The organism is Amycolatopsis sp. CA-126428 (assembly GCF_002904335.1).
Lineage (GTDB): Bacteria > Actinomycetota > Actinomycetes > Mycobacteriales > Pseudonocardiaceae > Amycolatopsis.
Map to the genome: position 1 here is coordinate 1 of NZ_PPHF01000155.1, position 56,087 is coordinate 56,087.

The 56,087-nt window shown below is 72.8% G+C and carries 57 protein-coding genes and 1 riboswitch (1 of these 58 running past the window's edge); of the genes, 36 read left to right on the plus strand and 21 right to left on the minus strand.

All coding sequences use genetic code 11. The features are described from left to right. From C2L58_RS38460 to C2L58_RS38475, 4 genes are all read left to right on the plus strand, one after another. The coding region (locus C2L58_RS38460; RefSeq protein WP_146073751.1) for a non-ribosomal peptide synthetase at positions 1 to 5,662 on the plus strand (5,662 nt) is incomplete at its 5' end. A 2-nt stretch (positions 5,663 to 5,664) separates the two neighbouring features. Next, positions 5,665 to 6,078 (plus strand): aspartate 1-decarboxylase, encoded by a 414-nt coding sequence (panD, locus tag C2L58_RS38465; RefSeq protein WP_103342541.1) that lies wholly within the window; start codon positions 5,665 to 5,667, stop codon positions 6,076 to 6,078. A gap of 81 nt (positions 6,079 to 6,159) precedes the next feature. Further along, complete coding sequence (locus C2L58_RS38470; protein WP_103342542.1) at positions 6,160 to 7,182, plus strand: ABC transporter substrate-binding protein; 1,023 nt, start codon at positions 6,160 to 6,162, stop codon at positions 7,180 to 7,182. Positions 7,183 to 7,193: 11 nt separating this feature from the next. Then, on the plus strand, positions 7,194 to 7,403 hold the full coding sequence (locus tag C2L58_RS38475) for an MbtH family protein (protein ID WP_103342543.1): 210 nt from the start codon (positions 7,194 to 7,196) through the stop codon (positions 7,401 to 7,403). 326 nt (positions 7,404 to 7,729) lie between these two features. On the opposite strand, the gene C2L58_RS38480 is transcribed toward C2L58_RS38475, so the two are convergent. Genes C2L58_RS38480 through C2L58_RS38490 form a run of 3 tightly spaced genes read right to left on the minus strand, consistent with a single transcriptional unit; the run spans position 7,730 to position 12,062 of the window. Next, positions 7,730 to 9,481, minus strand: coding sequence for an ABC transporter ATP-binding protein (locus C2L58_RS38480; RefSeq protein WP_103342544.1), 1,752 nt, complete (start codon positions 9,479 to 9,481; stop codon positions 7,730 to 7,732). Next, a complete protein-coding gene (locus C2L58_RS38485) occupies positions 9,478 to 11,148 on the minus strand; it encodes an ABC transporter ATP-binding protein (RefSeq protein ID WP_103342545.1) in 1,671 nt (556 codons plus the stop codon). Before C2L58_RS38485 ends, C2L58_RS38480 begins: the two co-directional genes overlap by 4 nt. Before the next feature lie 53 nt (positions 11,149 to 11,201). Then, complete coding sequence (locus tag C2L58_RS38490) at positions 11,202 to 12,062, minus strand: hypothetical protein (protein ID WP_199191651.1); 861 nt, start codon at positions 12,060 to 12,062, stop codon at positions 11,202 to 11,204. 44 nt (positions 12,063 to 12,106) lie between these two features. Between C2L58_RS38490 and C2L58_RS38495 the strand changes: the two genes are divergently transcribed. From C2L58_RS38495 to C2L58_RS38525, 7 genes are all read left to right on the plus strand, one after another. After that, positions 12,107 to 12,619 (plus strand): DinB family protein, encoded by a 513-nt coding sequence (locus C2L58_RS38495; protein WP_199191652.1) that lies wholly within the window; start codon positions 12,107 to 12,109, stop codon positions 12,617 to 12,619. Positions 12,620 to 13,185: 566 nt separating this feature from the next. Further along, positions 13,186 to 14,286, plus strand: a complete 1,101-nt coding sequence (gene srmL / locus C2L58_RS51050; protein ID WP_103342547.1) for a PheS-related mystery ligase SrmL — start codon at positions 13,186 to 13,188, stop codon at positions 14,284 to 14,286. A 9-nt stretch (positions 14,287 to 14,295) separates the two neighbouring features. Further along, positions 14,296 to 15,006, plus strand: a complete 711-nt coding sequence (locus C2L58_RS38505; RefSeq protein ID WP_103342548.1) for an MBL fold metallo-hydrolase — start codon at positions 14,296 to 14,298, stop codon at positions 15,004 to 15,006. 127 nt (positions 15,007 to 15,133) lie between these two features. Next, complete coding sequence (locus C2L58_RS38510) at positions 15,134 to 15,952, plus strand: ABC transporter permease (protein ID WP_103342549.1); 819 nt, start codon at positions 15,134 to 15,136, stop codon at positions 15,950 to 15,952. After that, the gene (locus tag C2L58_RS38515; RefSeq protein WP_103342550.1) at positions 15,937 to 16,641 is read left to right on the plus strand and encodes an ABC transporter ATP-binding protein; all 705 of its coding nucleotides are present in this window, start codon (positions 15,937 to 15,939) and stop codon (positions 16,639 to 16,641) included. Before C2L58_RS38510 ends, C2L58_RS38515 begins: the two co-directional genes overlap by 16 nt. Next, positions 16,628 to 17,638 (plus strand): ABC transporter substrate-binding protein, encoded by a 1,011-nt coding sequence (locus tag C2L58_RS38520; RefSeq protein ID WP_199191653.1) that lies wholly within the window; start codon positions 16,628 to 16,630, stop codon positions 17,636 to 17,638. Before C2L58_RS38515 ends, C2L58_RS38520 begins: the two co-directional genes overlap by 14 nt. Then, on the plus strand, positions 17,635 to 18,738 hold the full coding sequence (locus C2L58_RS38525) for an LLM class flavin-dependent oxidoreductase (protein ID WP_103342551.1): 1,104 nt from the start codon (positions 17,635 to 17,637) through the stop codon (positions 18,736 to 18,738). Before C2L58_RS38520 ends, C2L58_RS38525 begins: the two co-directional genes overlap by 4 nt. Here the strand turns inward: C2L58_RS38525 and C2L58_RS38530 are convergent. The 5 genes from C2L58_RS38530 to C2L58_RS38550 all read right to left on the minus strand — a co-directional run bounded on the left by C2L58_RS38530 (position 18,735) and on the right by C2L58_RS38550 (position 23,529). Next, positions 18,735 to 19,340 (minus strand): class F sortase, encoded by a 606-nt coding sequence (locus C2L58_RS38530; RefSeq protein WP_103342552.1) that lies wholly within the window; start codon positions 19,338 to 19,340, stop codon positions 18,735 to 18,737. The genes C2L58_RS38525 and C2L58_RS38530 overlap by 4 nt on opposite strands. Then, positions 19,330 to 20,169, minus strand: coding sequence for a DUF4397 domain-containing protein (locus C2L58_RS38535; RefSeq protein ID WP_103342553.1), 840 nt, complete (start codon positions 20,167 to 20,169; stop codon positions 19,330 to 19,332). Before C2L58_RS38535 ends, C2L58_RS38530 begins: the two co-directional genes overlap by 11 nt. 18 nt (positions 20,170 to 20,187) lie before the next feature. Then, complete coding sequence (locus tag C2L58_RS38540) at positions 20,188 to 21,999, minus strand: glycosyl transferase (protein WP_103342554.1); 1,812 nt, start codon at positions 21,997 to 21,999, stop codon at positions 20,188 to 20,190. Positions 22,000 to 22,094: 95 nt separating this feature from the next. Continuing rightward, positions 22,095 to 22,880: an IclR family transcriptional regulator gene (locus C2L58_RS38545; RefSeq protein ID WP_103342555.1), complete on the minus strand. Its 786-nt coding sequence runs from the start codon at positions 22,878 to 22,880 to the stop codon at positions 22,095 to 22,097. 58 nt (positions 22,881 to 22,938) lie between these two features. Continuing rightward, positions 22,939 to 23,529, minus strand: coding sequence for a TetR/AcrR family transcriptional regulator (locus C2L58_RS38550; RefSeq protein WP_103342556.1), 591 nt, complete (start codon positions 23,527 to 23,529; stop codon positions 22,939 to 22,941). An 86-nt stretch (positions 23,530 to 23,615) separates the two neighbouring features. Between C2L58_RS38550 and C2L58_RS38555 the strand changes: the two genes are divergently transcribed. The 4 genes from C2L58_RS38555 (at position 23,616) to C2L58_RS38570 (ending at position 28,464) form a co-directional block, all read left to right on the plus strand. Continuing rightward, positions 23,616 to 24,608 (plus strand): oxygenase MpaB family protein, encoded by a 993-nt coding sequence (locus C2L58_RS38555; protein ID WP_233226181.1) that lies wholly within the window; start codon positions 23,616 to 23,618, stop codon positions 24,606 to 24,608. Next, positions 24,605 to 25,630, plus strand: a complete 1,026-nt coding sequence (locus C2L58_RS38560) for an LLM class F420-dependent oxidoreductase (RefSeq protein WP_103342557.1) — start codon at positions 24,605 to 24,607, stop codon at positions 25,628 to 25,630. Before C2L58_RS38555 ends, C2L58_RS38560 begins: the two co-directional genes overlap by 4 nt. A gap of 118 nt (positions 25,631 to 25,748) precedes the next feature. Then, positions 25,749 to 27,062 (plus strand): MFS transporter, encoded by a 1,314-nt coding sequence (locus C2L58_RS38565; protein ID WP_103342558.1) that lies wholly within the window; start codon positions 25,749 to 25,751, stop codon positions 27,060 to 27,062. Further along, positions 27,049 to 28,464, plus strand: a complete 1,416-nt coding sequence (locus C2L58_RS38570; protein WP_103342559.1) for a pyridoxal phosphate-dependent decarboxylase family protein — start codon at positions 27,049 to 27,051, stop codon at positions 28,462 to 28,464. Before C2L58_RS38565 ends, C2L58_RS38570 begins: the two co-directional genes overlap by 14 nt. Positions 28,465 to 28,467: 3 nt before the next feature. Here C2L58_RS38570 and C2L58_RS38575 read toward each other — a convergent pair whose 3' ends face one another. Genes C2L58_RS38575 through C2L58_RS38590 form a run of 4 tightly spaced genes read right to left on the minus strand, consistent with a single transcriptional unit; the run spans position 28,468 to position 31,593 of the window. Next, positions 28,468 to 28,740 (minus strand): DUF6295 family protein, encoded by a 273-nt coding sequence (locus C2L58_RS38575; RefSeq protein ID WP_103342560.1) that lies wholly within the window; start codon positions 28,738 to 28,740, stop codon positions 28,468 to 28,470. Positions 28,741 to 28,754: 14 nt separating this feature from the next. Then, positions 28,755 to 29,495 carry a dienelactone hydrolase family protein gene (locus C2L58_RS38580; protein WP_103342561.1) on the minus strand — a complete coding sequence of 247 codons (741 nt, stop codon included), beginning with the start codon at positions 29,493 to 29,495 and terminating at the stop codon, positions 28,755 to 28,757. Further along, positions 29,492 to 31,162, minus strand: coding sequence for an MFS transporter (locus tag C2L58_RS38585; RefSeq protein WP_103342562.1), 1,671 nt, complete (start codon positions 31,160 to 31,162; stop codon positions 29,492 to 29,494). The genes C2L58_RS38580 and C2L58_RS38585 overlap by 4 nt, the downstream gene beginning before the upstream one ends. Then, complete coding sequence (locus tag C2L58_RS38590; protein WP_233226182.1) at positions 31,159 to 31,593, minus strand: MarR family winged helix-turn-helix transcriptional regulator; 435 nt, start codon at positions 31,591 to 31,593, stop codon at positions 31,159 to 31,161. Before C2L58_RS38590 ends, C2L58_RS38585 begins: the two co-directional genes overlap by 4 nt. 142 nt (positions 31,594 to 31,735) lie before the next feature. Between C2L58_RS38590 and C2L58_RS38595 the strand changes: the two genes are divergently transcribed. Further along, entirely contained in the window at positions 31,736 to 32,023 is a 288-nt protein-coding gene (locus C2L58_RS38595) for a hypothetical protein (protein ID WP_103342564.1), read from the plus strand. Between the two features lie 5 nt (positions 32,024 to 32,028). Here C2L58_RS38595 and C2L58_RS38600 read toward each other — a convergent pair whose 3' ends face one another. From C2L58_RS38600 to mrf, 5 genes are read right to left on the minus strand one after another with little or no spacing between them, the layout of a single operon-like run. Beyond that, positions 32,029 to 32,700 (minus strand): hypothetical protein, encoded by a 672-nt coding sequence (locus C2L58_RS38600; RefSeq protein WP_103342565.1) that lies wholly within the window; start codon positions 32,698 to 32,700, stop codon positions 32,029 to 32,031. A gap of 21 nt (positions 32,701 to 32,721) precedes the next feature. Continuing rightward, entirely contained in the window at positions 32,722 to 33,774 is a 1,053-nt protein-coding gene (locus C2L58_RS38605) for a GTP-binding protein (RefSeq protein WP_103342566.1), read from the minus strand. After that, positions 33,771 to 33,923, minus strand: a complete 153-nt coding sequence (gene rpmF / locus C2L58_RS38610; protein ID WP_103342567.1) for a 50S ribosomal protein L32 — start codon at positions 33,921 to 33,923, stop codon at positions 33,771 to 33,773. The genes C2L58_RS38605 and rpmF overlap by 4 nt, the downstream gene beginning before the upstream one ends. Beyond that, a complete protein-coding gene (locus C2L58_RS38615; protein WP_103342568.1) occupies positions 33,923 to 34,177 on the minus strand; it encodes a type B 50S ribosomal protein L31 in 255 nt (84 codons plus the stop codon). The genes rpmF and C2L58_RS38615 overlap by 1 nt, the downstream gene beginning before the upstream one ends. Beyond that, positions 34,174 to 35,424: a ribosome hibernation factor-recruiting GTPase MRF gene (mrf, locus tag C2L58_RS38620; RefSeq protein WP_103342569.1), complete on the minus strand. Its 1,251-nt coding sequence runs from the start codon at positions 35,422 to 35,424 to the stop codon at positions 34,174 to 34,176. Before mrf ends, C2L58_RS38615 begins: the two co-directional genes overlap by 4 nt. Before the next feature lie 79 nt (positions 35,425 to 35,503). On the opposite strand from mrf, the gene rpmB reads away from it, so the two are divergent. The 7 genes from rpmB to cobA all read left to right on the plus strand — a co-directional run bounded on the left by rpmB (position 35,504) and on the right by cobA (position 40,751). Then, the gene (gene rpmB / locus C2L58_RS38625; protein ID WP_103342570.1) at positions 35,504 to 35,740 is read left to right on the plus strand and encodes a 50S ribosomal protein L28; all 237 of its coding nucleotides are present in this window, start codon (positions 35,504 to 35,506) and stop codon (positions 35,738 to 35,740) included. Further along, positions 35,740 to 35,907 carry a 50S ribosomal protein L33 gene (gene rpmG / locus C2L58_RS38630; RefSeq protein WP_005149953.1) on the plus strand — a complete coding sequence of 56 codons (168 nt, stop codon included), beginning with the start codon at positions 35,740 to 35,742 and terminating at the stop codon, positions 35,905 to 35,907. Before rpmB ends, rpmG begins: the two co-directional genes overlap by 1 nt. Then, positions 35,907 to 36,212, plus strand: coding sequence for a 30S ribosomal protein S14 (rpsN, locus tag C2L58_RS38635; RefSeq protein ID WP_103342571.1), 306 nt, complete (start codon positions 35,907 to 35,909; stop codon positions 36,210 to 36,212). The genes rpmG and rpsN overlap by 1 nt, the downstream gene beginning before the upstream one ends. After that, a complete protein-coding gene (gene rpsR, locus C2L58_RS38640) occupies positions 36,209 to 36,463 on the plus strand; it encodes a 30S ribosomal protein S18 (RefSeq protein ID WP_103342572.1) in 255 nt (84 codons plus the stop codon). The genes rpsN and rpsR overlap by 4 nt, the downstream gene beginning before the upstream one ends. Positions 36,464 to 36,553: 90 nt before the next feature. Then, on the plus strand, positions 36,554 to 37,615 hold the full coding sequence (locus tag C2L58_RS38645) for an ATP-binding protein (RefSeq protein WP_103342573.1): 1,062 nt from the start codon (positions 36,554 to 36,556) through the stop codon (positions 37,613 to 37,615). Then, positions 37,612 to 39,483, plus strand: a complete 1,872-nt coding sequence (locus C2L58_RS38650; protein ID WP_103342574.1) for a vWA domain-containing protein — start codon at positions 37,612 to 37,614, stop codon at positions 39,481 to 39,483. Before C2L58_RS38645 ends, C2L58_RS38650 begins: the two co-directional genes overlap by 4 nt. Before the next feature lie 47 nt (positions 39,484 to 39,530). Further along, on the plus strand, positions 39,531 to 40,751 hold the full coding sequence (gene cobA, locus C2L58_RS38655; RefSeq protein ID WP_103342575.1) for a uroporphyrinogen-III C-methyltransferase: 1,221 nt from the start codon (positions 39,531 to 39,533) through the stop codon (positions 40,749 to 40,751). Positions 40,752 to 41,133: 382 nt separating this feature from the next. On the opposite strand, the gene C2L58_RS38660 is transcribed toward cobA, so the two are convergent. Next, complete coding sequence (locus C2L58_RS38660; RefSeq protein ID WP_103342576.1) at positions 41,134 to 42,009, minus strand: alpha/beta fold hydrolase; 876 nt, start codon at positions 42,007 to 42,009, stop codon at positions 41,134 to 41,136. Positions 42,010 to 42,145: 136 nt separating this feature from the next. Between C2L58_RS38660 and C2L58_RS38665 the strand changes: the two genes are divergently transcribed. Both C2L58_RS38665 and C2L58_RS38670 read left to right on the plus strand, forming a co-directional pair. Then, positions 42,146 to 42,988 carry a crotonase/enoyl-CoA hydratase family protein gene (locus C2L58_RS38665; RefSeq protein ID WP_103342577.1) on the plus strand — a complete coding sequence of 281 codons (843 nt, stop codon included), beginning with the start codon at positions 42,146 to 42,148 and terminating at the stop codon, positions 42,986 to 42,988. Between the two features lie 13 nt (positions 42,989 to 43,001). Then, positions 43,002 to 44,705, plus strand: a complete 1,704-nt coding sequence (locus C2L58_RS38670; protein ID WP_103342578.1) for an AMP-binding protein — start codon at positions 43,002 to 43,004, stop codon at positions 44,703 to 44,705. Positions 44,706 to 44,709: 4 nt separating this feature from the next. Here C2L58_RS38670 and C2L58_RS38675 read toward each other — a convergent pair whose 3' ends face one another. Continuing rightward, positions 44,710 to 45,111, minus strand: a complete 402-nt coding sequence (locus C2L58_RS38675) for a hypothetical protein (protein WP_103342579.1) — start codon at positions 45,109 to 45,111, stop codon at positions 44,710 to 44,712. 34 nt (positions 45,112 to 45,145) lie between these two features. Further along, positions 45,146 to 45,649 (minus strand): hypothetical protein, encoded by a 504-nt coding sequence (locus C2L58_RS38680; protein ID WP_103342580.1) that lies wholly within the window; start codon positions 45,647 to 45,649, stop codon positions 45,146 to 45,148. Between the two features lie 285 nt (positions 45,650 to 45,934). On the opposite strand from C2L58_RS38680, the gene C2L58_RS38685 reads away from it, so the two are divergent. The 8 genes from C2L58_RS38685 (at position 45,935) to trxA (ending at position 50,841) form a co-directional block, all read left to right on the plus strand. Then, entirely contained in the window at positions 45,935 to 46,147 is a 213-nt protein-coding gene (locus C2L58_RS38685; RefSeq protein WP_103342581.1) for a hypothetical protein, read from the plus strand. A gap of 589 nt (positions 46,148 to 46,736) precedes the next feature. Then, positions 46,737 to 47,354: a CDP-alcohol phosphatidyltransferase family protein gene (locus C2L58_RS38690; protein WP_103342582.1), complete on the plus strand. Its 618-nt coding sequence runs from the start codon at positions 46,737 to 46,739 to the stop codon at positions 47,352 to 47,354. A gap of 93 nt (positions 47,355 to 47,447) precedes the next feature. Further along, the gene (gene gcvH, locus C2L58_RS38695) at positions 47,448 to 47,834 is read left to right on the plus strand and encodes a glycine cleavage system protein GcvH (RefSeq protein WP_103342583.1); all 387 of its coding nucleotides are present in this window, start codon (positions 47,448 to 47,450) and stop codon (positions 47,832 to 47,834) included. Between the two features lie 136 nt (positions 47,835 to 47,970). Beyond that, complete coding sequence (gene garA, locus C2L58_RS38700) at positions 47,971 to 48,435, plus strand: glycogen accumulation regulator GarA (RefSeq protein ID WP_103342584.1); 465 nt, start codon at positions 47,971 to 47,973, stop codon at positions 48,433 to 48,435. Beyond that, on the plus strand, positions 48,432 to 49,178 hold the full coding sequence (ftsR, locus tag C2L58_RS38705) for a transcriptional regulator FtsR (protein WP_199191655.1): 747 nt from the start codon (positions 48,432 to 48,434) through the stop codon (positions 49,176 to 49,178). The genes garA and ftsR overlap by 4 nt, the downstream gene beginning before the upstream one ends. Before the next feature lie 216 nt (positions 49,179 to 49,394). Further along, complete coding sequence (locus C2L58_RS38710) at positions 49,395 to 49,868, plus strand: bifunctional nuclease family protein (protein WP_004559569.1); 474 nt, start codon at positions 49,395 to 49,397, stop codon at positions 49,866 to 49,868. Positions 49,869 to 50,098: 230 nt separating this feature from the next. After that, positions 50,099 to 50,494, plus strand: coding sequence for a MerR family transcriptional regulator (locus C2L58_RS38715; RefSeq protein ID WP_103342585.1), 396 nt, complete (start codon positions 50,099 to 50,101; stop codon positions 50,492 to 50,494). Between the two features lie 11 nt (positions 50,495 to 50,505). Next, positions 50,506 to 50,841 carry a thioredoxin gene (gene trxA / locus C2L58_RS38720; protein WP_103342767.1) on the plus strand — a complete coding sequence of 112 codons (336 nt, stop codon included), beginning with the start codon at positions 50,506 to 50,508 and terminating at the stop codon, positions 50,839 to 50,841. Here trxA and C2L58_RS38725 read toward each other — a convergent pair. Further along, a complete protein-coding gene (locus tag C2L58_RS38725) occupies positions 50,822 to 51,454 on the minus strand; it encodes a TetR/AcrR family transcriptional regulator (protein WP_103342586.1) in 633 nt (210 codons plus the stop codon). The genes trxA and C2L58_RS38725 overlap by 20 nt on opposite strands. A gap of 281 nt (positions 51,455 to 51,735) precedes the next feature. Here C2L58_RS38725 and C2L58_RS38730 point away from each other — a divergent pair, with 281 nt between their 5' ends. The 3 genes from C2L58_RS38730 to C2L58_RS38740 all read left to right on the plus strand — a co-directional run. Next, complete coding sequence (locus tag C2L58_RS38730; protein ID WP_103342587.1) at positions 51,736 to 52,314, plus strand: MerR family transcriptional regulator; 579 nt, start codon at positions 51,736 to 51,738, stop codon at positions 52,312 to 52,314. A 42-nt stretch (positions 52,315 to 52,356) separates the two neighbouring features. Continuing rightward, a riboswitch (glycine riboswitch) is annotated at positions 52,357 to 52,455 on the plus strand. Between the two features lie 337 nt (positions 52,456 to 52,792). Continuing rightward, the gene (gene gcvP / locus C2L58_RS38735; protein ID WP_103342588.1) at positions 52,793 to 55,690 is read left to right on the plus strand and encodes an aminomethyl-transferring glycine dehydrogenase; all 2,898 of its coding nucleotides are present in this window, start codon (positions 52,793 to 52,795) and stop codon (positions 55,688 to 55,690) included. Positions 55,691 to 55,700: 10 nt separating this feature from the next. After that, positions 55,701 to 56,087, plus strand: partial view of an NAD-dependent epimerase/dehydratase family protein gene (locus C2L58_RS38740; RefSeq protein ID WP_199191656.1) — the 5' portion only. 549 nt of this gene lie beyond the right edge of the window; 387 of the gene's 936 nt are visible here — the first part of the coding sequence; it begins with the start codon at positions 55,701 to 55,703; its stop codon lies beyond the right edge, outside the window.

Here is a 56,087-nt window from a genome sequence, read left to right on the forward strand (position 1 = left end):
CGCCCGCCGGGCCGGGGAAGCTCCACAGTGGACGCCGCTGCCGGTGCAGTACGCGGACTACACGCTGTGGCAGCGGGACGTCCTCGGCGAGCCGGTGATCGCACCGCAGCTGGCCTACTGGCGTGAAGCCCTCGCGGGCCTGCCGGAGCGGATCGAGCTGCCGACGGACCGGCCGCACCCGGCGGAAGCGTCCTACCGCGGCGAGCAGTTCGCGTTCGGCTGGGACGCCGAACTCCACGGTGGACTCGTCGAGCTGGCCCGCGCCTGCGGCGCGAGCGTGTTCATGGTCGTGCACGCCGGGCTCACCGCGGTGCTCACCCGGCTCGGCGCGGGCACCGACATCCCGCTCGGCACGTCCGTCGCCGGCCGCACCGACGCCGCGCTCGACGAGCTCGTCGGCTTCTTCGTCAACACCCTGGTCCTGCGCGTCGACACCGGCGGCGACCCGTCGTTCCGCGACCTGGTGGCCCGGGTGCGGGACCGCAGCCTCGACGCGTACGCCCACCAGGACGTGCCGTTCGAGCGCCTGGTCGAGGCGCTCAACCCGGCGCGGTCCCTGGCCTACCACCCGCTGTTCCAGACGATGATCGCCTGGCAGAACAACGCCGTCGCCGACCTCGCGCTACCGGGCCTCACCGTCGCGGAGGAGCCCGTCCGCACCGGCACCGCCCGCGCCGACCTGACGTTCTTCGTCGGCGAGCGGCCCGGGCACCGGGCCGGGATCCGCGGCACGGCCGAGTACAACAGCGACGTCTTCGACCGCGCGAGTGTCGAGGCGATCCTGGCGCGGCTGCGGACGCTCCTGGCCGCCGTCGTCGCCGACCCGGACACGCGGATCGGTGCCGTCGACCTGCTCACCGGCGCCGAGCGCGACCAGCTCGCCGCCGACCCCGCGACACCGCTGCCCGCGGAGACGCCCGCGGGGCTGTTCGCCGCCCAGGTCACGCGGACACCGGACGCACTCGCCTTGGTGTTCGGCGCCGAGCGGCTCACCTACGCCGAACTGGACACGCGGGCCACGGCCCTCGCCCGGGCGCTGCTCGCGCGGGGAGCGGGACCGGAACGGGTGGTCGCGGTCGCGCTGCCGCGGTCGGTGGACCTGGTCGTCGCGCTGCTGGCGGTGCTCAAAACCGGCGCGGCCTACCTGCCCTTGGACCTCAACCACCCCGCGGACCGCCTCGACCTCATGCTCACGGACGCGGCTCCGCACTTGGTCGTCGCGGAGGACGGCTTCGGGGAGCGGCTCGTCCGGCCGGGGGACACCGGGCCGGATCCGGCCTGGCCGTCGATCGGCCCGGACCACCCGGCGTACGTGATCTTCACGTCGGGCTCCACCGGCCGCCCGAAGGCGGTCGCCGGAACCCAGCGCGCCCTGGCCAACCGGCTGCACTGGGGCCGCTCGGCGCTCGGGCCCGGCGTGCGCGTCGCCAAGAGCGCGCTGACGTTCATCGACGGCTCGACCGAGCTGCTCGGCGGCCTGGTGGCGGGCGACCCGGTGGTCCTCGCCGACGACGTGACGGCCACCGACCCGATCGCGCTCGCCGCGTTGGTGCGCGAGTCCGGCGCCCAGGTGCCCACCGTCGTCCCTAGCCTGCTCGACAGCTTCGCCGAAGACGCGCCGCCCGGGGCGTTCGACGCGGTGACCACCTGGATCACCAGTGGTGAACCGCTTTCCGACACGCTTGCCGAAAAGGTCGCGGCCCGCTGGCCGTCGGCGAAGCTGGTCAACCTCTACGGCTGCTCGGAAGTCGCGGGCGACAGCCTGGCCCAGGTCTGCGGGCCGGTGGCGATCGGGCGGCCGATCGCGAACACCCGCGCCTACGTCCTCGATGCGGCGTTGCGGCCGGTGCCGCCAGGTGTCCGCGGGGAGCTGTACCTCGCGGGCGCCGGACTCGCGCGGGGTTACCTCGGCCGGCCGGCGCTCACCGCCGAACGGTTCGTCGCCTCGCCGTTCGAGCCGGGGGAGCGGATGTACCGGACCGGCGACCTCGTCCGCCGCCGCGCCGACGGGGCACTGGACTTCCTCGGCCGCGCCGACCAGCAGATCAAGATCCGCGGGTTCCGCGTCGAGCCCGGCGAAGTGGAAGCCGCGCTGACGGCCGACGCGTCGGTGGCGCGCGCGGCCGTGATCGCCCGGGAAGACCGGCTGATCGCGTATGTGGCGCCCTCGGGCGACCCGGTGGCGCTGCGGGCGTCGCTCGCCGCGCGGCTGCCGGAGTACCTGGTGCCGTCGGCGATCGTCGTCCTGCCCGAGCTGCCGGTGAACGCCAACGGCAAGCTCGACCGCGCCGCCCTGCCCGACCCGGAGATCCGGACGTCGGGACGGGTCGCGCGGACGCCCGCCGAACAGGCGTTGTGCGAACTGTTCGCGGACGTCCTCGGCGTCCCGTCGGTCGGCCCGGACGACGGGTTCTTCGCCCTGGGCGGCCACTCGCTGCTGGCGACGCGGCTGGTCAGCCGGATCCGCGCGCTGCTCGGCGTCGAGGTGCCGCTCCGGGCGGTGTTCGACGCGCCCACCCCGGCCCGGCTCGCCGAAGCCCTGGACCCGGGCCGGGGCCGCCGTCCGGCGCTGGTCCCGGCCGGGCGGCCGGACGTCCTGCCGCTGTCGTTCGCGCAGCAGCGGTTGTGGTTCCTCGATCGCCTCGACGGGCCGTCCGCGACCTACAACATCCCCTGGGCGTGGGAGTTGACCGGCCCGGTCGACACCGACGCGCTGCGAGCCGCCCTGGGTGACGTCGTGGCGCGCCACGAGGTGCTCCGGACGCTCCTGGTCGAGGAGCAGGGCATTCCGCGGCAGGTCGTGCTCGACCAGGCGCAGCCGGTCCTGGTCACCGAGACGGCTGCCGACCTCGAGGAGCGCGTCACCGCGGCGGCGTCGTACCGCTTCACCCTCGACGCCGAGATCCCGATCCGGGCCACGCTCGTCTCGGCCGGACCGGACCGGCACGTGTTCGTGCTGCTGGTGCACCACATCGCGGGCGACGGCTGGTCGCTGCCGCCGCTGAAGCGGGACCTCGACACCGCGTACGCGGCCCGGCTGCGCGGTGAGCGTCCACAGTGGACGCCGTTGCCGGTGCAGTACGCGGACTACACCCGGTGGCAGCGGGAGATGTTCGGCCGCGCCGACGACCCGGACAGCCTCCTCGGCCGGCAGGCGGCGTTCTGGCGGGACACCCTCGCGGGCCTCCCCGACGAGCTGGCGCTCCCGGCCGACCGGCCGCGTCCGGCGCGCTCGACCGGGCGGGGCGCTGCGGTGCCGTTCACCGTGCCCGCTTCCGTCCACAGCGGACTCCGGGAGCTGGCGCACCGCAGCGACACCAGCACGTTCATGGTCCTGCAGGCGGTGCTGGCCGCCCTGCTGACCCGGCTCGGCGCGGGCACCGACATTCCCCTGGGGACGCCCGTGGCCGGCCGCTCGGACCACGCGCTGGAGGACCTCGCCGGGTTCTTCGTCAACACTCTCGTCCTGCGGACCGACACCGGGGGCGACCCGACGTTCCGGCAGCTCCTGGACCGCGTCCGCGAGGCCGGCCTGGCCGCCTACGCCCACCAGGACCTGCCGTTCGAGCACCTCGTCGAGCTGCTCAACCCGCCCCGGTCGCTGGCCCGGCACCCGCTGTTCCAGGTCATGCTCGCCGTCTACCACTCGGGTTCGGAGCCGGAACGGCTGCTCGGGCTGGCCGCGGCCCACCGGGACACCGGGCTGCGGCAGGCGAAGTTCGACCTGTCGTTCGACCTGGTCGAGACACCCGAGGGCATCGACGGCGACCTCGAATACCGCCTCGACCTCTTCGACGAGCCGACGGCCCGGGCACTCACCGAGCGCCTGGTCCGGGTGATGGCGGCGGTCGTCGCGGACCCGGACCGGCCGCTGAGCCGGATCGACGTCCTCGATCCTGGAGAGCGAGACCGGATTCTGCGCGACTGGGGTGCCGGGGCGCCGCTGACGCTCCCGGCGCCGACCGTGGTCGACCGCCTGGCCGCCCAGGTGGCGGCGACGCCGGACGCGACCGCGCTGAGCGACGCGTCTTCGAGCGTCACCTTCGCCGAGTTCGCCGCGCGGACCGACCGGCTCGCCCGGTGGCTCGCGTCGCAGGGTGCGGGTCCGGAGCAGGTCGTGGCGCTCGTGCTGCCGCGATCGGCGGCGGTCGTCGAGGCGATCTTCGGCGTGTTCAAGACGGGTGCGGCCTACCTGCCGATCGACCCGGACCAGCCGGTGGACCGGATCAACGCCATCCTCGCCGACGCCGATCCCGCGCTGGTGCTCACGAGCCGTTCGCTCGATTTCCTCGTCCCGGGCGCGCTGCTCGTCGAGGACATTGTGGACAGTGACGCGGCGCTGATCCCGCCGTCGCCCGCGAACCCGGCGTACGTGCTCTACACCTCCGGCTCGACGGGCAAGCCCAAGGGGGTCGTCATCCCGCACTGCGGGCTGGTGAACCTGTTCCACAGCCACCGCGAGACGTTGTACCGTCCGGCCGTCGCGGCGGCGGGGGGACGGCGGCTGCGGGTCGGGCACGCGTGGGCGTTCTTCTTCGACGCGTCCTGGCAGCCGCAGCTGTGGCTGCTCGACGGGCACGAGGTGCACGTCGTCGACGACGACACGCGCCGCGACCCGGACCGGCTGGCGGCGGTGGTCCGCGAACGCGGGCTCGACTTCCTCGAACTCACGCCGTCGCACTTCGCACAGCTGGCCACGGCCGGGGTGATCGCGGACGGCCGGTGTTCCCTCGGCGTGGTCGGTGTCGGCGGCGAAGCCGTTTCGCAGACGCTGTGGGAGACGTTGTCGTCGATGCCGGGCACGGCGGCGTACAACCTCTACGGCCCCACCGAAGCCACGGTGGATGCGCTGGTCGGCCGCTTCGGCGACGCCGACCGTCCGGTGGTCGGGCGTCCGGTGCACAACACCCGCGCGTACGTCCTCGACGGCGGTCTTTCGCCGGTCCCGGCGGGCGTGCCGGGCGAGCTGTACCTGGCCGGCGCCGGGCTGGCCCGCGGCTACCACGGGCGGCCGGCGCTCACCGCGGACCGGTTCGTCGCCGATCCGTTCGGGCCGGCGGGGGAGCGGATGTACCGCACCGGCGACCTCGTGCGATGGCGGCCGGACGGCCAGCTGGAGTACCTCGGCCGCACCGACGACCAGGTCAAGCTCCGCGGCTTCCGGATCGAACCGGGCGAGATCGAGACGGCCCTGACCCGCCACGACGACGTCGATCAGGCACTCGTCGTGGTCCGCGACGAACGGCTGGTCGCGTACACGACCCCGGCGACCGCCGATCCGGCGGAGCTGCGGGCGTTCCTCGCGCGGTCGCTGCCGGAGTACATGGTGCCCGCGGCGATCGTGCCGCTGGACGCGTTCCCCGTGACACCCAACGGGAAGCTGGATCGGGCGGCGCTGCCGGTGCCCGAGGTCGCGGCTCGCGGCCGGGCGCCGGAGACGCCGCTCGAGAAGGCCCTCTGCGAGATCTTCGCGGAGGTGCTGGACATCGCCGCGGTCGGTGCCGACGACGACCTGTTCACCCTCGGCGGCCACTCGATGCTGCTGGTGGTCCTGCGCAACCGGATCACCGACCGGCTCGGGACCGAGCTGCCCATCGCCGAGTTCTTCCGTACCCCCACCGCGGCGGGCCTCGCCGTATTACTGACCCGAGACACGGAGTAGAAGTGCACCGCACCTTGATGAACGCCAAGATCCACCGCGCCACCGTCACCCAGGCCGACCTGCACTACGTCGGCTCGCTGACCATCGACGCGGACCTGATGGCCGCCGCGGACATCGTCGAGGGGGAGCAGGTCCAGGTCGTCGACATCACCAACGGCGCCCGGCTGGAGACCTACGCCATCACCGGCGAGCCGGGCTCGGGCGTGATCGGCGTCAACGGCGCGGCCGCGCACCTCGTGCACCCCGGCGACCTCGTCATCATCATCACCTACGCGCAGGTGGCGGAAGCCGAGCGCGCCGGGCACCGGCCGCGGGTGGTGCACGTGGACGCGGACAACCGGCAGGTCCACCTGGGACACGACCCGGCCGAGCCGGTGCCCGGGGCTTCCGCGCAGCTGTCCGGCCGTGGGCGTTGACACAGCGCAGTCCCGACGGTTGCTTTTGCCAGGCTGTCGTAAATAAGGTGTGCCTATCCTAAAGTTTGGCGAGAGGGTCTCATGTCCGTGTTCCAAGCTGCCGGGCTCAGCCGGCGTGGTTTCCTGATCGGGGCGGGCGGCGTTGCGGCCGCCGCGGCCCTCACCGCGTGCGGCAGCGGCGGCAAGCCGGCGGCCGGCGGCAGCACCGGCCCGTGGGAGTTCACCGACGACCGCGGCCAGAAGGCCACCCGCGACCAGCGTCCGGCGCGGGTGGTGGCCTACGCCAGCTCGGCCGCGGCGCTCTGGGACTACAGCGTCCGCCCGGCCGGCGTGTTCGGCCCGCAGAAGACGGCCGACGGCGGCAAGGAGATCCAGGCCGGCAACATCGACCTGAACGCCGTCACCTCGATCGGCAACGCCTGGGACGACTTCAGCATGGAGAAGTTCGCCGCGCTCAAGCCGGACCTGGTCGTCACCGGCCTGACCGGCACCAAGCCGACGGACATGTGGGTGCTCACCGACGACCTCGGCCCCAAGGTGCAGCAGATCGCGCCGATCGTCGCGCTCTCGGAGTACAAGGTCACGCTGCCCAAGGTGATCGAGCGCTACGCGCAGCTGGCCGTCGCGCTGGGCGGCGACGCGAACTCGGACACCATGAAGAAGGCCAAGGCCGACTTCGACCAGGCGTCGGAAGACCTGCGTGCGGCGGCGAAGGAAAAGGCCGGGCTCAAGGTCCTGGTGCTGTACGGCGACAAGGACGGCCTGTACATCGCGAAGCCGGACTTCTTCGCCGACCTCGCGTACTACCGCGAACTCGGCCTGGACATCGTCTCCGGCGGCGGCAGCGAGGACTACTGGGAGCAGCTGTCCTGGGAGCAGGCGGGCAAGTACCCGGCCGACCTGATCCTGACCGACTCGCGCTCGTACGCGCTGCCGCGCGCGCAGATGGCGCAGTTCCCGACCTGGAACCAGCTGCCCGCGGTCAAGGCGAACCAGCTGGGCGACTGGTCGGCCGAGCCGCGCTTCAACCACCTGCTCGCCACGCCGGTCATCCGGAAGCTGACCGCGCTGGTCAAGGGTGCCCGCACGGACATCACCGCCTGAGGAGGCCCGCGATGACCAACCCGTTCGAAGACCCCGACGGCACGTACCTGGTCCTGGTGAACGCCGAGAACCAGCACAGCCTGTGGCCGGAGTCCACCGACGTCCCGGCCGGCTGGACGGTCACCTTCGGCCCGTCGTCCCGCCAGGCCTGCCTCGACCACGTGGAAGCGAACTGGACGGACATGCGCCCCAAGTCCCTGGCCGACGCCATGGACGCCTGACCACCTCCCCCAAGACACGCCGGAAGCCTGGTGGCTTCCGGCGTGTCGTCTTCCCAGACACGCGAGTCGACCTCCCGGGCACGCGAGTCGACCCTCCAGGTACGCAATCCGACCGCCTGGGTACGCAACCCGACCCTCCCGGCACGCGAGATGCCTTTCCAGACACGCGAGATGCCCCCTCGATCACGCGAGTTCCGCCTTCGATCACGCGAGTTCCGCCTTCGATCACGCGACTTCCGTGTACTGGAACGGACGACTCGCGTACCTGGACGGACGACTCGCGTACCTGGAGGGTCGACTCGCGTGATTGGCGGGACGACACGGCGTCAGGCGCGCTGGCCGGACCAGGCTTCCCACAGCTTCGCGTACTGACCGCCGGCGGCGACCAGGTCTTCGTGGGTTCCGGACTCCACCACCGCACCCGCGTCGAGGACCACGATCCGGTCGGACGCCGCCGCCTGGGTCAGGCGGTGGGCGACCACCAGGGCCGTGCGGCCCTCCAAGGCCGCGGCGGCCGCCGACTCCAGGACGCGTGACCCCGCGCTGCCCGCCTCCGCCGTGGCTTCGTCGAGGATCGCGATCGGCGGGTCGGCCAGCACCAGCCGGACCAGGGCCAGCTGCTGCGCCTGCGTCACCGTCAGCTGGTGCCCGCCTTCGCCGACCACGGTGGCCAGCCCGGCGGGAAGGGACGACACCCAGGTCAGCGCGCCCACCTTGGCCAGCGCGGCCCGCAACTCGGCGTCGGTCGCCGACGGGCGGGCGAGCCGCAGGTCCTCGGCCAGCGGGCCCGCGAAGACGTGGACCTCCTGGCTGATCAGCCCCACCGCGCGGCGCGTGCCCTCCGGCCCCAGCTCGGCCAACGACACCCCGCCGAGGGTCACCGAGCCGGTGTCCGGGCGGTGGATGCCGGCGATCAGCTTGGCCAGCGTCGTCTTCCCGGCCCCGCTCGCGCCGACCAGCGCCACCCGTTCGCCGGGGGCGACACCGAGGTCGACGTCCCGCAGCACCGGATGACCGTCCACATAGGAGTATCCGATGCCCGCCGTCTTCACCGATGCGTCCACCGGCCGTGACGGCTGGGCGGGCGACGGCTCGGCCGGCAGGTCGGCGACGCCGATCAGCCGCGCGAGGCTGGCCGCGGCCGCCTGGGCGTCGTCGACCAGCGCGAGTGCTGTCGTGATCGGCCCGAACAGGCTGTGGAAGTACAACGCCGCCGCCGTCGCGACACCGACCGTCACCGCGTTCGCGCCCACCAGCAGGAACCCGAGAGCCAGCACCGCCGACAGCCCGACGAACTCCGCCAGGTTGAGCCGCGCGTAGAACCGCGTCACCAGGCGGATTCCCCGCAACGCCAGCGAGACGGCCGCGTCGGACCGGTCCCGCACCCGCTCGAGGTGCGTGTCCGCCAGCCGGAACGCGCGGACCGTCTTCGCACCGCCGATGGTGTCCAGCAGCTGCTGCTGTTGCGCCCCGACCGCCTCGCGCTGGGCCGCGTACAACGGCTTCGCGCGCGGCACGTACCACCGCACGGTCCACAGCTGGATCGGCACGGCCAGCAGCGCCGCCAGCAGGAACCGCCAGTCCAGGACGGCCAGCGCACCGAGCGTCAGGACGACCGTCAGCACCGACCGCCCCAGCTCGGGCAGCGCCTGCCGGACGCCCTCGGCGACCACCGAAACGTCGTTCGTCACGCGGGCGGTGAGGTCGCCGGACCCGGCGCGCTCGAGCTGTTCGAGCGGCAGGCCGAGCGCGCGTTCGACGAAGCGTTCGCGCAGCTCGGCCAGGATCGTCTCGCCCAGCCGCGCCACCAGCGACACGCCGATCGCGGTCGCCACCGCCTGCGCCACCGCGACGAGCACCAGGCCCACGATCGGCGTGACCAGCTCGGCGGCCGGGCGGCGCGTGGCCACCAGGTCGACGACCCGGCCGAGCAGCGGCGCGGTCAGCAGGCCGATCGCGGTGGCCGCGACGAGCATCGTGAACGCGGCCGCCACGCGGCCTTTCGCCCGGCCGGCGAGCTCGCCGAGGACGGCGCGGATCCGGCGGCCTTCGGCGACGGGGAGGAGTTCGCGGGTCAAGACAGCACCGCCGCTCGGTAGTCGGGACGGCCGGCCAGCTCGGCGTGCCGGCCTTCGCCCGCGACGCGCCCGTCGTCGAGCAGGACGACGCGGTCGGTGGCGGCCAGCAGCGCCGGGCTGGTGGTCACGAGGATCGTGGTGCGGCCGCGCCGCAGTTCGGCGAGCCCGGCGGCGATCCGCGCCTCGGTGACCGTGTCGACCGCGGTCGTCGGGTCGTGCAGCACCAGCACCGGCGCGTCGGCGGCGAGCGCCCGGGCGAGCGCGACCCGCTGCCGCTGCCCGCCCGAGAGCGACCGGCCGCGTTCGGTGACGGCGGTCGCGACGCCGTCGGGCAGCGCGCTCGCCACCTCGTCGACGGCGGCCGCGGTCATCGCCTCGGCGGTTTTCGGCCCGGTGGCCACGTTTTCGGCGACCGTCCCGGCGAACAGGTCCGCATCGTGCGCCGCGACCAGCACCACCTCGCGGACCCGGCTGGGATCCACAGTGGACAGATCGACCGAGTCGACCGACACCGAGCCGCCCGCCGGATCGGCGGCGCGGCCCAGGCAGTCCAGGAGGTCGGTCGCCGCGGCCGGGTCGGTGGTCACCACGCCCAGCAGCTCACCCGGCCGCGCTTCGAAACCGACGTCACGCAGGGCGCCGCGGTTCAGCGCGGACAGCTTGACGTGCCCGGCCGCCGGCACCGGCAGTGCCGCGTCCCCGGCGCCGACGGCGTGGGCAGCGTTCAGCACTTCGGCGATCCGTGCGGCCGACGCCCGGCCCTGCGCGAGCTCGCCGTTGACCCACGAGAAGATGCTGAACGGCGTGATCAGGTACTGCGCGAGCCCGACCGCGGCGACCAGGTCGCCGACGCTGATGTCGCCGGCCGCGGCGAGGTTGCCGCCGACGAGGGCGACGACGGCGATGAAGATCCCGGTGAGCGCCAAGAGTGCGCCGTTGTGCCAGGCCTGGGCGCGGGCCGCGCGCAGCGTCGCCCGCAGCGAGTCCTGGCTGGTCCGCCGGTAGCGGGCGACGGCGGCGCGTTCGGCGCCGACCCCCTTGAGCACCCGCAGTCCGGCGACGAGGTCGGTGGCGACGGCGGAGGCGAACGCCGACCGCTCCTGCTCGGCCTCGCTCCGGCGTTCCAGGGGCTTTCCGATCAGGTGCGCCAGGTACAGCATCGGCGGCGTGCCGAGCAGCACGAGCAGGCCGAGCGGCAGCGACATGGTGAGCAGCACGACGGCGCTGACCAGCAGCCCGGCCAGGCCGGCGACGCCGAAGGGCAGGACACCGTTGACCGTGCCGACGCGCTTGGCGTCCGACGTCCCGATGCTCACCAGTTCGCCGGCGAGGGTGCCGGAACCGGCCACGCCGCCGGGGTGCAGCACCCGGCGGCCGACGTCGAGGCGGAGGTCGTGGGCCGCGCGTTCGGCGGCGCGCTCGCCGAAGCGGGCTCCGAGGCGGTAGCTGGTCGACAGCGCGGCGAAGAGCACGCCCAACACCGCCAGCCAGAACAGGAGCGTGTTCACCGAGCCGCCCGCGACGGCCTGGTCGATGACCACGCCGATCACCACCGGGACCAGCGCTTCGCCGCCTTGGTGGCCCGCGGTCAGGAGCGCCGCGAGCGCCACCGACCGTCGTTGCCCGGCGATCGACCGGCGGAGGACCTGCCGTCCCGTGGTGCTCACCCGCGCCTCCCTCTCCAGAGCTGGGATAGGTAAGGCTAGTCTAAGTAAAGAAGTTACGGGAGCACGGTCGGCTTCGTCTCAGTCCGCGGTTCGGTCGCCGGTTCGCCGAACCGGGCCAGCGCGAGGGCGGCCACCACGGCCAGGGCGAACCCGGCGACGGCGACCAGCGCGAAGCCGGGGCGGGTGCGGTCGCCGAGCGCCAGCACCCCGACCAGTGACGGGAACACCGTCTCGCCGAGCACCATCATCGCGGTCGAGGTCGTGACGCTCCCGCGCTGCAACGCCGTCGCGTAGAAGAGCATCGCCAGCCCGCCGGCGACCGCGACGGTGTAGGTCGCGGCGTCGGTGAGCAGGTCGAGCGGCGCGAGGCTGGGGATGATCCGGCCGGCGATGGCGACGACGCCGAAGCACAGCCCGGCGACGAGCCCGAGCGCCGGCGTCCGGATCCGGCGGTTCGCCTTGCCCGCGACGATCCCGGTCGCGGCGAGGACGGCGACCGCACCGATCAGCGTCAGCCGGAAGCCGAGCCCGACCGGGTCCGAGCCTTCGCTTTCGGCGGCGGCGCCGAGCAGGGCCAGCCCGGCGCACACGACGCCGACGGCCACCCATTCGCGGCGGCCGAGCCGCACGCCGAGGAACCGCGCGCAGACCGCGGTCACGGCGAGGCTCGCGGCGAGCGCGGCCTGCACGACGAACAGCGGCAGGACGTGGAGGGCCACGATCTGCGCGACGAACCCGAGGACGTCGAGGGAGAGGCCGAGCACGAACTTCCCCTGGCCGAGTACGCGGACCAGCAGTTTCGGGTCGACCCCGTCGGCGCCGGTGTCCGTGGCCCGGGCGGCGACCGACTGCATCACCGAAGCCACGCCGTACGCGCATGCCGCGCCCAAGGCGCAGAGCAGTCCCCACCACATGCGGGTCACTCTATTTTGTCGGTCCACTGAGGTACGGTGCGGCCATGTCGAACACGAGTTCGAAGACCCACCGCCACTGGCCCGCCCCGGTGGCGGCGGACGAGCTGCGTCTGTTGCTGGACTTCCTGCAGTTCCTGCGCGCGACGGCGGTGAACAAGCTGGCGGGGCTGACGGTGCCGCAGGCCACGGCGACGCCACTGCCGGCATCGCCGCGGATGAGCGCGCTGGGCGTGGTGAAGCACCTGACGGCGGTGGAGCGCTGGTGGCTGGCGATCGAGGCGGGCGGAGCGGATCTGCCGTCCCTGTGGGCGGGGAGCCCGGACCCGAGCTGGGACGTGGGTCCGGAGGACACCCCGGCATCGGTGGTGGCGGCGTACAAGGCGGAGTGGGCCCGGGTGGAGAAGGCGCTGCGTGGATTGGCCCCGGACGACCGGACCCGGCGGCGATCGGAGTTCACGGTGCGGTGGGTGCTGGCGCATGTGGTGCAGGAGACGGCGCGGCACGTCGGACATCTGGACGTGCTGCGCGAGCTGGCGGACGGGGAGGTGGGTGAGTGAGGGAGCGGTGAGCAGGCGGCGGTGGCGGGTGGGTGGGCGAGGGGGAGGGGGGAGGGGGGAGGGGGAAGTCCGGTTTCGGTGCGGGTTGCCGGTTGCCGGCTTGCCCGACCCGACCCGACCCGACCCGGCTGGACCCGGCTGGGCTGGCCCGGCTGGCTTGCCTGGCTCGGCCGGCTTGGTTCGGCTCGGCTGGGTTTGGTCCGGGGTCTCGTCTCGGACTGACTCGGCTGGCAACCGGTGGCCGACTGCCCCAGCCGGCTCGCGGAGAACCGGCGCGGTCCGGCCGGCGGGTGCGGTGTAGCGCCGTCCGGAGTGGTCGCTGTGCCGGCGGCGGGCTTCCGCCGAGAAAACCGGGTGACAAGCGCCGCTACCCTGGATTCGTGGCCGTCGTTGCGGAGTACCGCCGATTTACCGGCCCCCTGGCCCCTTCCGGGTGCCCGCGGGGTTCCGGGGCCATGGCCGCAGCCGACGCTGCCTGAGCCGGCACCGCCTGAACCGACCTCGCCGGGTGTCCGGGCCAGGGGGGAACCACCCCCAGCCGTCCCGTTCACCCCGGAGGTTCCGTCATGCCCGAAACACTCACTCCCGCCCAGCTGGCCCGCGATCTTGCCGTCCGTGATCTCACCGATCCCGACGCCGGGCCGCACGCCATCCAGCTCGTCGTCGAGCAAGCCGTCGAGTCCGTCGCCGCGCTCTGGTCCTGCGCGGTCCGGCGGCACCCGGGCGAGCGCATCGTCACCGTCGCCGACAACTACGACCACCTCGGCTACCACCCCGCCGACGTCACGCGCGATGCCCGCTACACCCGGTACGTCGACGGCCGGCACGTCCTGCGCAGCCACTCCACCGCGATGATCCCCGCCGCGCTGCGGGCCTTGGCCGCGAACCCCGCCGACGACGTCCTGCTCGTCTGCGCGGGCGTCGTCTACCGCCGCGACAGCATCGACCGGCTGCACAGCGGCACGCCCCACCAGCTCGACCTGTGGCGGATCACCCGCGGCCCCACCACCCGCGCCGACCTCGAGGAGATGGCCGGCGCCCTCGTCCCGGACCGCACCGTGAGACTCGAACCCCGCCGGCATCCGTACACAGTGGACGGTGCGCAGCTGGACGTCGGACATGCGGGTGCGTGGGTCGAGGTCGCCGAGTGCGGGCGGGTGCACCCCGCCGTCCTGGCCCGGGCCGGACTGGACGAAACCTGGTCCGGGCTCGCCCTCGGCCTGGGCCTCGACCGGATGCTGATGCTGCGGAAGGGCATCCCGGACATCCGGCTGCTGCGCGAACCCGACCCGGCGGTCGCCGCCCAGATGACCGACCTCGCGCCCTACCGCCCGGTCTCCGCCCTGCCGCCGGTGCGCCGCGACCTCTCGATCGCCGTCGACGCCCACGACCGCGCCGAGGACCTCGGCGACCGCGTCCGCGACGCCCTCGGCGAAGACGACGGCGTCGTCGAGGCGGTCGAGATCCGGCAGGAGACGCCGTACGCCCTGCTCCCACCGCAGGCGCGAGCCCGGCTGGGCGCCCGCCCGGACCAGAAGAACCTCCTGGTCCGCCTGGTGCTCAGGCCCCTGGCCAGGACCCTGTCCGACGCGGAGGCGAACGCCCTGAGAGACCGGGCCTACGCGGCGCTCCACCAGGGAAGCGCCCACGAGTGGACCACCCCGTAGGGTGGGCCCATGGCAGATCGGCTCTACTTCCGGCAGCTGCTCGCCGGGCGGGACTTCGCCGTAGGTGATCCCGTTGCGACGCAGATGGCGAACTTCGCCTACCTGATCGGGGACCGCGAGACCGGGGACGCCGTCGTCGTCGATCCGGCCTACGCGGTGCGGGACCTGCTCGACGTCCTGGCGCAGGACGGGATGCGGCTCACCGGCGTGCTGGCGACCCACCACCACCCCGACCACGTCGGCGGGGAGATGCTCGGCTTCTCCCTGCCCGGGATCGCCGAGCTCCTCGCGATCGAACCGGTGCCGATCCACGTCAACGGGGCCGAGACCGAGTGGGTGCGGCGGGTCACCGGCGTGTCCGGCACCGACCTGCGGGCGCACGACCACGACGACGTCCTCGAGGTCGGGGCCATTCCCATCCGGCTGCTGCACACGCCCGGGCACACGCCGGGCAGCCAGTGCTTCCTGGTCGAGGACAAGCTCGTCTCCGGGGACACGCTCTTCCTGGAAGGCTGTGGCCGCACCGACTTCCCGGGCGGTGACGCCGAAGAGATCTACCGCAGCCTGCAGGCGCTCGCCGGGCTGCCCGGCGACCCGGTGGTCCACCCCGGGCACCAGTACTCGGCCGAGCCGTCGGCCGCGCTGTCGGAAGTCAAGCGCACCAACTTCGTCTACCGGCCGCGCTCGCTCGACGAATGGAAGGTCATGTTCGGCGGCTGAGACCAGGGCGTTCCACGGGGTGAAACACGGGGTGTTCACGGAGTGGGCGCCGATTGACTTCGCTTCCCACTCCCCGGATGGTCGGGACCACGCAATCGCAGAACGTCCCAGTCCCCGGGAGAAATCCGTGTCGATTTCCACTACGGGTGTGCTCGCGCACGCCCGGAAACGCGCCGCCGAGCCGCCGCGCAGAGCCGTGCGGCGGCCCGATCTCCGGCGGTGGATCAGCCCGGTGGTGCTCCTCGCCGCCTGGCAGGCCGCCAGCGCCACCGGGCTCCTGCCGCCCGACAAGCTCAGTTCACCGTGGACGGTCGTGCAGGCCGGTATCGAAGTCGCGCGCAGCGGCGAACTCGGCAGTGCGTTCGCGGTGTCGCTCGGCCGGGTCGGTGCCGGGTTCGCCCTCGGCGCGATCGCCGGCCTCCTGCTCGGCATCGTCTCCGGGCTGTCGCGCTGGGGCGAAGCCCTGGTCGACCCGCCGGTGCAGATGCTGCGCACCCTGCCGTTCCTCGGCCTGATCCCGCTGTTCATCCTGTGGTTCGGCATCGGCGAAGAGACGAAGATCGTGCTCGTCGCCCTCGGCGTGGCCTTCCCGCTCTACCTCAACGTCCACTCGGGAATCCGCGGCGCCGACCCGGACCTCGTCGAAGCCTCCCGGGCGCTGGGGTTCAGCCGCGCGGAACGGCTCTGGCACGTCGTCCTGCCCGGCGCGCTGCCCCAAGCGCTCGTCGGGCTGCGGCAGTCGCTCGGCCTCGCCTGGCTCGCGCTGATCGTCGGCGAGACGGTCAACGCCGACGCCGGGGTCGGCTACCTCATCAACAACGCGCGGGAATTCCTGCGCACCGACGTCGTGGTCGTCGGGCTGGTCCTGTACGCCCTGCTCGGCCTGGTCACCGACGCGCTGGTCCGGCTGCTCGAACGGAAGGTGCTGCGGTGGCGAACCCGGTAGCCGAGGTCCAGGGCCTCACCAAGCGGTTCGGCGACCGGACCGTCCTCAGCGGACTCGACCTGACCGTCGAGCGCGGCGAGTTCGTCGCCCTGCTCGGCCGCAGCGGGTCCGGCAAGTCGACGCTCCTGCGGGTCCTCGCCGGCCTCGACGATGCCGTCGAAGGCGGCGTGGAAGTCACCGGGACCGTCTCGGTCGCGTTCCAGCAGCCGAGACTGCTGCCGTGGCGGAAGGTCTGGCGCAACGTCGTCCTCGGCCTGCGCCAGGACGGTGTGGCGAAGTCCCGCAACCGGGGCCTGGCCGAGAAAGCCCTGGCCGAGGTGCACCTGGCCGAGCACGCCGACGACTGGCCGCTGACGCTGTCCGGCGGCGAGGCCCAGCGCGTGTCCCTCGCCCGTGCGCTGGTGCGCGAACCCGATCTGCTGCTGCTCGACGAGCCGTTCGGCGCCCTGGACGCGCTCACCCGGATCTCCATGCACGGCCTGGTCCAGGACCTCTGGCGGCGGCACCGGCCGGGCGTGCTGCTGGTGACCCACGACGTGGACGAGGCCCTCCGCCTCGCCGACCGTGTCCTGGTGCTCGACGGCGGCCGGATCGTGGCCGCGCACCGGCCGCGCGAAACCGCCGATCACGACGACCTCCGCCGCCGCGTGCTGGCCGACCTGGGAGTGACCGAAGATGCTGTGGCGTAAGGGAATACTGGCGGTTGCGGCGGCTCTCGTGGTGTCCGCGTGCGGCACGGCGAGCGGCAACGACCCCGCCGCCGTGCCGGCCTCGGTGAGCGCGGCCGACCTGGCGAAGGTGACGCTCAAGGTGGGCGACCAGAAGGGCGGCCTGAAGTCGCTGCTCACCGCGGCCAACCTGCTGCAGGGGACGCCGTACAAGATCGAATGGGCGACGTTCACTTCGGGCCCGCCGCTGCTCGAAGCCGCCTCGGCCGGCGCCATCGACACCGGGCGCGTCGGCAACACGCCGCCGATCTTCGCGGCCGCCGCGAAGGCGAAGATCAAGGTGATCAGCGTGTCGCGCAGCAACGTCGAGCGGGAAGCCGTGCTCGTCCCGCCGGACTCACCGCTGCAGGACGTCGCTTCGCTGAAGGGCAAGACGATCGGCGTCGCGAAGGGCAGTTCGGCGCACGGGCAGCTGCTGAACACCCTGCACAACAACGGTCTGTCCACGAAGGACGTCAAGCTGAGCTTTCTCCAGCCGTCCGAAGCGTATGCCGCGTTCACCCAGCACACGATCGACGCCTGGGCGATCTGGGACCCCTACACCGCGCAGGCGCAGCTCGAAGCGAACGCGCGGGTGCTGGCCGACGGCCGGGGCGCGTCGAACGGCCTGGCCTTCCTGACCGCGAGCACGGCCGCACTCGGCGATCCGGGCAAGAACACGGCGCTGCGCGACTTCGCGGTGCGCGTGGTCAAGGCGCAGAAGTGGGCCGACACGCACCGCGACGCGTGGGCACAGGCGTGGGCCAAGGAGACCGGATTGAAGCTCGAAGTCGCGCAGAAGGCCGTCGAGGCGGGCCGCGACCGGCCGATCGTGCTGGACGACTCCGTGGTGGCGTCCGAACAGCAGCTCGCGGACGCCTTCACCGACGAGAAGACTTTGCCGGGCAAGGTGGACTTCGCCGCCTTCGCCGACCGGCGGTTCGGTCCCGACCTGGACCAGGCGAGGAGCAACGGATGAGCATCAGCCTGCACTGGTTCCTGCCCACCAGCGGGGACGGCCGCACGATCGTGGAACGCTTCCACGCCAACCGGTCCGCGGGCCCGGCCGCCCAGCGCGACCCGGACCTGGACTACCTGGCCCAGGTCGCCCGCGCCGCCGAGCGGCAGGGTTTCGAGGGCGTCCTGACGCCGACCGGCACGTGGTGCGAGGACGCCTGGCTCACCACAGCCGCGCTGATCCGGGAGACCACCCGGCTGAAGTTCCTGGTCGCGTTCCGCCCGGGCGTCATCTCACCGACCCTGGCCGCGCAGATGGCGGGGACTTTCCAGCGCCTGTCGGGCGGCCGGGTGCTGCTCAACATCGTCACCGGCGGCGACGCGGTGGAGCAGCGCCGCTTCGGCGACTGGCACGACCACGACGCCCGGTACGCACGGACGGACGAGTTCCTCACCATCGTGCGCGGGGTCTGGTCCGGCGAGCCGTTCAGCTTCGAAGGCGAGCACCTGCGCGTCGAAGGTGCGACGACGCTGGCCGCGCCGGATCCGGTGCCGCCGATCTACTTCGGCGGCTCGTCACCGGCCGCGCTGCCGGTCGCGGCGCGGCACGCCGACGTCTACCTGACCTGGGGCGAGCCGCCCGCGCAGGTGGCGGAGAAGATCGGCAAGGTCCGCGAGCTGGCCGGCGACCGGCCGATCCGGTTCGGGGTCCGGCTGCACACGATCTCGCGCGACACCTCGGCCGAGGCCTGGGCGGAGGCGCAGAAGCTGCTCGACGCGCTCAGCCCGGAGCAGGTCGCGAAGGCGCAGGCGCAGCTGGCCGCCAGCGAGTCGGTGGGCCAGCAGCGGATGGTCGCGCTGCACGGCGGCCGGACCGACGGCGGCGTCCGCGGGCTGGAGATCCACCCGAACCTGTGGGCGGGCGTCGGCCTCGTGCGCGGCGGTGCGGGGACCGCGCTGGTCGGCAGCCACGAGGAGGTCGCGGACCTGATCGAGGAGTACCACAGCGTCGGGGTGAGCGAATTCGTCTTGTCGGGCTACCCGCACCTGGAGGAGGCGTACTGGTTCGGCGACGGCGTCCGGCCCGAGCTGGCCCGGCGCGGCCTGCTCAAGGAGTACTAGTCCCAGCGCGTCGAGGCGTAGACGACGATGTTGTCGCGGTAGGAGCGTTTCGCCGCGTCGAAGCTGCCGCCGCAGGTGATGAGCCGCAGCGCGCTGCCCGGCGCGGGTCCGTACACGGCGTCCGTCGGGAACGCGTCCTTCGGGTAGCGCTGGACGGCGTCCACGACGAACCGGGTCTCCTGGCCGTCGGAGCGCGCGACGAACACCTGGTCGCCGCCCCGCAGGTCACGCAGCCGGAAGAACGGCGCCGGCCCGGCCCGGGAGTCGACGTGTGCGGCGATCACCGCCGGGCCCGGATCGCCCGGCACCGGGCCGGCGGCGTACCAGCCGACGTCCTCGAACCGCGCGGGCGGTTCCAGCTGGTGGGCGGCGCCCAGCCCGAGCGGGACGAGCGCGCCCGCGTCGACGCCGATGGCGGGGATGCGCAGCCGCAGCGGGCGGACGCCGGCCGGGGCGGGCAGCGGCTGCGGCCCGCCCGCGGCCGGCGGAGCCACCGACGAGGCCGGGACGGCGGGTGGCGGCGCGACCGGGGCTGCCGGGGCCGCCGAGCAGCCGGCGGCCAGCACGGCCACGACGAGCAGCGCGCCGGCGTCAGCGCGCACGAGCCGCCCGGCGCCCCACGAGCCGCGCGGCCAGCAGCCCGGCGGCCGCCGCGAACACCGGCCACAGCGGGGTGGACCCGGGCGCGGTGCCGCCGCCCCCGGTCTCGACGCCGAGCTTCGGCGGTTCGGGCAGCGACGCGCCGTCGGAGAGGGGGTTCGCCTTCAGCGCGCCGGCGCTCTCGGTGACCAGCAGCGACGTGGACGACCCGGCCTTGACGTCGACGTCGGCGGCCGACTTGACCGAGCCGCCGCTCAGCTGCAGCGGCCACCGTCCTTCCGGGACGTCCACATAGGACGACGTCTGGCCGTACGCCGCGTCCTTCGCGATGGTGAGACCCTGCGGTCCCGCCACGGTGACCGGCGCGATCGCCGCCGACCCCTGGACGACCCGGACGCGGCCCTTGCCCGCGGCCGGCGGGGTGAGGTCGTCGGTGACCAGGTCGCCCTTGAGCGTGCCGTCCGGGCCGTTCGCGAAGACCAGCAGCGAGTAGGCGTTGCGTTCGGCGACCTCGATCGTCGCCGACAGCGCGGGCGGCGTGGCCGGTGCGGCGTCGGCGGGCCGCATCGAGAGTGTGTACTTGCCGGGGCCGAGCGACGAGTACGGCGTGACCGCGCCGTAGCCGGCCTTGCGGATGACGACCTTCTCGGCCTGGCCGAAGGGCGCGAAGGAGATGTCCACCGGCGGCACCTTCGGCGACAGGTGGCCGACCCGGATCCAGCCGACGCCCGGGCCGGGGCCGGTCGCCGCCTCGGCCGTCACCGGCGTCAGCGCGACGAACAGGAGGGCTGCGGCGGCCAGCCCGCCGGGTCTGAGGAGGAGGGTGCGCATGGGAGGGGCCTTTCACCGTCAGGGGGAGGAGAACGGGACCAGCAGTCCCGGGGGTGCGAACAGCGGGTACGTGACGAGCACGCCGCCCGCGGTGCGGGCGACCGAGGACGGCCGGAACAGGTCGCGCTGGCCGGCGTAGAACGCCGCCGCGCCGTCCGCGCCGCCGGTCAGGAGCACCCGGCGGCGCGGTTGCCCGGCCGGGTCTTCGCCGGGGACGGCGGGGAACGCCGCGACGCCCACCGGCTGCAGGGCCGCGAGCGCGGCGATCGTCGCGATCAGCCGCGGGTCGGCGCGGCCCGCCCGCAGCACGGCGAGCGCGTCCGGGGCGCAGGTGATCCGGGCCGACGCCGCCAGCGCCGCACCCGCGTGGGTGCGCGCGGACTCCTCCGACGGCGCGGCCGGGTCGGCGGCGGGCAGGCCGAGGCGGGAGACGGTGACCTGGCCGAACACCGCGGTCACGCCGGCGTCGGCCAGCGCGGTGCCGAGGGCCGGATAGCGGCTCCGGAGGCCGTCCGCGCCGGTGGCGAACACGGCCCAGTCGGCGGGCGGGCAGCCGGCCGCGCACGCGGCGGCCGGGACGAGCAGCCCGGTCGGCCAGCCGGCCTTGGCGAACTCGGCCCACGCGCCGTCGTCGACGAGCACGCGCGCGCCGGAAGCGTTGGCCCGCAACCAGTCCTGGGCTTCGACGAGCGGTCCGCCGCGGCCGGTGGCGGGTCGCAGGGCGGGGTAGCCGTAGATCCAGCCGGTGGCGACCACGGCGACGAGCACCCCCGCGGCCAGCACGGTCCCGGGACCGCGGGCGCGTTTCCCCCGGTGCACGGGGACCCGCTGGCGCGCCAGGGCTTGGACGACCGCGGCGAACAGCAGGGGCGTGAGGGGCAGCAGCAGCGCGAGCACGGCGGTGTCCGGCACGCCGGGCACGAGCAGGGCCGCGACGAGGAGCAGGCCGGACACCGCGAGCGGCCGCAGGGCGGTGACGGCCAGCGCGGCCACCAAGGCGACCGTGGAGAGCACCGCCCACGAAGGGTCGAGAGCGACCCAATCGGCCACCGACGGCCGGCTCGCGGCCGCGAGGTGCGGGCGGAGCACGGCGGCCGCCGGGCCGAACGCGATGCCCAGCCCGAGGTTGAGCAGCACCGCCACCAGCGCCGCGCGGGCGGGCGCGCGCCGCACCAGCAGCCAGCCGGCGGCGGGCAGGAAGAGCAGCGCCAGCGGGGAGGTGAGCACCGCCGCGAGCAGGCAGACCGCGGCCGCGGCGTCGTGCCGGATCCGGGCGCCGGGCCGGGTGATGAGCACCAGCGCGCCGAGGAGCCACCCGACCGCCAGGTGCTCGACCACGACCAGCCGCTGCAGACCGAGCGCCAGCGGCGACGCCGCGACCAGCAGCACCGCGGCCGCCGCCGCCCACCGCGTCAGGCCGAGCCGGCGCGCCAGGAACCACAGCAGCACGGCACCGAGCACCGCGGCGACGAGCATGGTTTCGCGGACCGCCGCGAGCGCCGACGCCGAGCGCCCGAAGGCGTCGGAGACCATCGTGTACGCCGTGAGCTGCCACCAGCCGAACGGGCTCACCCCGGCGCCGCCGGCGTCGGTGAACGGCGTGAGGTGCCCGAGCGCGTAGGCGTGGGCGACGTTCGCGGCCTCGGCGGGCAGGGCCGGGGCGGGCGCGGCGAGGTACAGCACGCGCAGCCCGCCCGCCAGCGCCAGCAGGGCCAGCACGACGTCGAGCGACAGCAACCGGTGTGCGGCCGGGAATCCGGTGGCCGCCGGTTCGGGAAGCGTCGCGGGGGAGCGGCCCGGGTCGGTCGTCTCCTGGCTGTGCTGGGCCATTGGACGGATCGTAGCCGCTCCCGATCACCGGTCCAGCTCGGGACGGTTACGTCAGCCGGACGGCCCAGTCGCGGGAAAAGCGTTGCCCGGCAAGATTATTTCCCACCGCGCGGGCCGGAGCCGGCCAGGGTCCGGCTCAACGCCAGCGCGACCGTCCGGACGGCGGGCGCGACCCGTTCGGTCCGCATCCGGTTGGCCCAGCCGGAAATCGACACCGCCGCGACGGCGGCGCCGTGCGTGTCGAGCAGGGGACTGGCCGCGCACACCACGCCGACGCCGGATTCCTCGCGCTCCAGGGCGATCCCTTCTTCCCGCACCCGGGTGAGCTGACGGCGCAGCAGGCCGGGTGCGGTGATCGTCCGCGCGCTCATCCGCGGCAGCCCGGCGTCGATCACCTGGTCCACCACGGATTCCGGGGAGAACGCCAGGATCGCCTTGCCGACGCCGGTGGCGTGCGCGGGGAACCGGCCGCCGATGCGCGAGGGCAGCGTCGGCGCGTCCGGCCCGCGCAGCACGTCGAGGTACACGACTTCGGTGCCTTCGAGGATCGCGAGGTGGACCGTGTTGCGCGTGGCTTCGCGCAGGTCGGCCAGGTACGGCCGGGCCGCCTCGACCAGGCCACGGCGGGGCGAGGCCAGTTGGCCGATTTCGAACAGCCGCAGCCCGAGCCGCACCGCGCCGGCCTCGCGTTCGAGCAGGCCGGTCTCGGCCAGGTGCCCGACGAGCCGGTGCACGGTCGTCTTCGCCAGCCCGGTCCGGCGGCCCAGCTCGGAGACGCCGAGGGTCTCGTCACCCGGCCGGAAGGCTTCCAGGAGCGCGGCGAGCCGGGCCGCGACGAGGCCGTCGCCGCTCGCGCCGTCGTTCCGCCCAGCGGTACGCATGGGTTGAGTGTGCCCGATCCGCCGCGCGACTGTCACCGGGTCGGGCAAGGGAGGTGCGTCAGTGGCCGTCGGCGCCGAGGACGAGTTTCACGCAGTGCGCGACGAGCCGCTCGCGCGAGACCTTCAGCGAGCCGTCGAGGTAGGCGACGAAGACGTTGGTCAGCGCGCCGACCAGCCCGACGGCGACCATCCGGCGCTCGGCCTCGTCGCCGTGGGTGAGCTGCTCGCCGACCAGCGCGGCGAACACCGGCAGCAGGTGCAGGCCGCGGCGGGTCAGCGCGGGGTCGGTGAGCGGGGCGAGCAGCAGCACCCGGCCCTTGCGGGGGTCGTCGACGATCAGCTCGACGAACGCGCGCACGGCGTTCTCCGCCCGCGACACCGGAGTGGGCGCGTCCCGTACCGCGTCGACGAGCGCCTGCCGCGCCTGCTCGCCGACGTGCTCGTAGACCGCCGCGACCAGTTCTTCGCGGTCGGCGAAGCTCTCGTAGAAGTAGCGCTCGGTCAGCTTCGCGTGCCGGCACACCGCGCGGACGCTCGTCCCGGCCGAGCCTTCGGTGCCCAGCAGTTCCAGGCCGGCGGCCACGAGCTGCTCGCGCCGGAGCGCCTTCCGGTCGTCCAGCGTCGTGCCCGCCCAGGTCCGGCCCGGCATCACAGCTCCTCGGTTGACTACAACTGTTGTCAGATCCTAGCCTGACAACACCCGTAGTCAGTTTCGGACCCGACGAGGAGCCGCCGATGACCCCCCAGCCGCTGGGGCCCGACTCGCTGACGTGGAAGTACTTCGGCGACTGGCGCGGCCTGCTGATCGGCCTGTGGGCCGGCTCCATGCAGAACCTGCACCCCGGCCTCGGCGCCGGCGTCGAGCAGCACTCGCGGTTCTTCGAAGAGCGCTGGCAGCGGCTGTTCCGTTCGCTCTACCCGATCGGCGGGGTCGTCTACGACGGCCCGCGCGCCCACCGGACCGCCCTCGAAGTCCGCGGCTACCACGACCGCATCAAGGGCGTCGACGCGCGGGGCCGCCGCTACCACGCGCTCGACCCGGACACCTACTACTGGGCGCACGCGACGTTCTTCGTCAGCACGATCCTCATCGCCGACCACTTCATGGGCGGCATCGGCGAGGCGGAGAAGCGGCAGCTGTTCGACGAGCACGTCCGCTGGTGGCGGATGTACGACATGACCATGCGGCCGGTGCCGGAAAGCTGGGAGGACTTCCAGCGCTACTGGAAGCACATGTGCACCGACGTCCTGGAGGACAACAAGGCCACCCGGGACGTCCTGGACATCCGCGGGCTCGGCAAGCCGCCGTTCCTGCCCTGGCTGCCGGACCCGCTGTGGCGGCCGGTCCAGCGGGTGGTCGCGCGCAACTTCGTCTGGCTGACGATCGGCCTGTACGACCGCGAGGTCCGCGACCTGCTCGGCTTCCGCTGGACCGAGCGCGACGCCCGGCGGCACCGGCGGTTCGGGAAGCTCGTCAACGCTCTGTTCACGCTCGTCCCGCACGACCGCCGCTACCACCCGCGAGCCCGCGCCGGCTGGCGTCGCGAGCGCGGCGAGGTGGCTCCGGGCGCGCCCTTGGTCGAAACTCCACCCAGGAACCTGCCGCCATGGACAGCTGTTGGGGGTCCAGGGGGCTCGCCCCCGGCCGGGTCCGGGGCTGGGCCCCGGAAACAATTGCGCGGGGCAAGCCCGAGCACTACACGCCGAACGTCTAGGAGGCTTTCGTGAAGCTGGGATTCCACGTCGGGTACTGGCAGAGCGGCCCCACCCCGGGTGCGCTGGAAGCCGTCCTCAAGGCCGAGGAGCTCGGCTTCGACTCGGTGTGGACGGCGGAGGCGTACGGCTCGGACGCGTTCACGCCGCTGGCCTGGTACGGCGCTTCCACCAGCCGGATCCGGCTCGGCACGAACATCGTGCAGATGGCCGCGCGGACGCCGACGGCGACGGCGATGAGCGCGCTGACCCTCGACCACCTCTCCGGTGGCCGGATGGTGCTGGGGCTCGGCGCGTCCGGCCCGCAGGTCGTCGAGGGCTGGTACGGCCAGCCGTACCCGAAGCCCCTCGCGCGGACCCGCGAGTACGTGAACATCGTCCGGCAGGTGATCGCCCGCGAGGCGCCGGTGACCCTCGACGGCGACCACTTCCAGCTGCCGTTCAAGGGCGGCACCGGGCTCGGCAAGCCGCTGAAGCCGACGGTGCACCCGCTGCGCAAGGACATCCCGATCCACCTGGCGGCCGAAGGTCCCAAGAACGTGGCCCTCGCGGCGGAGATCGGCGACGGCTGGCTGCCGCTGTTCTTCTCGCCCAAGAGCAACGACTTCTACAAGGCCGCGCTCGAGGAAGGCTTCTCGCGGCCGGGCGCGCGCCACACCCTGGAGACGTTCGAGGTGCCGTGCTCGCTGCCGGTGATCGTGCACGACGACGTCGAGGAGGCGGCGAGCTGGATCAAGCCGTCGCTGGCGTTGTACATCGGCGGGATGGGCGCGAAGAGCGTCAACTTCCACCACGACGTCTACGCGCGGCTGGGCTACGGCGACGTGGCCGACAAGGTCCAGGAGCTCTTCCTCGCCGGCCGCAAGGAGGAGGCGGCCGCGGCGATCCCGACGTCGCTGGTGGAGGACACCTCGCTGATCGGGCCGCCGGAGAAGATCCGCGAGGAACTGACGGCCTGGGAGAACACCGTGGTCACCCAGCTGCTCCTGCGCGGTGACGCCGCGACGCTGGAGAAGATCGCCCGCGCTCTGGGCTGACCGGCGGGTCGCTCCGTGCCCCAGGTCACGACGATGGCACGATTCCCCTCGATCCCTACCGGGTGTCCGCCGAGATCGAATACTCATGCGGGCACCCGGTACGCCTTCGAGGAGGACCATGACGACGCTGTCCGGCCGGACGAGGTTCCGCTATTCGCTCGGCTCGTTCGTCACCGGGTCCTTCGGCACGGTTCCCGGCCTGGTGCTGGTGAAGTACCTGACCGACACGATGGCCGTGCCCGCGGGCTGGGCGGCGGCGATCGTGTTCGTGCCCAAGGCCTGGGACGTGCTGTTCAACCCGATCGCCGGGCGGATGTCCGACGCCGACCTGATCAAGACCGGCAGCCGGCGGCGCTTCCTGCTGATCGGCGGCATCGGCGTGGCGATCCTGTTCGCGGCGATGTTCGCCCACCCCGGGTTCGGCGGCCCGCTGCCGGACGCGCTGTACGTGGCGATCACGTTCGCCCTCTGCGCCACGGCGTACGCGCTGTTCCAGGTGCCGTTCAACGCGCTCCCCGCCGAGCTGACCGGCTCGGCGACCGAGCGGACGAAGCTCACCAGCGTCCGCATCGGGGTGCTCGCCGTGACGATCCTGATCTGCGGCGGCGGCGCCCCGGCGATCACCGCCGGGATCGACGGCGTCGCCGGCTACCGGGTCATGGCCGTGGTGATCGGGCTGATCGTGCTGGTCGCGACGCTGCTGGTGTACTTCGGGCTCAAGGACGCCCCGGTCGGCTCGCTGCGGCCGAACACGGTGAACCTGAAGGAGCTGGTGCGCACGCTGGCCGCCTGGCGGCCGTTCCGCTGGCTGCTCGGCACGTACTTCATCCAGGCGCTGGGCATCGGCACGGTGCTCGCCGCGATCCCGTTCTTCGCCCAGCGCATCCTCGGGAACGACGGCTACGGCACGATCCTGTTCGTCATCTTCGTCGGCCCGGCGCTGATCACCATGCCGCTCTGGCCGCGGCTGGGCGACCGGGTCGGCAAGCTCAACGGCTTCCGCCTGGCCACCGCGGCCTTCGCGATCGGGCTGCTCGGGCTCGTGTTCGCCCAGGAGATCCCGCTGGTCGTCTCGTTCGTCTTCGTGGCGCTGTGCGGGGTCGGGTACGCCGGGATTTCGGTGTTCCCGCTGGCCATCCTGCCCGACCTGATCACCGCCGAAGAGGAGCGCACCGGCGAAACCCGCGCGGGGATCGCGGCGGGCGTGTGGACCGCGGGGGAGACCCTCGGGCTGGCCTTCGGCGGCGGGCTCTGGGCGCTGATCCTGGCGTTCGGCGGGTACGTGTCCAGCACCGACGCCACCGCGGCGCAGCCGCACAGCGCGATCGTGGCGATCCTCGTCGGGGCGTCGATCATCCCCGGCGTGCTGATCGCGCTGGCCCTGCCGCTGCTGCGGCGCAAGGTGCTGGAGCCGCGCCGTGAACCCGTCTGAGGACGTCCTCGCGGCGCTGCGGGAGCTGCGCGCGGGCGACCTGCCGACGCACGGCGGCCGGACCCTGGCCTACGTCTACGACAGCGGGCTGTCCGAAGTGGACTCCCTGGGCGCGGCGGCGCACGCGCTCGCGTCGTCGGCCAACGGCCTGGACCCGACGGCGTTCCCGAGCCTGCTCCGCATGGAGAACGACCTCGTTCTTGCGGCGTCCCGGTTGCTGGGTGACGTCCCGGGCGTGGTCGGTTCGGTGACCTCGGGCGGCACGGAGTCGTGCCTGCTGGCGGTGCTCGCGGCCCGGGACGCCCACCCCTCGGTCGCGTCGCCGTCGATCGTGCTGCCGACCACCGCGCACGCGGCGTTCCACAAGGCGGCCCACCTGTTCGGGCTGCGGCGGATCGACGTCCCGGTCGACCCGGTGACCTTCCGCGCCGACCCGGCGGCGATGGCCGCGGCGATCGACGACTCGACGGTCCTGGTCGTGGCGAGTGCGCCGTCGTACGCCCACGGCGTCCTCGACCCGGTCCCCGAGATCGCGGCGGCGGCGCTCGAGCGCGGCGTCCGGACGCACGTCGACGCCTGCATCGGCGGCTGGGTGCTGCCGTACTTCGCCCGCCTCGGCGCGGACGTCCCGCCGTTCGACTTCCGCGTCCCCGGCGTCACGAGCATTTCGGTGGACCTGCACAAGTACGCGTACTGCCCGAAGGGGACGTCGGTGCTGCTGCACGCCTCGGCGGAGCTGCGGCGCACGCACTACTTCGCGAGCGCGGCCTGGCCGGGCTACACGATGCTGAACACGACCATCCAGAGCACGCGTTCCGGCGGCCCCCTCGCGGCGGCGTGGGCCGTGGTCAACCACCTCGGTTCCGACGGCTACCTGAAGCTGGCGTCCGCCGCGCGTGAGGCGGTGGCCCGGATCCGGTCCGGCATCGAGGAACTCCCCGGCCTGCGGGTGCTCGGCGACCCGGTGTCGACGCTGATCGCGTTCACCGGCGACGACGGGTACGACCTGTTCACGGTGGCCGACGAGATGAAGGCGCGCGGCTGGTACGTCCAGCCGCAGTTCGCTCATCTGGCGTCGCCGGTGAACCTGCACCTGACGGTGACGGCGGCCAACCACGGCGGCGAGAAGGAGTTCCTGACCGACCTGGCCGCGTCGGTGGACGCCGCGCGGGCGGCGGGCCCGGTGGTCGTCGACCCGGCGGTGGCGGAGTTCGTCGCGGCCCTCGACCCGGCGACGCTGACGTCCGAGCAGTTCGCGGGCCTCCTCGCGGCGGCCGGCCTGGGTGGCGCTTCGGGACTGCCGGAGCGGATGGCCCCGATCAACGCGCTCCTCGCAACGGCACCGGCGCCGTTGCGGGAGCGGTTGCTGCTGGAGTTCCTGGGCGCGCTGTACACGCCGTGAACCTCACTGGTTCCGCGAAGCCAGCCCGGCGGGCGCGGACTTGACGGCCGCGTGAATGGCATCCGCCAGGGCCAGCGCGTCCTCTTCCGTCAGTTCCAACGCGACCCGCGCGGAAGCACCCAGGCCCGGGTTCCGGAAGTCGATGTTCACCGTGTGCGCGTAGGGCGCGTGCACCGGGTGGTCGACGTACACGGTGCCCTCGTTCACGCGGAACCAGCCGCGAGCCCCCTTTCCGCTGCCTTCGAGCGCGAACTTCTCGGTCAGGTAAGTGCACATCAGCGAGTCCTCTCTCAGGCGGTCAGCGTGCGGGCGTAGAAGTCGAGGATGCGTTCCCAGCCGTCTTTCGCGGCTTCGGGGCGGTAGCTGGGGCGGTCGACGGCGAAGAACGCGTGGCCGGCGTCGGCGTAGGTGTGGAACTCGTGCTCCTTGCCGTGCTTTTCCAGCTCCGCCGCCAGCACCGCCACCTCGTCCGGGCCCGGGAACTGGTCGTCGGCGCCGAAGATGCCCAGCAGCGGGCAGGACAGCTGGGGCGTCAGGCCGAGCAGCGGTTTCATCTGCCTCATCGCCTCCGGCGGCTCGTTGACGACGAATGCGCCGTAGCAGTCCACCGCCGCGTCGAGCTCCAGGGAACAGGCCGCGAGGAACGCGTGGCGGCCGCCGGAACAGTGCCCGATGACGCCGACGCGGCCGTTCGCGTTCTCCAGCGCGCGCAGGTAGTCCGCCGCGCCCGAGACGTCGCCGACCAGGCGGTCGTCCGGGATGCCGCCCGCCGCGCGGACCGTCGCGGCCGCGTCGTCGGGGTCCGCGCCCGGCGCTTCCCGCGTGTACAGGTTCGGGCAGAGCGCGTTGTAGCCCTCGACGGCGAAGCGGCGGACCATCTCCTTCGTCGCCGCGTCGTAGCCGGGCAGGTGGTGGATCACCACGACGCCGCCGCGCGGGGTCTCGTCGGTCGGTTTGGCCAGGTAGGCCTCCAGCTCGTCCCCGCCGTGGCCGGTGATGGTGACGGTTCCGGCGATGATCTCGTCGGTCATCGGTTCTCCTTCGCTTCCTCGAGAGGGTGGACGTACCGTGCGCCGCGCGAAGCGGACGCGATCGCGGCGACGACGGCCATCGCCGCGGCCGCGGTGAACACGACCACCAGGCCGTGGTGGAACGGGCCGGAGACCAGCCGCGGGAAGAACTCGCCACCGGTCAGCGTCGCCCGGTCGGCCGGCGCCAGTCCGGAAAGGACGTCCGGGCCGAGCAGGTGCCCGACCGGGTTGCTGCCCAGGAACGCGGCGAACAGCGTGCTGACCGGCGGGAGCTGCGCGACGCCGTCGGCGACCGGCGCCGGGACGCCGTGGGCCTGCAGGCCGCCCGTCAGCGTCTGCGGCAGCGACGTGGCCAGCCCGGCGATCATCAGCGAGAAGAACACGCCGATCGACAGCGACGTCCCGGAGTTCTGGAACGTCGCCCGCATGCCGGAGGCGACGCCGCGCTGCTCGGTCGGGACGCTGCTCATGATCGCGGAGGTGTTGGGCGCGGCGAACATGCCCTGGCCGACGCCGCTCAGCACGAGCAGGGCGGCGAACGCCGGGTAGGAGAAGTCCACCGGCAGGGCCAGGAGGCCGAGGAACGCGGCGGCGACCAGGAGCAGCCCGCCGGTGGCCAGCGGCCGGGCGCCGAACCGGTCCGACAGGTACCCGGACACCGGCCCGGCGATGAGGAACCCGACGGTCAGCGGCAGCAGGTGGATGCCCGCCCACAGGGGCGTCCGCTCGTAGTCGTAGCCGTGCAGGGGCAGCCAGATCCCCTGCAGCCAGATGATGAGCATGAACTGCATGCCACCACGCGCGACCGAAGTCAGCAACGCGGCGACGTTCCCGGCGGCGAACGCGCGGATCTTGAACAGGCTCAGCTGGAACATCGGCGTGGCGATGCGCGTCTCGATCACGCCGAACAGCAGGAGCAGCAGCACCCCGGCGCCGATCCCGCCGAGGACCCAGGGATTGCCCCAGCCGGTGGCCGCGCCGCCGTAGGGCTGGATGCCGTAGGTGATCGCGGCCAGGACCAGCGCCGTCCCGGCGGCGAAGGTGACGTTGCCGCCCCAGTCGATCTTCGCGCGCTGCGGCGTGCCGACCTCGCGGAGGCTGCGGATCGACCAGATCGTGCCGAGCAGCCCGAACGGCACGCTCACCCAGAACACCGCGCGCCAGTCGATCTCGGCCAGCAGCCCGCCGACGACCAGGCCGAGGAACTGCCCGGCCAGCGCGGTGATCTGGTTGACGCCCAGCGCCATCCCGCGCTGCCGCGCCGGGAAGGCGTCGGTGAGGATGGCCGCCGAGTTCGCCGTCAGCATCGATCCGCCGACGGCCTGCACGATCCGCCAGCCGATCAGCCACAGCGCGCCGGCGCCGGCGTGGAACGGGTCGAACGACAGGGCGACCGACGCGGCGCTGAACACGACGAACCCGAGGTTGTACATCTTGACGCGGCCGAACATGTCGCCGAGCCGCCCGAGCGTCACCACCAGCACGGCCTGCACCAGCAGGTAGCCGAGGATCATCCAGAGCAGGTAGCCGATGTTGCCCGGGGCGAGCGGGTCGAGCCCGATGCCGCGGAAGATCGCCGGCAGCGAGATGATCACGATCGAGCCGTCGAGGGCGGACATCAGCACGCCGAGCGTGGTGTTCGACAGCGCGACCCACTTGTAGCTCACAGCTCGTCCGCCAGCCGCTCGATCAGCGGGATCGCCGCGATCAGGGCGCGCTGCTCGGCCGCGGTGAACTTCCCGGCCAGCGCGGCCGCCATCTGCCGGGTCGTCTGCGAGCGCCGGTCGGTGAGCAGCTTGACGCCGGTTTCGGTGACCGACATCAGCACCTTGCGGCCGTCGGAGTCGTCCTTGCGCCGCTCGACCAGCCCGCGTTCGACCAGCCCGGCGAGGGTGACGCCCATGGCCTGCGGCTTGACGCGTTCGAGGTCGGCGAGGCAGCCCGGGGTGGCCGGGCCCTCACGGTCGAGCCGGGACAGGACCGAGCGTTCGGGCAGGGTCGGTTCGCCGGCGACGTAGCCCTGGCGCAGCCGCCGGACCAGCCGGCCGAGCGCGACGCGCAGGTCGGCGCTCGCCTGGAGGAGCTCGTCGTCCGTCACGATCGTCAACCTAGACTGATAAACCTGGGTTGATCAACTCGGACACGGGCGGCGCTATCGGGTGAGCCGGGAGCTTTCGCCCGGCCGTTCCCCGGCGCCCGGGTTAACGTCCGAAATGGACACACCTGGAGAGGGGCAGCCGATGACCATCCTGCACGTCGAGCACGCCGGCCACGACCACGTCCACCGCGAAGGCTGCGGCCACGCGGCGGTCCCGCACGGCGACCACATCGACTACGTGCACGAGGGGCACCTGCACCGGGCCCACGACGGCCACTTCGACGAGTGCGAAATCGCGGGGAACGTCCCGCACACCGGCCACGACCACGCCCACGGCGAAGGCTGCGGCCACATGGCGGTGCCCCACGGCGACTACCTGCACGACGGGCACCGCCACGCGACCCACGAGGACCACTACGACGACCACTGACGCTTTCAGCCGAGCGGGATCACGACCGTGGCCTGGCTGCCGGAGGACTCGACGGCCAGGGTGAGTACCCGGGCCTCTTCCGGTGGCCCGGGTTCGAACGTGCGGCGCTCCACGAGCAGCCCGTGCGACCCGGACCCGCCGCCACCGCCGCCGCGGTACTGGGTTCCGGTGTCGTCCCAGCCGCGCCAAAGGGTCCGCAGGTGGAAGAGCTCTCGCATCCGGCGCGAATCGCCCTCGCGTGCCGTGGTCAGCACGACGAAGGCCGACCACACCTCCAGGCTCACGAGGTCCGCCTTCAGCTCGCCGGCTTCGAGGCTGCGGCCCGCCAGGGAAACGACGTGCCGCAGCACCGGCGCGGGCGGCTCTTCGATCGCCTGCCGCCACTCGGGCCGCTCGGCGCCGACGGCCCTGGCCACCGCCTGACCGCTGATCGAGGTCGAGGCGGAGGCCTCCACGTGCACGACGTTGAGCCAGCCGGACCGGCGCAGGGTCTCGTCCAGGTCGGCGAGGATCCGGTCGGCGTCCTCCTGGGCCAGGGTTCCCGCGGCCACCAGGCCGATCGCCACCCCGCGGATCTGTCGCAGGTCGAGAGAACTTCGCCGGCCGCCCTCCGGTTGCCCCCGGCCCGCGCCCAGGCTGTCGGAAATCAGCTTCTCCAGATATCCCCGCCCGTCCATGCCGCCATTCTTCCGCCGCGGTCAATGAATTTCGACCGGCTCCCACTCCGGGAACGGGTCCGGGCCGGTGGCGACGTCGCCGAGGCAGTCCCGCAGCGCGGCCAGGAGTGCTTCGCCCGCCAGGTCGACGCCGATGAACACCAGTTCCTGCCGCGGTTCGGCCGCCACGCCCTGGGGTTCGAACCGGGCCACCGTGCCCGCCTGCGACCACAGCCCGGTCACCCCGGGCCGGGACGCCAGCGCGAAGAACCCCTTCGACCGCAGCACCGTCCCGAATTCGCCGGAATCCAGCCGCCGGGTGACGAAATCCCACAGCCGGGGCGGGTCGAATGGCCGGGAAGCGCGGAACACCACGCTGGAGATGCCGTATTCCTCGGTCTCCGGGACGTGGTCGCCGTTCAGCTCGGCCACCCAGCCCGGCGCCTCCTGCGCCCGGACGGCGTCGTACCTCCCGGTCCCGAAGACCCGCTCCAGCGGCACCTTCCCGAAGCTGCCCGTGACGACGTCGGCGGCCGGGTTGAGCCGCCGCAGCGTCGCCACCAGCCGGTCGACGTCGGTGGCCAGGTCAGTCTTGTTCAGCAGCAGGACGTCGGCGAACTCGACCTGGTCCATCAGCAGGTCGCTGACCGTCCGCTCGTCGTCTTCGTACTGGTCGAGCCGGCGCTCCACCAGGGAGTCGCCGGCCGCCAGCTCGCGACCGAAGTTCGCCGCGTCCACCACGGTCACCATCGTGTCGAGGTGGGCGACCGCCTCCAGGAACGTGAACGTCGCGGCCACCGGCATCGGTTCGGAGATCCCGCTCGACTCGATGAGCACGTGGTCGAAGCGGCCGCCGGTGCACAGCGCCGCGACCTCTTCGAGGAGGTCCTCCCGCAGGGTGCAGCAGATGCACCCGTTGGTCAGCTCGACCAGGCGCTCCTGCGACCGGACCAGCGCGGCATCGATGTTGACCTCGCTCATGTCGTTGACGATCACCGCCACCCGCAAGCCCGCCCGGTTGGCGAGGATGTGGTTGAGCAGTGTCGTCTTGCCCGCGCCGAGGAATCCGGACAGCACGGTGACCGGAACGCTCACTGCGCGTGGAAGTGCTTCATCAGCCGGCGGGGGACCAGCTGGACCTTGCCGTCCACCTGGATCGGCACCAGGTCGGGCACGGCGGCCTTCCACTGCGACCGCCGGGACCGCGTGTTGCTGCGGGACAGCTTGCGCTTGGGGACGGCCATCAGCGGGTGCCTCGCTTCCCGTAGCGGCGGTGGAACTTCTCGACCTGGCCGGCGCTGTCCATGATCCGCTGGGTGCCGGTCCAGAACGGGTGCGACCACGAGCTGATGTCGACCACGACGAGCGGGTACGTGCGGCCGTCGGACCACTCGATCGTCTTCTCGGAGGTGATGGTGGAGCGGGTCAGGAAGGCGTCGCCGGTCGACGAGTCCTTGAACACCACGGGGTGGTAGTCGGGGTGGATGCCGGATTTCATCGGTCTTCCTTTCGGTTCGCCGCGGTCGCGTCGTGGCGCGCCGGGTCGGTTTCGGTGTCCTCGCACGGCTCCTCGTGCCAGTCGCCGAACGGGTCGGGATAGCGCAGCCATGCTTCGGGTCCGGCGGCCAGTTCTTCTTCGGTCAGTAGAGCGCCGCGCAGGGCCGCGTCGATCTCGCCGGGCGTTGTCTGGTCGGTCACGATGACGAGTTCCTGCGCCCGGTCACCGTGCACCGGGTGCCAGCGCAGGGACGCCAGCGTGCGGCGCTCGGGGGAGACGTCCGTCCACTCCGGACCGTCCGGCGACGCGAGCCACGGCCCGGCGTGGCCGAGGCCCAGCCCGCCGCCCGCCGACTCGATCCAGAACGCGACGTCGGGCTGACTGGCCACCCACGCGCGCCCGCGGGTGCGGACGACGCCGTCGAGCAGCACGTCGAGGGCGTCGTGCAGCCGCTCCGGGTGGAACGGCCGCCGCGCGGTGAAGGTGAGCAAGGCGATGCCGCAGTCGTCGTGCAGGGGCGGCTCGCCGCGCAGCAGGGCGCCGTGCATGTCGGTGACCTCGCCGCGGCGGGCGTCCGCCGGGATCGCGTCGAGCACGCCGTGGCCGTCGATCCGCGCCAGCTCCACCCGCGGGATGGACGGCGCCACCCGGTCGAGCACCGCGGACGCCTTCGCGGCGCTCCACGCGTCGGTGGCCGCGCCGGCCAGCACGAGGACGTCGGCGAACTCCACCTGTGACAGCGCGACCTGCGCGACCGTCCGTTCGTCCTCGGGGCTGCCCTGCAGGTTCCGGTCGGCCAGCTCGTCGTCGCCGGTCGCGTCGGTCAGCCAGGTCGCGCAGTCGACGACGGTGAGGACGGCCCGCAGGTCGACGTCGTCGCCCACCGGGTGGTCGCCGAGCAGGACGTTCCGGATCGCCCAGCTCACCGGCTCCGGCTCCATGGCCTCGTCGAGCCGGACGACGATCCGGGTCACCTCCGGGCGCCGGGCCAGCCGCCGCAGCAGCGGGAGGAGGTCCTCCCGCAGGGTGCACGACACGCAGCCGTGGGCCAGTTCCAGCACGGTCAGCTCGTCGCGCTCGCCGAGCTTCAGGCGGCGGCGGACGACGCCGGAGCGGATCTCGCGCAGGTCGTGGTGGACGACGGCGGTGCCGGGCTCCGCCGCGCGCAGCAGCTCGGCCAGCGCGGCGTTCGGGCCGGCGGCGAGTCCGCTGACGAGGACGAGCGGGACTCGGGGGTGAGGGGTCACTGCGGCTCCAGGAATACGGGCGGGGTACGGTGCGTAGAGTAGATGACAATGATAACCACTACCAACTCGGGAGGGTCTCTTGTCCGCCGTGTGCCAGGTCACCGGCCGCAAGCCGGGCTACGGCAAGCAGGTCTCGCACTCCCATCGCCGCACGTCCCGGCGGTGGGAGCCGAACCTGCAGAACCGTCGCTACTTCGTGCCCAGTGAGGGCCGCTGGGTGCGGCTGCGCGTGTCCGCCAAGGGCATGAAGACGATCGACAAGCGCGGCATCGAGGCCGTCGTCGCCGAGCTGAAGGTGAAGGGGGTGAAGCTGTAATGGCGAAGAGCACCGACATCCGGCCGATCATCAAGCTGCGGTCCACCGCGGGCACCGGCTACACGTACGTGACGAAGAAGAACCGCCGCAACGACCCGGACCGGATGGTCCTGCGCAAGTACGACCCCGTGGCGCGCAAGCACGTCGAGTTCAAGGAAGAGCGCTGATGGCCAAGAAGTCGAAGATCGCGAAGAACGAGCAGCGGAAGGTGATCGCCGCCCGGTTCGGCGAACGCCGCCGCGCGCTCAAGGCCGTCGTCGCCTCGCCCGGCTCGCCGGCGGAGGAGAAGGCGAACGCGGTCGTCGCGCTGCAGAAGCTGCCGCGGGACGCGAGCCCGACGCGGATCCGCAACCGGGACGTCGCGGACGGCCGCCCGCGCGGCTACCTGCGGAAGTTCGGGTTGTCGCGGGTGAAGATGCGGCAGGCCGCGCACCGCGGCGAGCTGCCCGGCGTCGCGAAGTCGAGCTGGTGAGCCGGATGCCGAAGCCGCACCGCGACCGTCCGGCCAAGCGCAGGGTGAACCTGTTGCGCGCCGGCAAAATCACTGAAGTCGACTGGAAGGACGTCGACCTGCTGCGGAAGTTCGTCTCCGACCGCGGCAAGATCCGGGCCCGCCGGGTCACCGGATTGACGCCGCAGCAACAGAAGCAGGTCGCCACGGCGATCAAGAACGCGCGCGAGATGGCGCTGCTGCCGTACCCGTCCGCGGGCCGGGCGAGCTAATTCGGGTGCGTACGCACCGGGCGGTGCGCGACCATGGGCGTCGAAAGGGGGCGTCGCAAGAAGATGTCCTGACTGCCAGGAGGTCCACGCTTGCACGCCCAGCTCACGGTCACGCCCGCCCGGCTGCCCGAGCTCCTGCTCACCACCGCCGTCGTGCGGCCGGTGTTCCTCTGGGGCGCGCCCGGGATCGGGAAGTCGTCGCTGGTGCGCGAGTTCGCGGCGTCGCTGGGGCTCGACTGCGTTTCGCTGCTGGGCACCCAGCTCGCGCCCGAAGACCTGATCGGCGTCCCGCAGATCGTCGACGGCCGCAGCCGGTTCTGCCCGCCCGAGCAGATCGCCCGTGACGAGCCGTACTGCCTGTTCCTCGACGAGCTGAACGCCGCCGCGCCCGACGTCCAGAAGGCGTTCTACTCGCTCATCCTCGACCGCCGCATCGGCTCGTACGAGCTGCCGCCGGGCTCGGTCGTGATCGGTGCCGGCAACCGCGCCACCGACCAGGCCCTGGCCCGGCCGATGGCCTCGGCCCTGGTCAACCGCCTGGTGCACGTCCACCTGCGCGCCGCGCCGGGCGACTGGCTCGCCTGGGCCGCCGGGAACGGCATCCACCCGTGGGTGATCGAGTACCTCACCCAGCGGCCGGACCACCTCTGGAGCCCGCCGCCGAAGACCGAGGAGCCGTTTTCGACGCCGCGGTCCTGGCACATGCTCTCGGACCTGCTGCGCTCCGCCGGCGACCCGGCCGACGACGAGACGATCGCGCTGCTGGCGTACGCGACCCTCACCCCGGCGCACGCCGGCGCCTTCCGCGCGTACCTCAAGGTGGCCCGGCACGCCTTCGACCTGGAGGCGATCCTCAAGGGCGACGCGCGCTGGCCCGCCGAGCCGGGCGACCGCGACCTGCTCTACTTCCTCGCCGAGACCTTCCGCGCGCGGCTGGTCAAGGACCTGCCCGCGGACAAGCGGCACGCGTCGGCGGCCGTGCGCCAGTTCGCCTTCCGCGCGAAGAGCCTGCTCGTGGAGCTGGCCGAACTCTCCCTGGAGATGGCGCAGCTGGTCATCGCCGACGACGAGACGGGCCACCCCCGCCTGCCCTCGTGGTTCCTGGTCGAGGCGGCCCGCGACCTCCCGCGGCTGGTCGCGGCGCGCGCATGAGCAACGCCCGCGTCGAAGCGAAGCGCCGGGAGCGGCGGCAGAAGGCGATCGCCGACGGCTGGGGCCGGGCGCGCTCGCACACCGTCCTCGACCACCTCGCCCGCGGCGCGAGCCTGAGCACCGAGAGCCTGACCGGCGTGGACGGCTGGGCCGTCGTCGACGACCGCGGGCTGATCACCCCGAACCGCGCGCGCGACGCCGAGCCGGGCGAATGGGCGTGGGTGTTCGCGCACCTGCTGCTGCACCTCGGCCTCGGCCACCTCGACGAAGCGCAGCTGGCCGACGTGGAGTTCGATGCCCCTTACTGGGCCGCGAGCTGCGTGGCCGTCCACCGGTTCGCCGACGCGGTCCACGTGGGCACCCCCCTCGTGGAGCTGCCGGACCTGCCGGGCACCGACGAGCTCGCCTTGAGCCGGAGCTGGCGCGAAACCGGTGTGCCGGAGCCGTTCCGGGCCCTCGGCACCGGCGGGGCGCGGCCGTGCCTGCGGCTCGCGCCCCCGATGAGCCGCTGGCAGCTGCAGTACCACGGGAAGCCGCGGCCGTGGACGGAGCGCTTCGCCCGCGGGCTGATCGCCTCGGCCACCGAGGCGATGGAACGCGCCGCCGACGCCCGCGGCCACACCCGGCACCGGCGGGCGATGGGGGAGTGGGACCGCGCGCCGGCGTGGTTCGTCTCGTCGTTCCCGCTGCTCGGCGCGGCGGCCGCCGGGTTCACCCTGGTCGTCGACGTCGACGTCGTCCGCGCCTGGAACATCGCCTTCGCGGCGGTCGACGCCGAGCACGGCGAGATCTACGTCAACCCGGCCGCCGACCTGAGCGCCGAGGAGTGGCGGTTCGTGCTGGCCCACGAGATGCTGCACGCCGCGCTGCGGCACGATCGCCGCGCGCTGGGCCGCGACCCGTACCTGTGGAACGTCGCCTGCGACTACGTGATCAACGGCTGGCTGGTCTCGATGGGCGTCGGCGAGCTGCCCGACGGCTGCCTGCACGACCAGCAGCTCACCGGGATGTCCGCGGAGTCGGTCTACGACACGCTGAGCACCGACCTCCGGCGGGCGCGCAAGCTGGTGACCCTGGGCTCGCGCGAGGCCGGGGACGTGCTGGGCGACTGGCTGTCCGAACCGGACGCGGTGCAGCGCCGGTCGTCGCGGCGGGCCGGCGCCAAGCCCCCGCCGTGGCGCGACGGCGACCGGGCCGGCGGCGTCGACCTCGACGAGTTCTACCGCCGGGCGCTCACCCAGGGGCTCGAATACCACCACGCCCAGGGCCGCGGGCGGCTGCCGGCCGGGCTGGAACAGGAGATCCGGGCCCTCGACCACCCGCCGCTGCCGTGGGACGCGCAGCTCGCGCGCTGGTTCGACGAGCACGTCCGGGCGGAGCTGCCGGTGCGCGGCTACGCGCGGGCGTCCCGCCGCCAGTCGGCGACGCCGGACATCCCGCGCCCGGGCCGCGTCCGCCCGGAGCGTCTCGACCGGCGCGTCACCTTCGGCGTGGTGCTGGACACCTCGGGGTCGATGAACGCCGAGCTGCTGGGCAAGGCCCTGGGCGCGATCGCGTCGTACGCGCTGGCCCGGGACGTCCCGGCGGCGCGCGTGGTGTTCTGCGACGCCGTCGCCCACGACGCCGGGTACCTCGCGGTGGAGGACATCGCGGGCCGCGTCAAGGTCCGCGGCCGCGGCGGCACGATCCTGCAGCCCGGCGTCGACCTGCTCCAGCGGGCGGCCGACTTCCCGGCCGACGGCCCGATCCTGATCATCACCGACGCGCAGTGCGACCACGTCCGGCCCCGCCGCGAGCACGCGTACCTGGTGCCGCGGGGCGCGCGGCTGCCGTTCGTGGCCCGCGGGCCGGTGTTCCGGGTGGCGTGACCCACGCTGGGCTGGCGTGGGGCCCGGGCACCAATAAACTCCCGCGCATGGACGACCCGCACTACCTTTCCGGCCTGCAGCTGACCGGCCGCCGCGTGGTGATGATCGGCGGCGGTTCCGTGGCCCAGCGCCGGCTGCCCCGCCTCATCGGCGCGGGGGCCCGCGTCGAACTGGTGTCGCCGCACACGACGCCGTCCGTGCAGGGCATGGTGGACGCGGGCGAGCTCGTCTGGCACGAGCGCCCCTACGCACCCGGCGATCTCAAGGACGCCTGGTACGCCCTGGCCTGCACGAACGACCCTTCGGTGAACGCCGCCGTCTGCGAGGAGGCCGAGCGGGAGCGCGTGTTCTGCGTCCGCGCCGACGAAGGCGAGTCCGGATCGGCGGTGACCCCGGCGTCGGGGCGGCACGGTGGCCTGCTGTTCGGCGTGCTCTCCGGCGGCGAGCCGCTGCGTTCGGCGGCGGTGCGCGACTCGATGCTCGACGGCCTGCACAACGGCACGATCGAAGACGGCCGCCGGCCGCACCCCGAGGGCGCGCTGCCCGGGGTGGCGCTGGTCGGCGGGGGCCCGGGCGACCCGGAACTGATCACGGTCCGCGGCCGGCGCCTGCTGTCGCGCGCGGACGTCGTCGTGGTGGACCGGCTGGCCCCCCGCGAGCTGCTCGACGAACTCGCACCGGAGGTGGAGATCGTCGACGCGGCGAAGATCCCGTACGGCCGCGCGGCCAGCCAGGACGTCATCAACAGCACGCTGATCGAGCGCGCCAAGGAGGGCAAGTTCGTCGTCCGCCTCAAGGGCGGCGACCCGTACCTGTTCGGCCGCGGCTTCGAGGAGGTGCTGGCCTGCGCCGAGGCGGGCGTCCCGGTGACGATGGTCCCGGGCATCACGAGCGCGTTCGCGGTCCCGGCGGTGGCGGACGTCCCGGTCACCCACCGCGGCGTGGCCCACGAGGTGGTGGTGGTTTCCGGCCACGTCGCCCCGGGCGACGACCGGTCCCTGGTCGACTGGGAGCTGCTGGCCCGGATGACGGGCACGATCGTGCTGATGATGGGGGTCGAGCGGCTCCCGCAGTTCGCGAAGGCGCTTCTCGACGGCGGCCGCCCGGCGAACACCCCGGTGGCCATCATCGAGGACGGCACGATGCGCACCCAGCGCACCCTCCGGTCCACTTTGGACACAGTGGTGACGGACGCGGCGGCCTCCGGGGTCCGCCCGCCCGCGGTGATCGTGATCGGCCCGGTGGCCGGCCTCGCCCCGGTGTCCTGAGGGGAATCACGCGTGATGCCGGTTCGGACACGGCCGGCGGCGATGAGGATGGCGTCGGCGACTTCGGCCAGCGGCTTGGTGGCGTCGATGATCGTCGCGCCGAGCTGCCGGTAGGCGGACTCGGCGGTGGCGTTGCCGTCGAGCGTCGCGGCCAGCTGCTCCGGGTGCTTGCCGAAGCTGTTCGTGGTGCGAGCCAGGCCGCCGGCACCGGATCCGGGGGATCGGTGACCACCTGTCCGGTCGTCCGGTCCACCCAGCGGTGGTAGCCCTCCCAGTCCGCGTCGACCGCGTTCTCGCCCCGGGCCTTCAGCACCGCGCAGACCGCCGACTTGCCGACCCCGGAGTTCCCGGTCACCCACACCAACGGCATGGGCGAAGCCTTTCAGTCCTCGTAGCAGCTCGCGGCGAAATCCCGGATCGCGTCCGAGAGCCGGGTCGGGTCGAGGCGGAGCTCGACCGGGCTGCGGGCTTGGACGAACTCCGCGTCCGGCATGTCGACCGCCAGAGTGTCCGCGTCGCCGAACGGGTGGATCGGGTCGCCCTGGTGGCCGATCACCAGGGCGCGCGTCGTGATCTTCCGCCTGATCGCCTTCGGTGGCGCGATCCGGCCGAACAGCACCCCGTGCAGCAGGGCCGCCATCGGGGCCGGGCGCTGGGACAGCGTGTCGGTGACGACGTCGACCCACTGGTTGCCGTGCGGGACCACCGACGCCGCCAAGGCCACCGCCTGCACCGTGAACGGCAGGAACCGGGCCGCCAGCAGCAGCGGCGCGAACGTGAACAGCCCGGCGACGATCGCGTTGTCCAGCACCGGCATCTCGACGATCAGCCCCCGCGCCCGCGAGGGTGCCTGCACCGCCACTTCCAGCGAGACGTTCGCGCCCAGCGACGTCCCGCCGATCACCGCGGACGACACCTCGAGGTGGTCCAGCAGGGCGAGCGTCTGCTCGGCGAACGAGGGCATCGAGTACAGCCACGACTCGGTCGGCCGGTCGGAGTCGCCGTGGCCGAGCAGGTCGAGGGTGATCACCCGGAAGCCCGCGCGGGCCAGCCGGCGGGCCAGCGGCGCGTGCATCCGGCGGGTCAGCATGATGCCGTGGGTGAGGACGACGACCTTGTCGCCGCTGCCGAACTCGGTGTACCAGAGCCGGTGGCCCTCGTGGTCGAACGAGCCGGTCAGCTCGATCGGGCGGGAGGCCCGCCGGAGGGGCGCGGAAGGGGGTGCGGGGTCGATCGCGGTCGCGCTGGCCGGGCTCATGTCCCACCGTCCTCCCCGGTCGTGGTGTGAGTCTCTTTCAGGAAAGCATCCCCCGACCGGGTTGGCACGGTGACCGGAGGGTCAATTGGCAAGGTGCCAATGGCGGGGCGTCGCGGGCATGGGTCAAGATGACCCCATGACCGCTACTGCTGACAGTCTGCCCGACCTCGTCTCCCTGAAGGTCGACGTCGACGGCCACGTGGCCGAAGTGACGCTTCTCGGCCCGTCGAAGGGCAACGCGATGGGCCCGGACTTCTGGCGCGAGCTGCCGCTGGTCTTCCGCGCACTGGACGCCGACCCGCAGGTCAGGGCCGTGGTGCTGACCGGCAGCGGGACGAACTTCTCCTACGGCCTCGACCTGCCGGCGATGATGGGCGACTGGGCGCCGATGCTGGGCGGCGACAACCTCGCCGGCCCGCGGACGGCGTTCCTCGACCAGGTCCGGTCGCTGCAGGCGGCGGTCAGCTCGATCGCGGAATGCCGCAAACCGGTCGTCGCGGCCGTGTCCGGCTGGTGCATTGGCGGCGGGGTCGACGTCGTCGCGGCCGCCGACGTCCGGCTGGCCAGCGCCGACGCCAAGTTCAGCGTCCGCGAGGTGCGCGTCGCCATCGTCGCCGACCTGGGCAGCCTGCAGCGGCTCGCCTCGATCATCGGCGAGGGGCACCTGCGGGAGCTCGCGCTCACCGGCAAGGACGTCGACGCCGCCCGCGCCGAGAAGATCGGCCTGGTCAACGACGTCTACGAGAACCAGGACGCGGTGGTGAAGGCCGCCCGCGAACTCGCCGGCGAGATCACTGCGAACCCGCCGCTCGTGGTGCAGGGTACGAAGCAGGTACTGGCGGCGAACACCGAGCGCCAGGTCGCCGACGGCCTCCGGTACGTCGCGGCGTGGAACTCGGCGTTCCTGCCCAGCAAGGACCTCGGCGAGGCGGTCCAGGCGTTCATGGAACGGCGCGCGCCGGAGTTCAAGGGCGAATAACGGAGGAGGCAGCGTGAGCGCTTCGGAGGTCCACCACGCGTTCCGCGTCGCGCGGGACTACCTGTTGACCCACCGCGAGGACTACGACACGGCGTACCGCGACTTCGCCTGGCCGGAGTTCGACGAGTTCAACTGGGCGATCGACTGGTTCGACGTCGTCGCGCACGACCCGGACAACGCCGGGCGGTCCGCGCTGTGGATCGTCGAGGAGGACGGCACCGAGAACCGCTGGACCTACCCGGAGCTGTCCGGCCGGTCCAACCAGGTGGCCAACTGGCTGCGGAACCTCGGCGTCCGCCGCGGCGACCGGCTGATCCTCATGCTGGGCAACCAGGGCGAGCTGTGGGAGACGATCCTCGCCGCGATCAAGCTCGGCGCCGTGATCATCCCGGCGTCGACGCTGCTCGGGCCGGCCGACCTGACCGACCGCGTGGAGCGCGGCGCCGCCAGGCACGTCGTCGTCCGCTCGGTGGACGCGCCGAAGTTCGACGGCGTGACCGGCGACTACACCCGGATCGCGGTGGGGGAGCCGGTCGAGGGCTGGCACTCGTACTCGGCCGCGTTCGCCGAATCGCCCGAGTACGCCCCCGACGGCCCGACCCGGGCCGGCGACCCGCTGCTGCTGTACTTCACCTCCGGCACGACCGCGAAGCCGAAGCTGGTGCAGCACACGCACGTCTCGTACCCGGTGGGTCACCTGTCCACGATGTACTGGATCGGGCTGGAACCCGGCGACGTCCACCTGAACATCTCCTCGCCGGGCTGGGCGAAGCACGCGTGGAGCAACTTCTTCGCGCCGTTCAACGCCGAGGCCACGGTGTTCCTCTACAACTACAGCCGGTTCGACGCGGGCGCCCTGCTGGCGCAGATGGACCGCTGCGGCGTGACGAGCTTCTGCGCGCCGCCGACCGTGTGGCGGATGCTCATCCAGGCCGACCTGACGGCGCTCCGAACGCCACCGCGCAAGGTCGTCGGGGCGGGGGAGCCGCTCAACCCCGAGGTGATCGAGCAGGTCCGGAAGGCGTGGGGCGTCACCATCCGCGACGGCTTCGGCCAGACCGAAAGCAGCGTCCAGATCGCGAACACCCCCGGCCAGGACGTCGTGCCCGGCTCGATGGGCCGTCCGCTGCCCGGCTTCGTGGTGGCGCTGGTGGACCCGGTCAGCGGCGAGCGCGCGGCGGAGGGCGAGATCTGCCTCGACCTCGCGCACCGGCCGGTGGGCCTGATGACCGGCTACGCGGGCGACGACGAGCGCACGTCGGCCGCGTTCGGGGGCGGCTTCTACCACACCGGTGACGTCGCTTCGATCGACGAGCGCGGCTACCTCACCTACGTCGGGCGCACCGACGACGTGTTCAAGGCGTCGGACTACCGCATCTCGCCGTTCGAGCTGGAGAGCGTCCTCATCGAGCACGAGGCGGTGGCCGAGGCGGCGGTCGTCCCGGCCCCCGACCCGATCCGGCTCGCGGTGCCCAAGGCCTACGTCGTGCTGGCCGCGGGGTTCTCCGCGGACGCCGCGACCGCGCGGTCGATCCTGGCGTACTGCCGCGAGCACCTGGCGCCGTACAAGCGGATCCGGCGGCTGGAGTTCGCGGAGCTGCCGAAGACGATCTCGGGCAAGATCCGGCGCGTCGAGCTGCGCGGCCGCGAAAGCGACCCGAAGCGCGGCCAGGGGACCGAGTACCGCGAGGAGGACTTCCCCGACCTCAAGTCCTGACGGCTCAGCGGCGGGTGCCCTCGACCTGGCGGCCGTCCTCGGTCGAGCACGCCGTCACCGGGTCGTTCGGGCCGCTGCCGCACGTCCAGTCGTCGAGGACGATCGGGCCCGGGCCGTCGGCGTCGTTCGCCTCGGCCGGGGTCAGCTTCGCGAAGTAGTCCTTCAGCAGCTTCGTCGCCGCGGCGCAGTCGATGCTGCCGTGCGCGACGACCGCCGTCTTCGCGCCGCCCGTACCGGTGACGTCGCCGCACGGCACGCCGGGGGCCGTCGACGCGGCCGCCGCGGCCGCGGCGGGCACCGGAGCGGGCGCGGCGGACGACGGCGCGGCGGGCGCCGGGTCGCCGCCGCAGCCGGCCAGTGCGGCGGCCGCGGCGACGAACAGCAGGGGGTAGGCGAGTGTCTTCATGGGCCCTTCAGGAGCGCGGGAGATCGGAACGGACTCACTCGGACGGCACGACGGCGGCGAAGACCGTCTGCTCGCCCTTGGTGCAGGTGGTGCCGCCCTGGGCGGCCGGCGGCCCGGAGGTGCACAGCCAGCCGTCGACGGTCTCGTTCACCGCGTCGTTCGAGCCGGCGCCCTGGCGCCCGGCGATCTTGCGGTGGAAGTCGCCGACCAGCTTCGTCGCCGAGACGCAGCTGACCCCGGCGGACCCGCTGTCGAAGACGTAGAGGGTGAGCCCGCTGGCGGCGGTGACGGTGCCGCACGAACCGGGCACCGACGGCGGCGGCCCGGACGGCTTGGTCACCGGGGCGGGCGCGGACTCGCTGCCGCCGGGGGACGGGGGCGGCGGCGGGGTCCCGGCCGAGGTCGGCACGGACGCCGGAGCGGCCGAGGACGGCGGGGCCGGGGGAGCCTGCGCGGCCGGATCGCCCGAACAGGCGGCGAGCGCCGGCAGGGCGAGACAGGCCGCGAGCCACGTCCTCGTGGTGGTCGGGTGGGGCACCGCGATCCTTCCTCCCCGCTCAGCTCGGTCCCCGTCGGGCCACGCGCCCACGGGTGTGCCGGAGATTACAACAGCGGACCGGCGGCCGGTCCGGTGGCTGCCCGAAAGATGTCCACAATGGACGATTAACATTCCGTTCACGCTCCGAAACCTCCCGCTGTCATCAAGAATCGATCGGTCTAATTCGCGCCGCTCCGGTTAACAATCCGGCCCCGCGCGCCGAAGATCTTGGTGGAGGCCGAAGGGCTTCCCGTCCCGAATCCCCGTCCCGAATCCGTGAGAGCGATGAACGCCGACGCTGTGACCAGCACCGAAGACCCGTCCAGTCCGCCGACCGTCCCGAGCACCGTGGTCTGGTGCGGTGGCCGCCCGTACGTCCTCGAAGGCCGGGCCGGCCGCGCCCGCTGGATGGGCACCGACTACCGAGGCCGCCCGGAGTCGCTGACCAGCGCCGAGCTGCAGCGGCGCGGGTGGAGCCACCGCCGCCGCGCAAGCTGACCCGAGCCGGGCGAGCTGAACCGGCCGGGCTGCGCGAGCTGACCCGAGCCGGGCGAGCTGAACCGGCCGGGCTGCGCGAGCTGACCCGAGCCGGGCTACGCGAGCTGACCCGAGCCGGGCCGCGCAAGCTGACCCGAGCCGGGCCACGGGGGGTGGCCCGGCTCCGCGGCCGACCAGCCGCGGACCCACGCCGGAACGCCTCGGGTCTGGAGCTGGTCAGGTCGCCGTCGCGGCGATCGGGTGGCCCGGCCGGTCGCCGCCCATATCCTTCCCGAGCCTGGTAGGGCCCCGCGCCACGCGGCCCGGGCATCGAGCGGTTCGCGCCGCCCGAGCCCCGCGCGCGCTCGGCAGCCGCGGCCCGGGCGCCTCGCCGCCCGGCCCGAACCCGGGCCCGCCCCGCTAAGCCGCGGGCGGTGGGCCGGGATGCGCCCCGCCACCCCGCACCACCCCCGCTACCCCGCACCACCCAAGCCACCCCGCGCCCCGCCACCCCGCACCCCCGCCGGCCGCGAGCCGGGAGGCCGCAGGCTGTCACGCTGCGTGCCGCACCACCGGGCGGCCCGGGCCCGTGCCGCTGTTTAATGGCCCGGTGAGCACAGCCGCCCCCGAACCCGCCGCTCCGGCCGGTGCCGAGCCGTCGTTGCTGCGGCAGGCCCTGAACGTCCCCAACATGCTGTCCCTGCTGCGGCTGGCCGGGGTGCCCGTTTTCCTCTGGCTGCTGCTCGGCCCGCAAGAAGACGGCTGGGCGCTCGCCCTGCTCGTCTTCAGCGCCCTCACCGACTGGCTCGACGGCAAGCTCGCCCGCTGGCTCAACCAGATGTCCCGGCTCGGGCAGCTGCTCGACCCGGCCGCCGACCGGCTGTACATCCTCGCCACCCTCGTCGCCTTCCTCGTGCGCGGCATCATCCCGTGGTGGGTCGTCGTCCCGCTGGTCCTGCGGGAGGCCGTGCTCGGCGTCTGCGTCGTCACCCTGCGCCGCCGCGGTTTCGCGCCGCCCGAGGTGACCTACATCGGGAAGGGCGCCACCTTCGTCCTGATGTACGCCTTCCCGTTCCTGCTGCTCGCGCAGGGCGGCTCGGACGTCGCCGCGGTGGCGCGGCCGATCGGCTACGCCTTCACCATCTGGGGCGCCGTCCTCTACGTCTGGTCCGGTGTGCTCTACGTCGTGCAGGCGCGCAACGCCCTGCGCGGTACCGCGGCGGAATGAGCTTTCCCCGGGTCGTGGCGGGCGGCTGCGCCGTGTGGGTGTAAGACTTCGCCCAACACTTTTCGCCAGTGAAGGCATGAAAGGGGACCGGCGTTGTCCGCTCCTGAAGAGCTTCGCTACACCGAGGAACACGAGTGGGTCGCCACCCGCGGCGAGGACACCCACGTGCGCGTCGGCATCACCGAGTACGCGCAGGACCAGCTCGGCGACGTCGTGTTCGTCGACCTGCCCGACGTCGGCCGGCAGGTGAGCGCGGGCGACGTCTTCGGCGAGGTCGAGTCGACCAAGAGCGTCTCCGAGCTGTTCGCGCCGGTCGACGGGGAGGTCGTCGCGGTCAACGACGCCGTCGCCGACTCGCCCGAGCTGATCAACAGCGACCCCTACGGCGAGGGCTGGCTGATCGAGATCCGGCTCGACGACCCGGCGGGCCTGGAAGCCCTGCTCGAAGCCGAGGCGTACGACGCCCTGACCAAGGGCTGAACCCCACGTTGACCCGGTCGGACCAGCACTGCGCCGGTTCGGGGAGCCGGGGCTCGGAGAATCGATCAGGCACGGTACGTTGGCAGCTACACGTTCTTGAGTACTGGCAACACAGCATGTGTGGAGGAGAGCTCAGGTGAGCACGAACGACGGGCCCGGCGGCGTTCCCCCGGAGCAGTCTCCGGAGCGGACCTCTGTCTTCCGGGCCGACTTCCTGGCCGAAGCCGAAGGCCGCGAGCCCGCCCCGGAACCCCCGGTCCAGGGTGTCGACGCCCTGCCCCCGGGTTCTGCCCTGCTGGTCGTGAAGCGCGGGCCGAACGCGGGTTCGCGGTTCCTGCTCGACCGCGACACCACCAGCGCCGGGCGGCACCCGGACAGCGACATCTTCCTCGACGACGTCACCGTCTCCCGCCGGCACGCCGAATTCCGGCGTGAAGGCGGCGAGTTCGTCGTCATCGACGTCGGCAGCCTCAACGGCACCTACGTCAACCGCGAGCCGGTCGACCAGGCGGTGCTCGCCGGCGGCGACGAGGTGCAGATCGGGAAGTTCCGCCTGGTCTTCCTGACCGGCCCGGGGCACGGGGGCCAGGGGGCGCAGTGACGGCGGCCGGGCGGCCACAGAACCACGGGTTGAGCATCGGGGCGGTCCTCGCGCAGCTGCGCGGCGACTTCCCCGATGTCACCATCTCCAAGATCCGGTTCCTCGAAGCGGAAGGCCTGGTCCAGCCGGGCCGGACACCGTCGGGCTACCGGCAGTTCGCCGCGGCGGACGTGGAGCGACTGAGGTTCGTCCTGGCCGCCCAGCGGGATCACTACCTCCCGTTGAAGGTCATCAAGGAACAGCTGGACGCGGCGGACTCGGGGGCCGGGCCCACCGCGGCCCTGCCCCGCCCGCCGCGCCGGCTGGTGCCGATCGACGCGCCGGCGGAGAACGTCGGCCTGCCCGTGGCGGACGACTTCACCGCGGGCAAGGAGCTGCGCCTGACCCAGGAGGAGCTCCTGGAGCAGGCCGGCATCGACGCGCCGGCACTGGCCGAGCTGCAGCAGTACGGCCTGGTCCGGCCCGGTCCCGCCGGGTTCTTCGATCCCGACGCGGTGCTGGTCGCGCGGACGGTCAAGGCGATGACCGAATTCGGGATCGAGCCGAGACACCTGCGTGCCTTCCGCGCCGCGGCCGACCGCGAGGTCGGGCTGCTGGAGCAGATCGTGACCCCGGTGTACCGGCACCGTGACCCGGAGGCCAAAGCGCGGGCCGACGAGGTGGTGCGGGAGCTGGCGGCGCTGTCCGTGACCCTGCACACGCTGCTCGTCAAGGCCGGAATCCGCGGCGTCTCCGGGTGTTGATCGATAACGGGGCAGTGAGATCCTCTTTGCGGTCCCATGTCAATGACTGAATGTTCGGCACCGCATGCCGTACCGTGAAGGCACGGGTTTGCGGCAGGCAAACTGAGAGAGTCCGGACAGCGAGCACAGCGCACGGATGACGGGTAGCGTCGGGAGCATGGGCGTGAAGCCGGTTCAGCGCTGCAGCCCGTGTGCACGAGAGGGAGGCGAAGCCCGATGAGCGAAATGCGCGTCGTCGGTGTGCGGGTCGAGCTGCCCGCGAATCAGCCGATCTTGTTGCTGCGGGAGACCGAGGGTGAACGGTACCTGCCGATCTGGATCGGCTCGGTCGAAGCCACCGCCATCGCCTTGGAGCAGCAGGGGGTCCGCCCCGCCCGCCCGCTCACGCATGACCTGCTGAAAGAGGTCATCGGAGCGCTCGGCCGGGAGCTGGAGCAGGTCGTCATCACCGACCTGAAGGAGGGCACGTTCTTCGCGGAGCTCGTGTTCGACGGCGACATCCGGGTGTCCGCCCGGCCGAGCGACTCGGTCGCCCTGGCCCTGCGGATCGGCGTTCCCATCCACGCCGTGGATTCGGTGCTGGAGGAAGCCGGCCTCATCATCCCGGACGAGCAGGAGGACGAGGTCGAGAAGTTCCGCGAGTTCCTCGACTCCGTGTCGCCCGAAGACTTCCGCGGGGCCGATACCTAAGGGCTCCGAGCTTGGGTGAGGTGTGCTCGCGGAATGCGCTCGCGTCGAGCTCCTCGCCGTGTCTTCTGGGGGTGCAACCCCCAGACCCCGCCCGGGGGCACGCCCCCGGACCCCCGCCTCCTCCCGCGGTAAGGCTTTTCACTCGCCTCGACTTGTGAGAACTCGAGGCGTGAGAACTCGAGGCGTGAGAACTTGCCTTGACGTGGACGTCAACGTCTAGCGTCGAGGGCATGCGGATCGGAGAACTGGCGCAGCGCACGGGTACCACTACTCGTGCGCTGCGGTTTTACGAGGACCAAGGCCTGCTCCAGGCCCGGCGCTCGGCCAACGGCTACCGCGAGTACGGCGAGGACGATTTCCAGCTCGTCAAGGAGATCCAGACCCTCCAGACGGTCGGTCTGACCCTCGACGAAACCCGTCCCTTCGTCGAGTGCCTGCGCAGCGGCCACGAAACCGGCGATGCGTGCGCCAGCTCCATCGAGGTGTACCGGCGCAAGCTCGAAGAAGCCGACGCGCTTCTCGCGCGGCTCGGCGGCATCCGCGGCGAACTCGCCGGGAAACTCGCGGCCGCCCTCGCCCGGCAGGCGCCCGATCCGTGTGTCGTGCCCGAATCCCCGCGCCCGTGAAGGAGCCCGCCTTGTCCGAAGTTGCCGACATCACCGACGCGACCTTTGCCGAAGTCCTCGGCAGCGACGTCCCCGTGCTCGTCGAGTTCTGGGCCACCTGGTGCGGCCCGTGCCGGATGGTCGGCCCGGTGCTCGCGCAGCTGGCCGCCGAGCGCGCCGGTGAACTCGCCGTCCGCAAGATCAACGCCGACGAGAACCCGGAGACCACCCGCGCCTACCAGGTCATGTCGCTGCCGACGATGATCCTCTTCCGCGGCGGCGAGCCGGTCGAGACGATCGTCGGAGCGTTCCCGAAGGCCCGCATCGAAGACCGGCTCGACCGGGTCCTCAAGGCGCCGTCGCTTTGACGAACGTGTCCGCCACTTCGCGCCCGTACGTTTCGAGGTCCAGCGAAGGGTCGGCCGCGTAGGCGGCGGCGACACCGTCGATGGCCTGCGCGATCGACATCGCCATCACCTCGGGCGTGAAGGCGCCGAACGTGCCGTCGGCCTGGCCCTGCTTGAGCTGCCGGGCCAGGCCGTGCACCCGCAGGTCGTCGACCAGCACCTTCGTCATCACCCAGCCGTCGGCGTCGGCGGAGTTGGCGGCCAGCTCCGACAGCGCCCGGACGCACTCCGGGTACGCCCGCAGGAACGCGATCGACGTCTCGATGTGCGCCCGCAGGTAGCCGCGCCGGTCGGCCGGGTCGAGGCCGCCGCCGGTGCGTTCGGTGAGGAACGCGCCCTTGGTTTCGACGACCGTGCTGAGCACGGCCTGCATCAGGCCGGCCTTGTTCGTGAAGTGGTACGAGATCAGCCGGGTGCTGCTGAGCCCGGCGCGCTCCTTGATCTTGGCGAAGGTGGTCCGGCGGTAGCCGAGGTCGGCCAGGACGCCGATGGTCGCCCCGATGATCTGCGCCCGGCGCGCGGCCTCGGTGGCACCCAGGCCCAGTTCGGCCATGAGGTCGGTGTTTACTTGCATGAGTAAAAAGTTACTCGGCTGAGTAAAAAATGTCCACCGGGTTTGCCGGGCCACGAGTGGGGGTACGGCGAACGGCTCAAAGGCTCAGCCGACCGTTGAGCGTTGCCGCGCGTCGCGTTGACCGGTGTTCTCCTGACGCTTACCGTCGAAGGAGGTAAATCGCCACGGTGTGATTCACGGTCTGGGGCCGGACCGTGGCGGTTGATCTCCGGCGGGTCCCACTCCTGGGACTCCTCCGGCTGTCATTCGCCGGCCACCAGGTCGGGCGAGGGGAGGCTTGCGTGGTCGAGGCTGGTTCCGAGAAGCAGCCTGTCGGGGTCGCGACTGGCGAGCAGGGGGAACTGTTCCCCGACGACTCGCTGCCCGACGAGCTGGTGGGCTACCGGGGTCCGGCGGCGTGCCAGATCGCCGGCATCACCTACCGCCAGCTGGACTACTGGGCCCGGACCAAACTGGTCGCGCCCAGCATCCGCACCGCGCACGGCTCCGGCTCGCAGCGGCTGTACTCCTTCAAGGACATCCTGGTCCTCAAGGTCGTCAAGCGGCTCCTGGACACCGGCGTTTCGCTCCAGAACATCCGGGTCGCCGTCGACCACCTGCGCGTCCGCGGCGTCCGCGACCTGGCCCGGGTGACGCTGTTCTCCGACGGCACGACGGTGTACGAGTGCACCTCGCCGGAGGAGATCGTCGACCTGCTCCAGGGCGGCCAGGGCGTCTTCGGCATCGCCGTCAGCGGTGCGATGCAGGAGATCAGCGGCACCATTCACGAGTTCCCGGCCGAACGCGCCGACGGCGGCATCGTCGAGACGCACCAACCGGACGAACTCACCCAGCGCCGCAACGCCCGCAAGACCGGTTGATCACCACTGCGGCAGACAGAGTAAGGTTCACCGTGCGGTCGACGAATCCGCGCGGGAGAGTCCGAGCCACACCTTGAGCTCGGCGCCGAAGGAGCAAGTCCTCCCCGGAACCTCTCAGGCACCCTGGACCGCGCGGACGAGACGCCTCTGGAAAGCGGGTCGTCAGGACACAGCCTGATGGCCCCGCCGACGGTGCAAGCCCGGTTCAACCTGCGGGCGAAACTCTCAGGCGCCCCTCGGGGTCAGACAGAGCGGGGAGGGTTCCTCCGGGTTTGGGCGAGCCGTGCTCGCTCGGGACTTGGAGCCCAGTCTGCTCGCGGAAAGCGCTCGCTTGAGCCCCTTCGCCGTGTCTTCTGGGGGTGCAACCCCCAGACCCCGCCCGGGGGCTCCGCCCCCGGACCCCCGCGGTGGTCGCCTTCCGCTCGTCCGTCGGTTCTAGAGTCGGTCGAGTAACGCCCCGCTGTCCCCAGGAGGTCTCGTGGATCCGTCACTCGCCTCCCTGGAACAGGGCCTTCCTTTCGCCGACCGGCACATCGGGCCCGGACCGGACGAACTCCGCCACATCCTCGACGTCATCGGTGTCGCCTCCCTCGACGAACTCGCCGAACGGGCCGTGCCGTCGTCGCTGCGGGAGTCCGCGCAGCCCCTCGAACTGCCTCCGCCCGCCTCCGAAGCCCAGGCGCTGGCCGAACTGCGGGAGCTGGCCGGGCGCAACCGGCTGACCGCCTCGATGATCGGGCTCGGCTACCACGACACCGTCACCCCGCCCGTCATCCGGCGCAACGTGCTCGAGAACCCGGCCTGGTACACCGCCTACACGCCCTACCAGCCCGAGATTTCCCAGGGCCGGCTCGAAGCGCTGCTCAACTTCCAGACCATGGTCGCGGACCTGACCGGGCTGCCTGTCGCCAACGCGTCCTTGCTCGACGAGGCCACCGCGGCCGCCGAGGCCATGACGCTGGTGCGCCGGGCCGGGCGGGCGACGTCGCACCGGTTCGTCGTCGACGAAGACACGCTGCCGCAGACCCTCGCCGTGCTCGGGACCCGGGCCGAGCCGCTCGGCATCGAACTGGTCGTCGAAGACCTCTCGCAGGGGCTGACCGGGCTCGGGCTCGGCGGCGACTTCTTCGGCGTGCTCCTGTCCTACCCCGGCGCGTCCGGGGCGGTCCGGGAGCTCGACCTGACCATCGGCGAGGCCAAGAAGCACGGCGCGGCCGTGATCGTCGCCGCCGACCCCCTCGCCCTCACCCTGCTGCGCCCGCCCGGCGAGCTCGGCGCCGACGTCGCCGTCGGGTCGACGCAGCGGTTCGGCGTCCCGCTCGGCTTCGGCGGCCCGCACGCCGCCTACCTCGCCGTGCGGAAAGGCCTGGAGCGGCAGCTGCCCGGCCGGCTGGTCGGCGTCTCGAAGGACGCCGACGGCGCGCCCGCGTACCGGCTCGCCCTCCAGACCCGCGAGCAGCACATCCGCCGCGAGAAGGCGACGTCCAACATCTGCACCGCGCAGGTCCTGCTGGCGGTGATGGCGTCGATGTACGCGGTGTACCACGGGCCCGAGGGCCTGCGGTCGATCGCGCTGCGCGCCCACCGGATGGCCACCGTGCTGGCCGCCGGCCTCGCCGAAGGTGGAGTCGACGTCGTGCACGGCGAGTTCTTCGACACGGTCGTCGCGGCGGTGCCCGGCCGGGCGGATCTCGTTGTCGCCGCCGCGCGCGACCTCGGCCTCTCCCTGCGCCGGATCGACGACGACCACGTCGGCATCGCCTGCGACGAAACCACGACCCGTGAGCGGCTTTCCGGCGTCTGGAAGGCGTTCGGCGTCTCCGTGTCCGATGTGGACGGCCTTGATGCGGACACCGCCGACGCCCTCCCGGGGCCGCTGCGGCGCACGAGCGAGTTCCTCACGCACGCGGTGTTCCACGCGCACCGCTCGGAAACCGCGATGCTGCGCTACCTCCGGCGGCTGGCGGACTCCGACGTCGCGCTCGACCGCAGCATGATCCCGCTGGGCTCGTGCACCATGAAGCTCAACGCCACGGCGGAGATGGAGCCGATCAGCTGGCCGGAGTTCTCCGGCCTGCACCCGTTCGCACCGGCCGAAGACGCCGCCGGGCTCCTGACCGTGGTCGCCGACCTGAGCGCCTGGCTCGCCCGGATCACCGGCTACGACACGGTTTCCCTGCAACCCAACGCCGGCAGCCAGGGCGAGTTCGCCGGCCTGCTCGCCATCCGGGCCTACCACCGCGCCCGCGGCGAACACGCGCGGGACGTCTGCCTGATCCCGGCCAGCGCGCACGGCACGAACGCGGCCAGCGCGGTGATGGCGGGCATGCGGGTGGCCGTCGTCCGCTGCGACGAGGCGGGCAACATCGACCTCGCCCACCTGCGGTCCACAGTGGACGAGCACCGGGCCGACCTCGCCGCGATCATGCTCACCTACCCGTCGACGCACGGCGTCTACGAAGACACCCTCGGCGAGGTGTGCGCGGCGGTGCACGACGCGGGCGGGCAGGTGTACGTCGACGGCGCCAACCTGAACGCGCTGATCGGCGTCGCCCAGTACGGCCGCTTCGGCGCCGATGTCTCGCACCTCAACCTGCACAAGACGTTCTGCATCCCGCACGGCGGCGGCGGGCCGGGCGTCGGCCCGATCGGCGTCCGGGCGCACCTGGCGCCGTTCCTGCCGAACCACCCCCTGCAGCCGGCGGCCGGGCCGGTCACCGGCGTCGGCCCGGTCAGCGCGGCGCCGTGGGGCAGCGCGTCGATCCTGCCGATTTCCTGGGCGTACATCCGGATGACGGGCGCCGAAGGGCTCCGCCGGGCGACGCTCGTCGCGGTGGCCACCGCCAACTACGTCGCCCGCCGCCTCGCCGATCATTACCCGGTGCTGTACGCCGGCCACGAAGGCCTGGTGGCGCACGAATGCATCCTCGACCTCCGGCCGCTGACGAAGGCCACCGGCGTCACGGTCGACGACGTCGCGAAGCGGCTGGCGGACTACGGGCTGCACGCGCCGACGATGTCCTTCCCGGTCGCGGGCACGCTGATGGTGGAGCCGACGGAGAGCGAAGACCTCGCCGAGCTCGACCGCTTCTGCGCCGCGATGATCGCGATCCGCGGCGAAATCGACCGCGTCGCGGCGGGGGAGTGGCCCCTCGAGGCTTCACCGCTGCGGCAGGCACCGCACACCGCCCGCTGCGTCGCGGGCGACTGGGACCGGCCGTACAGCCGCGAAACGGCGGTGTTCCCGGCGGGGACGGCCGCACCGAAGATCTGGCCCCCGGTCCGGCGCATCGACGGCGCGGCGGGCGACCGCAACCTGGTCTGCTCCTGCCCGCCCCCGGAGGCCTTCGCGACCGGTCACAGGAACGCGAGGTAGGTTGGCGCCCATGGTGAGTGGGCACGATCCTGATCGGACGTCCGTGGTCGTGACCGGCGGCAGCGGCTTCATCGGCCGGGCCGTAGTGCGCGCCCTCCGCGACCGGGGCATCCCGGTCACCGTCGTGGACCGGGTGCCGTTCCCCGAAGACCGCGACGGCGTGCGTGTGGTGACCGGCGACCTCCGCGACGCCGCCGTCCGCGAGCAGGCTGTGACCGGCGAGACCGCGGCCATCGTGCACCTCGCCGCGCTGACGTCGGTGCTGAAGTCGGTCGAGCTGCCCGAAGACACCTTCGCCGACAACGTCCTGGTCACCCAGGAGCTGCTGGAGCTCGCGCGCCGCCGCGAGGTGCCGAAGTTCCTGCTCGCCTCGACCAACGCGGTGATCGGGAACGTC

Coding starts and splice junctions, on each gene's coding strand:
- C2L58_RS38470 (WP_103342542.1), top strand. CDS start 6,160: ATGTCCGTGTTCCAAGCTGCCGGGCTCAGCCGGCGTGGTTTCCTGATC.
- C2L58_RS38475 (WP_103342543.1), top strand. CDS start 7,194: ATGACCAACCCGTTCGAAGACCCCGACGGCACGTACCTGGTCCTGGTG.
- C2L58_RS38490 (WP_199191651.1), bottom strand. CDS start 12,062: ATGTGGTGGGGACTGCTCTGCGCCTTGGGCGCGGCATGCGCGTACGGC.
- C2L58_RS38495 (WP_199191652.1), top strand. CDS start 12,107: ATGTCGAACACGAGTTCGAAGACCCACCGCCACTGGCCCGCCCCGGTG.
- srmL (WP_103342547.1), top strand. CDS start 13,186: ATGCCCGAAACACTCACTCCCGCCCAGCTGGCCCGCGATCTTGCCGTC.
- C2L58_RS38505 (WP_103342548.1), top strand. CDS start 14,296: ATGGCAGATCGGCTCTACTTCCGGCAGCTGCTCGCCGGGCGGGACTTC.
- C2L58_RS38520 (WP_199191653.1), top strand. CDS start 16,628: ATGCTGTGGCGTAAGGGAATACTGGCGGTTGCGGCGGCTCTCGTGGTG.
- C2L58_RS38525 (WP_103342551.1), top strand. CDS start 17,635: ATGAGCATCAGCCTGCACTGGTTCCTGCCCACCAGCGGGGACGGCCGC.
- C2L58_RS38535 (WP_103342553.1), bottom strand. CDS start 20,169: ATGCGCACCCTCCTCCTCAGACCCGGCGGGCTGGCCGCCGCAGCCCTC.
- C2L58_RS38540 (WP_103342554.1), bottom strand. CDS start 21,999: ATGGCCCAGCACAGCCAGGAGACGACCGACCCGGGCCGCTCCCCCGCG.
- C2L58_RS38545 (WP_103342555.1), bottom strand. CDS start 22,880: ATGCGTACCGCTGGGCGGAACGACGGCGCGAGCGGCGACGGCCTCGTC.
- C2L58_RS38550 (WP_103342556.1), bottom strand. CDS start 23,529: ATGCCGGGCCGGACCTGGGCGGGCACGACGCTGGACGACCGGAAGGCG.
- C2L58_RS38555 (WP_233226181.1), top strand. CDS start 23,616: ATGACCCCCCAGCCGCTGGGGCCCGACTCGCTGACGTGGAAGTACTTC.
- C2L58_RS38565 (WP_103342558.1), top strand. CDS start 25,749: ATGACGACGCTGTCCGGCCGGACGAGGTTCCGCTATTCGCTCGGCTCG.
- C2L58_RS38575 (WP_103342560.1), bottom strand. CDS start 28,740: ATGTGCACTTACCTGACCGAGAAGTTCGCGCTCGAAGGCAGCGGAAAG.
- C2L58_RS38580 (WP_103342561.1), bottom strand. CDS start 29,495: ATGACCGACGAGATCATCGCCGGAACCGTCACCATCACCGGCCACGGC.
- C2L58_RS38595 (WP_103342564.1), top strand. CDS start 31,736: ATGACCATCCTGCACGTCGAGCACGCCGGCCACGACCACGTCCACCGC.
- C2L58_RS38600 (WP_103342565.1), bottom strand. CDS start 32,700: ATGGACGGGCGGGGATATCTGGAGAAGCTGATTTCCGACAGCCTGGGC.
- rpmF (WP_103342567.1), bottom strand. CDS start 33,923: ATGGCCGTCCCCAAGCGCAAGCTGTCCCGCAGCAACACGCGGTCCCGG.
- C2L58_RS38615 (WP_103342568.1), bottom strand. CDS start 34,177: ATGAAATCCGGCATCCACCCCGACTACCACCCCGTGGTGTTCAAGGAC.
- rpmG (WP_005149953.1), top strand. CDS start 35,740: ATGGCGAAGAGCACCGACATCCGGCCGATCATCAAGCTGCGGTCCACC.
- rpsN (WP_103342571.1), top strand. CDS start 35,907: ATGGCCAAGAAGTCGAAGATCGCGAAGAACGAGCAGCGGAAGGTGATC.
- C2L58_RS38650 (WP_103342574.1), top strand. CDS start 37,612: ATGAGCAACGCCCGCGTCGAAGCGAAGCGCCGGGAGCGGCGGCAGAAG.
- cobA (WP_103342575.1), top strand. CDS start 39,531: ATGGACGACCCGCACTACCTTTCCGGCCTGCAGCTGACCGGCCGCCGC.
- C2L58_RS38660 (WP_103342576.1), bottom strand. CDS start 42,009: ATGAGCCCGGCCAGCGCGACCGCGATCGACCCCGCACCCCCTTCCGCG.
- C2L58_RS38665 (WP_103342577.1), top strand. CDS start 42,146: ATGACCGCTACTGCTGACAGTCTGCCCGACCTCGTCTCCCTGAAGGTC.
- C2L58_RS38675 (WP_103342579.1), bottom strand. CDS start 45,111: ATGAAGACACTCGCCTACCCCCTGCTGTTCGTCGCCGCGGCCGCCGCA.
- C2L58_RS38685 (WP_103342581.1), top strand. CDS start 45,935: ATGAACGCCGACGCTGTGACCAGCACCGAAGACCCGTCCAGTCCGCCG.
- C2L58_RS38710 (WP_004559569.1), top strand. CDS start 49,395: ATGAGCGAAATGCGCGTCGTCGGTGTGCGGGTCGAGCTGCCCGCGAAT.
- C2L58_RS38715 (WP_103342585.1), top strand. CDS start 50,099: ATGCGGATCGGAGAACTGGCGCAGCGCACGGGTACCACTACTCGTGCG.
- C2L58_RS38725 (WP_103342586.1), bottom strand. CDS start 51,454: ATGCAAGTAAACACCGACCTCATGGCCGAACTGGGCCTGGGTGCCACC.